This is a genomic window from Pseudomonas sp. C 49-2, assembly GCF_003970195.1.
GTDB classification, from domain to species: domain Bacteria; phylum Pseudomonadota; class Gammaproteobacteria; order Pseudomonadales; family Pseudomonadaceae; genus Aquipseudomonas; species Aquipseudomonas canadensis.
In genome coordinates, this window is sequence record NZ_RXYG01000003.1 from 286,188 (window position 1) to 342,938 (window position 56,751).

Genomic DNA, 56,751 nt, shown 5'->3' on the forward strand with positions numbered 1-56,751 from the left:
GAAAGCTTCCACCAGGCTGCCGTCCTGTAATCGACGCTCGATCAGGCGATGGCGGCCCATGGCGATGCCTTGTCCGGCGACGGCGGCTTCGACCACGATGTTGTAGTCGTGCAGCATTACGCGGGGATGGTGGGTGAGGTCGACCTGGTAGTGCGCAGACCAGTCGGTCCATTCAAAAGGGCGGTGCGAAGTGGCCATCAGCAACGGACTGTCCTGGCGTGCCTTGAATGACGGGCTGCACACCGGGGAGATAACCTCGGGCATGAGTCGCGTGGCCTGGACATCGGGCCAATCACCCTTGCCGTAGCGGATGGCCAGGTCGACCTCGGCGCCCGCGACATCTGCCAACTGAATCGCCGGCAACAACTCCACCTGGATATGCGGGTAACGGTTGAGAAAATCCGCCAAACGCGGCGCCAGCCACAGCGTGGCGAAAGATGCCAGTAAACCGACGCGCAATACGGTGGAGCTGGGGGCAACCCGCTGGGCACGCGTGGCGGCGGCGATGGCAACGAGGGCAGGGCGGATTTCGTCGTAGTACTGTTGGCCTTCGGTGGTCAGATCGATCGCGCGGGTGCGTCGGATGAACAGCGGTTTGCCTAGATGCTGCTCAAGTTTCTGCACCTGATGACTGAGAGCGCTCTGGGTTACCGACAACTCGCCGGCAGCCTTGATAAAACTCAAATGCCGCGCCACGGCTTCGAAGGCACGCAGTGCCAGCAATGGTGGAAGGTCCTTGTGCAGTGCCACCTGAGAGCGTCTCCGGGTTCGGGGAAAGGCCTCGATTTTGGGCGATGCCCTGCCTTTTGTCGCCCGCTGATTTGCCGTTGAGCGGGGGAGGCCGCATTATTGAGCCATTCCCTTCCACAACGTAAGCCAAGCCATGAGTGAAGACGACAAGCTGATCGACCTGAATGCCGAACGCGCCAAGCGTGTGCATGACCTCAATGACAAGCGCCTGAATGAAGTGCGCCAGGCATTTGAACAAGCGATGCCACTCGGCAAAGTGAAGAAAAAGCCGAAGAACAAACCGAAAAAGCGTTGAAACAACCTGCATCCCTTGATGCAGGTCAGTTATTGCCCTTCTTTACGCCCCGTCGCGGGCGACATTGATCCCCGTCAATTTTCCAATTCGCCTTCTCCATTAACTTAGCCCTATCGCAACAGGGCAAGCACAGGAGGCCGGTCATGTTTATCGATAATGTGGTGTTTGCCGGAGTGCTGACTGTAAGCCTCATGGTGCTGTTTTTTGTAGGGTTTGGAATTTTTATCTGGAAAGACGCGAACAAGCGTAAAAAACCCTAGGTTTTTCCAGGTTACATGAGCACGCAAGGCATTTTGGGCGACTTCGGTCGCCCTTTTTTTTGCCTGCTATTTGAGTCGGTTTCTACAGAAATACGAATATAAAAAAAGGTGCGACCCTCGCGGATCGCACCTTTTTTATTGCGGCAGGGTTATCAACTACCCAGCGCCTTCGACGCCAACCAGAACAACCCGGCCGACAAGCCTACCGTCGCCGGCAGGGTCAGCACCCAGGCCATCAGGATGGTTTTCACGGTGCCGCCTTGAAGGCCGCTTTTGTTCGCGACCATGGTGCCGGCCACGCCGGAAGACAGCACGTGGGTGGTCGACACCGGCAGCGCGAAGATGTTGGCAAAGCCAATCATGGTCGCGGTGGTGATCTGTGCCGACATGCCCTGGGCATAGGTCATGCCTTGCTTGCCGATCTTCTCGCCGATGGTCAGTACCACACGCTTCCAGCCCACCATGGTGCCCAGGCCCAAGGCCAGTGCAACGGCGAGGATCACCCAGAACGGGGCGTACTCCGTGGTGGCGGTCAGGTCTTTGCGCAGCTTGTCGAGGTCGGACTTCTCACGCGCATCCAGGCCTGGCAGCTTGCCGACTTTCTTTGCGGTGTCATCCAGGCAGAGCAAATAGCGACGCACTTCAATACGCTGGTCAGAAGTCAGCGAATGATAGTCGGACACGCCTTTCAAGGTGTCGACCAGCGCGTTGATGGTCGGCTCGGTCTGCTGTGGGTTGCACTGGAACTTGCCTGGCAGATCGTTCTTCACGCTTTTGCCCAGGGCCAGGAACTCGCCGAGCGTGGCGTTGTTGCGCTGGTAGAACTGGCTCAAATGCACGGTCGCATCGCGGGTACGTTCGATCTGGTAAGTGGTACTGCCCAGGTCAAGGACGAACTGCGCCGGCACGATACCGATCAGCACGAGCATGATCAGGCCGATGCCTTTCTGGCCGTCGTTGGAGCCGTGCACGAAACTCACGGCCATGGCGGAAATCACCAGCACCAGGCGGTTCCAGAACGGCGGGTGTTTCTTGTCGTCGAGCTTGCGGCGCTGGTCCGGGGTCTTGTGCATCTTCGACAGCGGGCGCCACCACTTCAGGCCGATCAGCACCAGGGCTGCGACCAGGAAGCCGGCCATTGGTGAGAACACCAGGGAGGCGCCGATATCGATCGCCTTCTGCCAGTTCACGCCGTCAGCCAGGGGGATGTCGTTGATCAAGGCATTGGCCAGGCCGACACCGAGGATCGAGCCGATCAGGGTGTGGGAGCTGGAAGCCGGGATACCGAAGTACCAGGTGCCCAGGTTCCAGGTGATCGCCGCCGCCAATAAAGAGAAGACCATTGCCAAGCCGTGGCCGGTGTTCACATTGATCAGCAACTCCACCGGCAGCAAGTGCACGATGGCGTAGGCGACACCGACACCACCGAGCAACACGCCGAGGAAATTGAACACCCCGGAGAAGAACACGGCCAGGTGCGGCGGCATGGCTTTGGTATAGATGACTGTGGCCACCGCGTTAGCGGTGTCATGAAAGCCATTGATGAACTCGAAGGCGAGGACAAAGGCCAGGGCGAGCAACAGGCTCACGAGAACCCAAGCATCCAGTCCGCTGAATAAATCGATCATGAAGGTTTTCTGACCCGGTCGTAAGGGGGCGCGATTATGCCAGAAAACCTCAGTAATCGATGCACTAGCTGCTCATCGGTAACAATCTTCACCGAAAAAAACACGGGGAAGGGCGTGCATCCCAGGGTTTTCGGGGCTTTGGCAAGTCTTTGATTTATAAAGCAGAGGGGCCACAGGGCGGGGTTTTGTCACAAAAACGTCACGCCTGAAACATTTGTATGAAATTTTACCGTGGTGGTGGGATTCAAGGTTGCCGGCTGCTAGCTATATGCCAGCAGCCGAGGCAAAACCTTGAGGCTCGAACCGGATCGCTTATGGCTCTTCGGTTTTCAGCTCTTGTTCAATCTTTTGGATTTCCTGGGCAAATGCCTGGTCGAGCAGGCTGGCTCGCTTGCGCCATGGTTTGCGTTCAGGTTCAGGTTGGGCGGCGTAAGTGGTGACTTCTCCGCCGTAAACGTCCTTGTAACGTTGCTCCTGGCGCTCAAGTTCCGCGCGCAGTTCATCTTTCGTCACATCGTTACCTAATTGAGTTGAGTGTAAATTCGTTGCAGCGTTTTGCCGGAATGCGTGCTCGGCGTGTTCCAAGTTGGAGCGTAGAGACGTTCAAGTTTGGAATGGGAGCGGGCGGTCACTTGTTAGTGGTGCATTCGAGGCAGGTAATCGCGATCGACCCTGCACAGTGGGTGCATCTTATCTGGCGGTCCTTTCCAGATAAACAAACCAGGCGAGCCTGCACATAGCCTGCATTATAGCGGCGCCTTTGAATAACACTATCAGCTTAAAGTTAAAAACCGTCAACTTTGTGTGAGGGTTTTGTTACACGGGCGTGCCGGTAATTGCGTGAATTCTGACGTCATAAAATCCGCCCAACTTTGCAGACTAATAAGGACCGCTTAATTTCAATCAATCCTACGGCCAGGCTTACGGGGCTCACCGGCAAATTGCGATAATCGAATGATCGTCCGATAATCGCACAATGTTCTCGGCGCTGCCTTGTGCATCCCGGCTGACGCGGCTTGTAATAGCAGCCGAACCTCCCCTGCGGTCGACAATAAGAGAAAGGATCCCCGACATGAACGATCAATTGCGCAACTCTTTCGCGTCAGTGGCGCCGCCGATCGTTGCCTCTCCGGCCAAGCGTATCCAGGCGTTTACCGGTGATCCGGACTTCATGACTTCCCTGGCTCGCGGCCTGGCCGTGGTGCAGGCGTTCCAGGAGCGCAAGCGTCACCTCACCATCGCCCAGATCAGTCACCGCACGGAAATCCCTCGCGCCGCCGTGCGCCGTTGTCTGCACACTTTGATCAAACTCGGCTACGCCACTACTGACGGGCGTACCTACTCGTTGCTGCCCAAGGTGCTGACCCTGGGTCATGCCTATTTGTCGTCCACACCGTTGGCCGTGTCGGCCCAGCCCTACCTGGACCGCATGAGCGAGCAGCTCCACGAAGCCTGCAACATGGCCACCCTTGAAGGCGACGACATCCTCTACATCGCCCGCTCGGCCACCACCCAACGCCTGATTTCCGTGGACCTGTCGGTGGGCGGCCGCCTGCCAGCCTATTGCACCTCCATGGGCCGCATCCTGCTTGCAGCGCTGGACGACGCCTCGCTGCAGGATTACCTCGACCACGCCGACCTGCAAACCAAGACCAGCCGCACCTTGACCACCCCCGCAGCGCTGTTCGAATGCCTGCAACAAGTGCGTCAGCAAGGCTGGTGCATCGTCGACCAAGAGTTGGAGCAAGGCCTGCGTTCCATCGCGGTGCCGGTGTATGACGCCTCGGGCCAGGTGCTGGCCGCGCTGAACGTCAGCACCCACGCCGGACGCGTCAGCCGCAGTGAGTTGGAACAGCGCTTCCTGCCGAGCATGCTCAGCGCCAGCCGTGAGTTGAGCGCGCAGCTGTTCGCTTAAGCTGTTCGGTCACCGCACAGATCCCGGTTTGCTCAATTGACGGTCTTTCCTGCGACTTATTACTGTGCGGCAGCGCTGTTGAAGCGCCCCAATAATAACGACGACCCCAGGTCGTCAGCCCGCCATCGGTGTGGAAATAAAAACAATGAATCAGCCTTCTGTCGGTTCCACGTTGGACGTCCAGTCCTTCATTAACGCCCAGCCACTGTCACGTTATCAGTGGCGCGTGGTGATCCTGTGCTTCCTGATCGTTTTCCTCGATGGCCTCGACACTGCCGCCATGGGTTTCATCGCACCGGCGCTGTCCCAGGACTGGGGCATCGACCGCGCCAGCCTCGGCCCGGTGATGAGCGCTGCGTTGATCGGCATGGTGTTTGGCGCCTTGGGTTCCGGCCCGTTGGCCGACCGCTTCGGCCGTAAAGTGGTGCTGGTGGGCGCAGTGCTGGTGTTTGGCGCGTTCAGCCTGGCGTCCGCCTACAGCAGCAACGTCGATCAATTGCTGGTGCTGCGTTTTCTCACGGGATTGGGCCTGGGCGCCGGCATGCCGAACGCCACGACGCTGCTGTCCGAATACACACCGGAACGCCACAAGTCATTGCTGGTGACCAGCATGTTTTGCGGCTTCAACCTGGGCATGGCGGGTGGCGGGTTTATCTCGGCCAAGTTGATCCCGGCGTTCGGCTGGCATGCCTTGTTGCTGATCGGCGGCATCCTGCCATTGATTCTGGTAGTGGTGCTGATGCTGTGGCTGCCGGAGTCGGCACGCTACCTGGTGGTGCGTAACCGGGGCACCGACAAGGTGCGCAAAACCCTCTCGCCCATCGAACCCAGCATCGTCGCCCAAGCCACCCATTTCAGCGTGCCCGAGCAAAAAACCGTCAAGGCGCGCAACGTGTTTGCGGTGATCTTCTCCGGCACCTACAGCGCCGGCACGTTGCTGCTCTGGCTCACCTACTTCATGGGCCTGGTGATCGTCTACCTGCTCACCAGTTGGTTGCCGACCCTGATGCGTGACAGCGGCGCCAGCCTGGAACAGGCCGCGTTTATCGGTGCGTTGTTCCAGTTTGGTGGTGTGTTGAGCGCGGTGGGCGTGGGCTGGGCGATGGACCGGTTCAATCCGCACAAGGTCATCGGCATCTTCTACCTGCTGGCCGGGGTGTTTGCCTACGCGGTAGGGCAGAGCCTGGGCAATATCACGCTGCTGGCAACCCTGGTGCTGGTTGCCGGGATGTGCGTCAACGGTGCGCAGTCGGCAATGCCGTCTCTGGCCGCACGTTTCTACCCGACCCAAGGTCGCGCCACTGGCGTGTCGTGGATGCTCGGTATTGGCCGCTTCGGTGCGATCCTCGGTGCCTGGATGGGCGCGACCTTGCTGGGCCTGGGCTGGAACTTCGAACAAGTGCTCACCGCCCTGGTGATTCCTGCCGCATTGGCCACGGCCGCTGTCGTTATCAAAGGAATGGTCAGCCACGCCGATGCTACCTGATCATGGCCGCTTTTCCGGTGGGAGCTGGCTTGCCTGCGATGCAGGCGACTCGGTATGCAAGTGACACTGCGGCGATGCCATCGCAGGCAAGCCAGCTCCCACATTGACCGCATTCCTCCAGATTATTAGCCAGGCAACAATTCGTTCGATAATCGAACGCTGAGTCGATTATCGGATTGTTTGGCCCATTTCCCCGGCTTAATCTTCAAGCACTTCGGCGCCACCTCAGCGCCTTTTTCGATCCATACCGGGAGCCCGAACCCCATGGCTGAAATCCTCGCGCTGCGTGACGCGGTGAAGCAATTTGTGAACGACGGCGACACCGTCGCGCTGGAAGGCTTCACCCATCTGATCCCTACGGCAGCGGGTCATGAAATCATTCGTCAGGGCAAGAAAGACCTGACGCTGGTGCGCATGACACCTGACCTGATCTACGACCAGTTGATCGGTGCCGGTTGCGCCCGCAAGCTGATTTTCTCCTGGGGCGGCAACCCGGGTGTGGGCTCCTTGCATCGCCTGCGCGACGCGGTCGAGAAGCAATGGCCGCAACCGCTGGAAATCGAAGAACACAGCCACGCCGACCTGGCCAATGCCTACGTCGCCGGTGCCTCGGGCCTGCCGTTCGCAGTATTGCGTGCCTACGCTGGTTCCGACTTGCCTAAGGTCAACCCGCTGATCAAGACCGTGACCTGCCCATTCACTGGCGAAGTGTTGGCGGCGGTGCCGTCGGTGCGTCCGGACGTCACCGTGATCCATGCGCAAAAGGCTGATCGCAAGGGCAACGTGTTGTTGTGGGGCATCCTCGGTGTGCAGAAAGAGGCGGCTCTGGCGGCCAAGCGTTGCATCGTCACCGTCGAAGAAATCGTCGATGACCTGAATGCGCCGATGAACAGTTGCGTACTGCCGACCTGGGCGCTGACGGCGGTGTGTCATGTGCCGGGTGGCGCGCACCCGTCCTACGCCCACGGCTACAACGAGCGTGATAACCGCTTCTACCAGGCGTGGGACCCGATCGCCCGCGACCGTGGGACCTTTACTGCCTGGATCGATGAATACATCCACGGCACCGCCGATTTCACCGAATTCCAGGCCAGACTGGCCACCGCGCAGGAGGCCAAGTAATGGCTTACTCGACCAATGAAATGATGACCGTCGCCGCCGCGCGCCGCCTCAAGAATGGCTCCGTGTGCTTCGTCGGCATCGGCCTGCCGTCGAAGGCGGCCAACCTGGCGCGCCTGACCTCGTCGCCGGATGTGGTGCTGATCTACGAGTCCGGTCCGATTGGCGCCAAACCGTCGGTACTGCCGCTGTCCATCGGTGATGGCGAACTGGCGGAAACCGCCGACACCGTCGTACCGACCGGTGAGATCTTTCGCTATTGGCTGCAAGGCGGACGCATCGATGTGGGCTTTCTCGGCGCAGCCCAGGTCGACCGTTTCGGCAACATCAACACCACCGTGGTCGGTGACTATCACCAGCCTAAAGTGCGCCTGCCGGGTGCCGGTGGCGCGCCGGAAATTGCTGGTTCGGCCAAGAGCGTGCTGATCATCCTTAAACAGTCGGCGCGTTCGTTTGTCGACAAGCTCGACTTCATCACCTCGGTCGGCCATGGCGAAGGAGGTGACTCGCGTAAACGCCTGGGCCTGCCGGGCGCCGGTCCTGTAGGGATTATTACTGACCTGTGCATCATGGAGCCGGAAGAGGGCACCCATGAATTTGTGGTCACTGCGCTGCACCCTGGGGTGACCCGTGAGCAAGTGGTGGCCGCCACCGGTTGGGCGATCCGTTTTGCCGACCAGGTCGACACCACCGCCGAACCGACTGATGTGGAGCTGACCGCCCTGCGTGACCTTGAAGCACGTACCGCGGCCGCCCATGGCCAAGCGCCTGGAGAAGCCTGATGCGCGATGTATTTATCTGTGATGCCATCCGTACCCCCATCGGCCGTTTCGGCGGTGGCTTGTCCACCGTGCGTGCCGATGACCTGGCAGCGCTGCCGATCAAGGCGTTGATCGAGCGCAACCCTTCGGTGGATTGGACTGCCGTCGATGAAGTGTTCCTCGGCTGCGCCAACCAGGCCGGTGAAGACAACCGCAACGTGGCGCGCATGGCGCTGTTGCTGGCGGGCCTGCCGGAGAGCATTCCGGGTGTGACCCTCAACCGTTTGTGCGCCTCGGGCATGGACGCGATCGGCACCGCCTTCCGCGCGATTGCCAGCGGTGAAATGGAGCTGGCGATTGCCGGTGGCGTCGAGTCGATGTCCCGCGCGCCGTTCGTGATGGGCAAGGCGGACGCGGCGTTCTCGCGCAACATGAAGCTGGAAGACACCACCATCGGCTGGCGCTTTATCAACCCGTTGATGAAGGCCCAGTACGGCGTGGATGCAATGCCGCAGACGGCCGACAATGTGGCCGACGACTACAAGGTGTCCCGCGCCGACCAAGACGCTTTTGCCCTGCGCAGCCAGCAACGTACCGCTGCGGCCAAGGCCGCCGGCTTTTTCGCCGAAGAGATCGTGCCGGTGCGGGTTGCGCATAAAAAAGGCGAAACTGTGGTGGAGCACGACGAGCATCCACGCGACACCACCCTGGAAGCCCTGGCCAAGCTCAAGCCGGTCAACGGCCCGGACAAAACCGTCACCGCTGGCAACGCCTCGGGCGTGAACGACGGTGCGGCGGCGCTGATCCTGGCCTCCGCCGAAGCGGTCAAGAAACATGGCCTGACCGCCCGCGCCCGCGTGTTGGGCATGGCCAGCGCTGGTGTCGCGCCGCGTGTGATGGGCATTGGCCCGGTGCCGGCCGTGCGCAAGCTGGTCGAGCGTCTTGGCCTGGCCGTGACCGATTTCGATGTGATCGAACTCAACGAGGCCTTCGCCAGCCAAGGCCTGGCCGTACTGCGTGAACTGGGCATTGCCGACGACGCGCCGCAGGTCAACCCGAACGGCGGCGCCATCGCCCTCGGCCACCCGCTGGGCATGAGCGGCGCGCGGCTGGTGCTGACGGCCCTGCACCAACTCGAAAAAACCGGCGGCAGCAAAGGCCTGGCGACCATGTGCGTGGGCGTCGGCCAAGGCTTGGCCCTGGCGATTGAACGCATCTAATAAGAGAGGACTGCACCATGAGTGACAAGCCTGGATACCGGCGCCCGCAAGCGGGCACTCAACCTGATTACCTGCACCCGGCCTACCAGTCGACGAACCTGCGTTCGCCGTCCCAGCCGTTGGTGTTCCTGCCCCACTCCTTGTCGGAAATCACCGGTCCGACCATCGGCGCCGAGCATGTCAACGAGAAGGACAATGACCTCACGGCCCAGCATGAAGGCGAGCCCCAGGGCGAACGCATCATCATTCATGGTCGCGTGCTCGACGAAAACGGCCTGCCGGTGCCGGGCATTCTGGTGGAAATCTGGCAGGCCAACGCCGCCGGTCGCTACAACCACAAGCGCGACCTGCACGATGCGCCACTGGACCCGAACTTCACCGGTACCGGCCGCACCGTCACCGACGCCGATGGCTGGTACCAGTTCCAGACCATCAAGCCCGGTGCCTATCCGTGGGGCAACCACCACAACGCGTGGCGCCCGGCGCATATCCACTTTTCGCTGTTCGGCCCGAGCGTGCTGACGCGGCTGGTCACGCAGATGTACTTCCCCGGCGACCCGCTGCTGGAATACGACCCGATCTACAACTGCGTGCCGGACACTTCGGCCAAGCGACGTTTGATCGCCAGCTTCGACCTGGAAAAAACCATTCCTTCCTATGCCCTCGGCTACCGCTGGGACATCGTCCTGCGCGGCCGCGACGCCACGCCGATGGAGAAATGAGATGACACTCAACGCGACCACGTCCCACACCGTCGGGCCGTATTACCACATCGGCCTGACCTGGCTGAACCGCGAAGACCTCACCGTGGCCGCCACCCTTGGCGAGCGTGTGGCGATCAGCGGGCAGGTGGTGGACGGCAATGGCGATGTCGTCAACGACGCCATGCTCGAAGTCTGGCAGGCCAATGCCGCCGGCAAATATGACCATCCGGAAGATGAGCAGGACAAAGCCGTCGACCCGAACTTCGAAGGTTTCGGCCGGGTGCCGGTGGATGCCGAAGGGCGGTTTCGCTTTACCACCATCAAGCCGGGTGCGGTTCCTGGCCTGAAAGGCACGACCCAAGCACCGCATTTGGTGGTGCTGGTGTTTGCCCGTGGGTTGGTGAAGCACTTGCTCACGCGGATCTATTTCGAGGGCGAGGCGTTGAATGGGGATGATCCGTTGCTGGCGTGTGTGCCCTCGGAGCGTCGTGGCACCTTGATCGCCCAACAGGATGCGGCGGGGGTGTATCAGTGGAATGTGATTTTGCAGGGGACAGATAAGGAAACGGTGTTCTTCGATTATTGAGTGGTTTTTTAGGGCCCCATCGGGGGCAAGCCCCCTCCCACATGTTGACCGCACCGCCTATCAAATGTGGGAGGGGACTTGCCCCCGATGAGGCCGGTTCAGGCACCACCTACCCAAAAGTTTTCTTGCGGAACATGGTTGTTGCAAAGTATGTCTAGGCTACACACGTTCCCACTGAGTGAAAAAACATGACAACAACAACGAGTCACTACACCGGAGAAGAACGCAGCAAACGGATTTTTGCGATCGTCGGGGCGTCCTCCGGCAACCTCGTCGAATGGTTCGACTTCTACGTCTATGCCTTCTGCGCCATTTACTTTGCCCCGGCGTTCTTCCCGTCGGACGACCCTACGGTCCAACTGCTCAACACCGCCGGTGTGTTCGCCGCGGGCTTCCTGATGCGCCCTATCGGCGGCTGGCTGTTTGGCCGGGTCGCCGACAAGCACGGGCGCAAGAATTCGATGATGATCTCGGTGCTGATGATGTGCGCCGGTTCCCTGGTCATCGCCTTCCTGCCCACCTACAAAGACATCGGCGCCTGGGCCCCGGCGTTGCTGTTGGTGGCGCGCCTGTTCCAGGGCTTGTCGGTGGGTGGCGAATACGGCACCACCGCGACCTACATGAGTGAAGTCGCGCTCAAGGGCCAGCGCGGTTTCTTCGCGTCGTTCCAGTACGTGACGCTGATCGGCGGGCAACTGCTGGCGGTGCTGGTGGTGGTGATCCTGCAACAGATCCTCACCGAAGAAGAATTGCGCGCCTGGGGCTGGCGGATTCCGTTCGTGATCGGCGCCATTGCGGCGGTGATCTCCCTGTTGCTGCGTCGCACCCTCAAGGAAACCACCAGCAAGGAAATGCGCCAGGACAAGGACGCCGGTAGCGTGGCCGCGTTGTTCCGCAACCATAAGGCGGCGTTTATCACCGTGCTCGGCTACACCGCCGGCGGCTCGCTGATTTTCTACACCTTTACCACTTACATGCAGAAATACCTGGTGAACACGGCCGGGATGCACGCCAAGACTGCCAGCTACATCATGACCGGCGCGCTGTTCGTGTACATGTGCATGCAGCCGCTGTTCGGCATGCTCTCGGACAAGATCGGCCGTCGTAACTCTATGCTTTGGTTCGGCGCCCTTGGCACGCTGTGCACCGTGCCGATCCTGCTGACCCTGAAAACCGTGACCAACCCGTTCCTGGCCTTTGTGCTGATTTCCCTGGCCTTGGCCATTGTCAGCTTCTACACCTCGATCAGTGGCCTGGTGAAGGCGGAAATGTTCCCGCCTCACGTGCGTGCCCTGGGTGTCGGCCTGGCCTATGCAGTGGCCAACGCGATCTTCGGTGGTTCGGCGGAATACGTGGCCCTGGGCCTCAAATCCATGGGCATGGAAAACACCTTCTACTGGTACGTCACCGGCATGATGGCGGTGGCCTTCCTGTTCAGCTTGCGCCTGCCGAAACAGGCAGAGTACTTGCACCACGATCTATAAGGGACGCGTTATGACGCTGCGCACGAGCAATCAACTGTTCGACGCTTACTTCACGGCGGGCAGCATGGCCGAGGTGTTCTGCGATCAGGGACGCTTGCAGGGCATGCTGGATTTTGAAGCGGGCTTGGCCCGGGCCCAGGCCCAGGTCGGCTTGATTCCCCAGGCCGCCGTCGCACCGATTGCCCAGGCCTGCCTGGCGTCGTTGTACGACGTGGATGCCCTCGGCGTGGCGATTGCCACGGCGGGGAATTCGGCGATTCCGCTGGTGAAGGCGCTGGGCAAGTTGATTGCCAGTGAAGATGCCGGGGCCGAGCGCTACGTGCATCTGGGCGCGACCAGCCAGGATGTGATGGACACCGGCCTGGTGCTGCAACTGCAGCGGGCGGTGGGGTTGATCGAGGCGGATTTGGTGCGTCTGGGCGACATTCTTGCCGCCCAGGCCCAGCGCTATGCCGGCGTGCCATTGGCCGGGCGTACCTGGTTGCAGCATGCGACGCCGGTCACCCTGGGAATGAAAATCGCCGGTTGGCTGGGCGCTGTCACCCGTAATCGCCAGCGTCTGGCGCAGTTGAAACCGCGTTTGCTGGTACTGCAATTCGGTGGTGCATCCGGAACCATGGCAGCGCTTGGCGAACAGGCCATGCCGGTGGCCGAAGCGCTGGCGGCTGAGTTGCAACTGACCTTGCCCGAACAACCCTGGCATACCCAACGGGATCGCTTGGTGGAGTTCGCCAGCATGCTCGGCCTGATCGCCGGCAGCCTGGGCAAGCTGGGCCGTGATATCAGCTTGTTGATGCAGACCGAGGCGGCCGAGGTGTTCGAGCCGTCCGCACCAGGCAAGGGTGGTTCGTCCACCATGCCGCACAAGCGCAACCCGGTGGGCGCGGCGGTGCTGATCAGCGCCGCTACCCGCGTGCCGGGCCTGGTCTCGACGATGTTCAGCGCCATGCCCCAGGAGCACGAACGCAGCCTGGGCCTGTGGCATGCCGAATGGGAAACCCTGCCGGAAATCTGCCGCTTGGTGTCCGGGGCGTTGCAACAGGCGTTGCTGGTGAGCGAAGGCTTGGAAGTCGACCCGCAGCGCATGGCACAAAACCTCGACCTGACCCAAGGCCTGGTATTGGCCGAAGCCGTCAGCATCGTGCTTGCCCAGCGCCTGGGCCGCGAAACCGCGCACCATCTGCTGGAGCAATGCTGCAAGCGTGCCGTTGCAGAGGGGCGTCACCTGCGGGCGGTACTGGCGGATGAGCCACAGGTCACCGCCGAGTTGTCTGCAACTGAATTGGACCGTTTGCTTGATCCCGCCCACTACCTGGGCCAGGCCCACACCTGGGTCACCCGCGCCGTAGCCGAACACTTTGCTTGAGGAGACCATCGTGGCATTTGTACAACTCGCCGAGGGCGAACTGCATTACCAATTGGACGGGCCTGAGGGTGCGCCCGTGCTGGTGCTCTCCAACTCGTTGGGCACCGACCTGCACATGTGGGACATCCAGATCCCGGTCTTCACCCAACATTTTCGCGTGCTGCGTTTCGATACCCGTGGCCATGGCAAGTCCCTGGTGACTCCAGGCCCCTACAGCATCGAGCAACTCGGTCAGGATGTGATCGCGCTGCTGGATGCTCTGGATATCCAACGCGCGCATTTCTGTGGGCTGTCCATGGGCGGCTTGATCGGCCAATGGCTGGGCATCCATGCTGGCCAGCGTCTGCAGCGCCTGGTGGTGTGCAACACCGCCGCCAAGATCGGCGCGCCCGAGGTGTGGAACCCGCGCATTGAAATGGTGCTGCGTGATGGGGCGGCGGCGATGGTGGCGCTGCGCGATGCATCGATTGCACGCTGGTTCACCGCAGACTTTGCGGCGGCCAACCCGCACCAGGCCAAGCAGATTACCGACATGCTGGCGGTCACTTCACCCGAAGGTTATGCCGCCAACTGTGCGGCGGTGCGTGATGCGGATTTCCGTGAGCAACTGGCTTCAATCAAAGTCCCGACCCTGGTCATTGCCGGCACTGAAGATGCCGTCACACCGCCGGCCGGCGGTCACTTTATCCAAAACCATGTGCAGGGTGCCGAGTACGCCGAGTTCTATGCGGCGCACCTGTCCAATGTGCAGGCCGGTGCGGCGTTCAGCGACCGCGTGCTGGAGTTTCTGCTGGTGCATTAAACCTGCGGCGAGGGAGCTTGTTGTGGTGAGCGGGCTTGCCCCGCGCTGGGGCGTGAAGCGTCCCCAATGAAGGCGACGCACTTTTTCAGATGAGCGTGGAGTTGTCAGGTTTTAGGGCTGCTCCGCAGCCCCGCGCGGGACAAGCCCGCTCACCACAAGTAATCGATTTGAATACGGAGAATTTGTCGTGGACGAGAAACAACGTTATGCCGAAGGCCTGCAAGTGCGCCGTGAAGTGCTGGGCGATGCCCATGTCGATCGCAGCCTCAATGCCCTGACCGAATTCAACAGTGAATTCCAGGAAATGATCACCCGGCACGCCTGGGGTGACATCTGGACCCGTCCCGGCTTGCCCCGACACACCCGCAGCCTGATCACCATTGCCATGCTGATCGGCATGAACCGCAGCGAAGAACTCAAGCTGCACCTGCGCGCCGCCGCCAGCAATGGCGTGACCCGTGCCGAGATCAAGGAAGTGCTGATGCAGAGCGCGATCTACTGTGGGATCCCGGCGGCGAATGCGACGTTCCACTTGGCGGAGTCGGTGTGGGATGAGTTGGGGGTTGAGTCGCGGGAATAGGGGTCAGTGGGAGTCGGCGTCCCACACCCAATTCCAAACGCCTGGCAGATGCACCTCTTCACTCACCTCCTTGACCGTACGCGCCAGCGCCGCGCGCTGTAGCTGGGCGGTGTCGGTGTAGAAGGGCTCGGCGGCAGTCTTCATGCCGTTGATCCGGGCGCTGTCCAGCAGGATCTGCAAGTACTCCTGCATATGCCGCGCGGTGTAGCGGTTGATGTCGTGGAAGGTCACCACCACCGGTATCACCCCGTCCACCGTCGGCAACTCACCCAACGCAATGCGCTCGCGCACCACCGACAGTTGCCGGTATAAATTGGCTCGGCGGCGCGGGCTGCCGTTGAAGCCCCAGATCTTGCCGTCATTGGCGCTCAGGTCCGTCAGCAATACGTGCATGCCATGGCGCTGGTAGGCGGCGAAGGTGCGTCGGTCGTAATTCCAGAACGGCGGGCGCACCAGCACCGGCGGCGCGCCTGTGATCGCTGCAATATCGGCGGCGCCTTGGCTGAGGGTGCTTTCCAGTTCGGCATCGCTCAGCCAGCGGTGGTTGGTGTGAAACCCCGTGGCCGTGTGGAAGGCCAGGATGTGACCGGCCGCATACTCGCGCTGCATGGTCTTGCGGCCCCTTGCGCTGCCGCCGGAACGGGCTGCTTCGGTCTGCAAGAAGAACACCGCCTTGATCCCCGGCAGCACCGGGTTCTGCGCCAGGTCGTCGATCACCGACCGGCTCGGGTTGTTGTAGCCCGACGCGCTCGGGCCGTCATCGAAGGTCAGCAGGAAGCGGATCGGTGCCTGGGCTTGCAGGCGTTGCTCGGTTTGCGGCGTGAGGGCAATGGGCGCGCCGATGCAGCCGCTGAGGCTCAGGGCCAGGGCTAGCAGGGCGGACGCATAAGCGAAGGATTTCATGGTGTGCGCGGGCTCGAATGAAAGCCGCTGCTGATTCAGCTCAGCAGCGGCAGGCGCGCACCATACAGCAAGGTCAATGATGGTTTACAGCAGGCTTATCGGGTAACTGACGATCAACCGGTTTTCGTCGAACTCATTGTTGCTGTAGTCGCGGCGCATGCTGGAGTTACGCAGGCGCACATTGAGGTTTTTGGCCACACCGCTTTGCACGGTATAGCCCACTTCGGTTTCGCGACCCCATTCCTTGCCGTCGGTGATGGTGCCGGTGTGCACGTTACTGCCACTGATATAGCGGTTCATCAGGGTCAGGCCGGGCACGCCGAGGGCGGCGAAGTTGTAGTCGTGACGTACTTGCCAGGATTTTTCCTGGGCGTTGTCGTAGCTGGCGTTGTAGCTGTCGTTGGCCAGGGTGCCGCCGCTGGTGCCGTTGACGCGCATCCACGCGCTGTTGCCGGTGAGTTTTTGCAGGCCCACATAGAAGGTGTTGCCGCCGTACTTGGCGGAGAACAGGCCGGACCAGGTCTTGTTGTCCAGGTCGCCGGCGCGGGCGCTGCCGTCGTCCTTGCCGTAGAAGAAACCCAGGTTGGCGCCCAGGGTCCAGTCACCGATAGGCTGGCTGTGGATCAGGTTGACGAACTGCTGGCTGTAGATGTCCTTGAGCTGCGCGTTCCACAGGCCGATCTGGGTGCGTTTGTCGTTGAACGCGTATTCGCCGCCCTGAAAGTTGAAACGGTCCGAGGTGAAAGCGGTTTTACCGAACATGGACATGTCAGTCATGCTGCTGTCGTCGCGCGGGCTGTTGGCGCGGAACTGGCCGCCGTAGAGGGTCAGGCCATCGATTTCTTTCGAGGTGATTTGCCCGCCACGCAGGGTTTGCGGGAGGGAGCGGCCGTCGTCCGAGCGCAGGATCGGCAGCACCGGCATCCACTCGCCGACCTTCACTTCCGTCTTGGAAATACGCGCCTTGAACGCCACCCCTAGACGCCCGAATTCATCCGCCGGGCGGCCATCACGGTCTAACGGCAACAGTTGGGTGCCCCCGGTGCCGCGTCCGCCATCCAGTTTCAACGAATACAACCCCAGCACATCCACGCCAAACCCCACCGTGCCCTGAGTAAAGCCAGACTTGGCGTCGAGGATGAAACTCTGCGTCCACTCCTGCGCGCCGCCCTGGGCCTTGGTGGGGTTGGTGTAGTTGCGGTTGAAGAAGAAGTTGCGCAGGTTGAGGTTGGCGCTGGCGTCTTCGAGAAAGCCGTGTTCTTCAGCGACGACGGGCAGGGCGAGACTGGCGACAGCGGTTGCCAGCAAGAGCCGGCGCGGGTGGAAAGTGCTCATGGTGTTTGACCTGTTGTTATTGGGTTTATGCAGGTGGCGGCCATGGTGCGGGGCGGTATGGGGGCGATGAAAGTGGGGGAGAGCGGGTTGTGGGCGATGATCGAACGCAAGTTGGCCAACCCCTGAAAACAAAAAGCCCACCAAGAGGTGGGCTTTGTTGACGTAGGTGCTATCAGAACAACTTCAGCGCCGGTGCTTCTTCTTTCAACGGCTCATTCTTCGCGGTCTGCTCATTCCAGCCGCCGCCGAGGGCCTTGTACAGGTTGACCTCGCTGGTCAGCTGCGCCAGGCGGTCGGTGATCAGCGATTGCTGGGCACTGAACAGTTGGCGCTGGGCATCGAGGAACGTCAGGTTGCTGTCGACACCAATGCGGTAGCGACGCTCGGCCAGGCGGTAGTAATCCTGGTTGGCCGCGACGAAGCCACGCTGGGCATCCAGTTGCTGCTTGTAGGTCTCACGTGCGGCGAGGCCGTCGGAGACTTCCTGGAAGCCGGTCTGAATCGCCTTCTCGTAGTTCGCCACGTTGATCTCTTTCTGGATCTTCGAGTAGTCCAGGCTGGCGCGCAGGCTGCCGGCGTTGAAGATCGGGATGTTGATCTGCGGGGCGAACGACCAGGTGCCCGAGCCGCCCTTGAACAAGCCGCCCAGGTTTGGGCTCGCGGTGCCGGCACTGGCAGTCAGGGTGATGCTCGGGAAGAACGCAGCACGGGCCGCGCCGATATTGGCGTTGGCGGCCTTGAGGTTGTACTCGGCCTGGACGATATCGGGGCGACGTTGCAACAGGTCGGACGGCAAGCCGGCCGGCACTTCGCTGAGCAGGTCATCCGACAGCGGCTTGCTGGCGATATTCGCCGGCAGGCCGGTACCCAGCAGCAGGGTCAGGCTGTTTTCGTCCTGGGCCACCTGGCGGGTATAACGCGCCAGGGCAACCCGGGCGTTTTCCACCGAGGTGCGCGACTGGCTCAGGTCGAGGGCCGAGGCCACGCCAACTTCGTTGCTGCGCGAGGTGAGCTTGAAGCTCTGCTCGTAGGCATCCAGGGTGTCCTGGGTGAGCTTGAGCAGTTCCTTGTCGGCCTGCCAGGTCAGGTAGGCATTGGCCACACTGGCCACCAGACTGATCTGGGTACTGCGCCGCGCTTCTTCAGTGGCGAAGTACTTTTGCAGGGCTTCTTCACTCAGGCTGCGTACGCGACCGAACAGGTCCAGCTCATAGGAGCTGATCCCGAGACCGGCCGAGTATTGGCTGCTGATGGTCGATTCGCCGGTCTGCGACAGGCGGGCCGGCGTACGCGAACGGCTGCCGCTGCCCGTGGCCGACACGGCCGGGAACAGGTCGGCGCGCTGGATCTGGTACTGCGCGGCATAGGCGTCGATGTTCAGGGCCGCGACACGCAGGTCGCGGTTGTTCACCAGCGCGGTCTGGATCAGCTGTTGCAGGGCAGGGTCATGGAAAAACTGCTTCCAGCCCTGCTCGGCAGCGGCCTGGCTCGGCGCCTGGGCCGACGAATACGCCGGCCCCTGCGGGAACTGTGCGGCCACCGGCGCTTCGGGGCGCTGATAGTCAGGTATCAGCGAGCAGCCACTGAGCACGAATGCCGTGACGGCTAGGGAAAGTAGCGACTTGCTCATTGGCCAGCCTCTTTAGGGGTTTCAGTTGTGTCAGTCTTTTTACGTTCGCCAGCGGCGGATACGGTTGCGAAGAACAAAGGCACCCAGAAGATCGCCAGCACAGTGGCCGTGATCATACCGCCGATTACACCGGTACCGATGGCGTGCTGGCTACCTGAGCCAGCGCCCGAGGAGATCGCCAGCGGCAGTACGCCGAGGATGAATGCCATGGAGGTCATGATGATCGGACGCAGACGCATGCGGGACGCCTCGATGGCCGCCTCGACAATGCCTTTGCCCTGTTCGTGGAGCTCTTTGGCGAACTCCACGATCAGGATGGCGTTCTTCGCCGCCAAGCCCACCGTCACCAACAGACCCACCTGGAAGAACACGTCGTTGGACAGCCCGCGCATGCTGGTAGCGATCAACGCACCCACCACGCCCAGCGGCACAACGAGTACCACCGCAATCGGGATCGACCAGCTTTCGTACAGGGCCGCGAGGCACAGGAACACCACCAGCAGCGACAGGGCGTACAGCGCAGGTGCCTGGGAGCCGGACAGACGTTCTTCGTACGACAGGCCCGTCCAGGCGTAACCCACGCCTGCCGGCAATTGCTTGGCGATACGCTCGACTTCGGCCATGGCGTCACCGGTACTGTAGCCCGGTGCCGGGGTACCGAGGATTTCCATCGCCGCTACACCGTTATACCGCGACAGCTTCGGCGAACCGTAGATCCACTTGCCCGAGGAAATGGCCGACATCGGCACCATCTTCCCGGAGTCGCTGCGCACGTACCATTTGTCCAGGTCTTCCGGTGACATCCGGCTAGCGGCCTCACCCTGCACGTACACCTTCTTCACCCGACCACGGTCGATGAAGTCGTTGACGTAGCTGCCACCCAAGGCGATCGCCAGGGTCTGGTTGATGCTCGACAGCGTAATGCCCTGGGCGCTGGCCTTCTCGTCGTCGACGGTGAGTTCGTACTGCGGCTCGTCGTTCACGCCGTTGGGACGTACACCTGCGAGGATCTTGCTTTGTGCAGCCATCCCCAGGAACTGGTTACGCGCTTCCATCAGTTTTTCATGGCCGACACCGCCCTGGTCTTGCAGGAACACGTCGAAACCAGTGGCGTTACCCAACTCCAGAACCGAAGGCGGCACGATGGCAAATACCATAGCGTCCTTGAAGGCCCCGAAGAAGTAACCCTGGGCACGCTTAGCCACTTCGAATACCGACTGGGAAGCGTCACGCTCATCCCATGGCTTGAGCATCACGAACGCCAAGCCCGAACTCTGGCCGCGGCCAGCGAAGTTGAAGCCGTTTACGGTAAACACCGATTTCACGGCCTTGCCTTCGCCTGGCTCGCCTTCCTTGTCGTTGAGCAAGAAAGCGCGCATGTCGTCGACGACTTTTTGCGTACGTTCAGCCGAAGAACCGACCGGGGTTTGGACCTGTGCAAAGATCACACCCTGGTCTTCTTCCGGCAGGAACGCGCTAGGAATGCGTGTGAACAGCCAGATCATGCCGAGGACGATGACCAGGTACACAAAAAACGCTGGGAATTTGTGCTTGATCATGTTGCCGACGCCGCGCTCGTAGCTCAGTACGCCACGGTCGAAGGTGCGGTTGAACCAGCCGAAGAAACCCCGCTTGGGTTGGCCGTGTTTCTCTGGGTCGATCGGCTTGAGCATGGTGGCGCACAAGGCCGGGGTGAAGATCAGGGCAACCAGTACCGACAACGCCATGGCCGAAACGATGGTGATGGAGAACTGTTTGTAGATCACACCGGTGGAGCCGCCGAAGAACGCCATCGGCAACAGTACCGCCGACAGTACCAAGGCAATACCCACCAGGGCGCCCTGGATCTGGCCCATGGACTTGACCGTCGCTTCTTTAGGCGACAAGTGTTCCTCGGCCATCACCCGCTCGACGTTTTCCACCACCACGATGGCATCGTCCACCAGCAAGCCGATGGCCAGGATCATGCCGAACATGGTCAGGGTGTTGATGGTGAAGCCGAACGCCGCCAGGATCCCGAAGGTACCCAGCAATACCACCGGCACCGTCATGGTGGTGATGATGGTGGCGCGGAAGTTCTGCAAGAACAGGAACATCACCAGGAACACCAGCACGATCGCTTCGACCAAGGTGTGCACCACACCGGAGATCGATTCGGTCACCACAGGCGTGGTGTCATACGGCACCACCGCCTTCATGCCCGGCGGGAAGAACGGTTCCAGGGACGCCACGGTGGCACGGATGGCCTTGGCGGTGTCCAGGGCGTTGGCGCCCGACGCGAGCTTGATCGCCATACCGGAAGCCGGCTTGCCGTTGAACTGTGCACTGATGCTGTAGTTCTGGCCGCCGAGTTCGATACGCGCGACGTCACGCAGGCGAACCTGCGAGCCGTCGGTGTTCACCTTCATCAGGATCTTGCCGAACTCTTCGGCGGTCTGCAGGCGGGTCTTGCCGATGATGGTCGCGTTCAGCTGGGTGCCGGGCAGGGCAGGCAGGCCGCCCAATTGACCGGTGGCCACCTGGACGTTCTGGGCCGAGATGGCGGTGCTGACGTCGACCGGGGTCAACTGGTAGTTGTTCAGCTTGGCCGGATCAAGCCAGATACGCATGGCGTACTGTGAACCGAACACCTGGAAGTCACCCACACCCGCAGTCCGCGAGATCGGATCCTGGATGTTGGACACGATGTAGTTGGACAAGTCGTCCTTGTTCATGCTGCCGTCTTCCGACACCAGCCCAATTACCATCAGGAAGTTCTTCACCGACTTGGTCACGCGGATACCCTGCTGCTGCACTTCTTGCGGCAGCAGTGGGGTCGCCAGGTTCAGCTTGTTCTGCACCTGAACCTGGGCGATGTCCGGGTTGGTACCCTGGTTGAACGTCGCGGTGATGGTCATGCTGCCGTCGGAGTTACTGTCCGAGGCCACATAACGCAGGTTGTCGATACCGTTGAGCTGTTGCTCGATGACCTGCACCACGGTGTCCTGCACGGTTTGTGCGGACGCGCCTGGGTAGGTCACCTGGATGTCGATGGCGGTTGGCGCGATGGCCGGGTATTGGTTGATGGGCAACTTCAGGATCGACAGTGCCCCGACCAGCATGATCACCAGGGCAATTACCCAGGCGAAAATGGGACGGTCGATAAAAAATTTCGACATGGGTTACTCCCCCTGGCCAGCAGCGGCAGCAGGAGCTGGAGCAGAACCGGCAGGCTTGGCGTTGTCGGCGTCCTTGACCTTGACTTCGATGCCCGGCTTGATGAATTGCAGGCCTTCGGTGATCACGCGGTCACCGGCGTTCAGGCCTTTTTCCACCAGCCAGTAGGCGCCGGCAGTGCGGTTGGCCACCAGTTGACGCTGCTCGACCTTGTTGTCCTTGTTCACCACCATCGCGGTCGGGATACCTTTGATATCGCGGGTCACGCCTTGTTGGGGGGCCAGGATGGCTTTGCTGTTCACGCCGGCTTGCAGTTGGGCGTGTACGAACATGCCCGGCAGCAGCGTGTGGTCAGGGTTGGGGAACACGGCGCGCAGGGTCACGGAACCGGTGGTCTGGTCAACCGACACTTCGGAGAATTCAAGCTTGCCGTCCTGGCCGTAGTCGCTGCCGTCTTCCAGGGTCAGCTTGACCTTGGCGGCGTTGGCGCCGGCTTTTTCCAGTTGGCCGCTTTCCAGGTCACGGCGCAGTTTCAGCATTTCGGCCGAAGACTGCGTGACGTCGACGTAGATCGGGTCCAGTTGCTGGATCACGGCCATGGCATCGGTCTGGCCATTGCTGACCAGCGCGCCTTCGGTCACCGAAGAACGGCCGATACGCCCGGAGATCGGCGCGAATACTTTGGTGTAACGCACGTTGATCTGGGCCGTTTGAACGTTTGCTTCCGCAGTCATGCGGTTGGCGACGGCGGTGTCGTATTCCTGGCGGCTGACGGCTTGTTCATCGACCAACTGCTTGTAGCGGTCGGAGATGGACTTGGTCTGGGTCAGGCTGGCTTGTGCGCTTTTGAGGGTGGCGTCGTACACCGACGGGTCGATCTGGTAGAGCTGTTGCCCTTCCTTCACGTCGCCGCCTTCCTTGAACAGGCGCTTGAGAATGATGCCGTTGACCTGTGGGCGAACTTCCGCGATGCGGTAGGCGGTGGTGCGGCCTGGCAGCTCGGACGTCAGGGTATAGGCTTGCGGTTGAATGGTGACCACGCCGACCTGAGGGGTTTGAGCGGGCGGAGCCGCTTCTTCCTTTTTACATCCGCTGAGCAGCGATGCCAGGGCGACGGCAGTGACCAGAGCGGTAACAGCTGGCTTAAGTTGCATGAAGATCCTCGGGTCAGGCGCGCAGAGTGCGCACAAGAAGTGTGGAAGGGTAAAAAACAAGCACTGACTGGATAAGTAGCTTGCTACGCAATATACTTACGTTCATGGTTGTTTGTAAACTCTTGACAGGCTGCGCGGAATGTTGACAAAGCAACGCCCAAAGCCTCGATTTCATTACGTTCGGCACCCATGACGGTGTCGTCCCACAAATATTCGGATGATCGTTACCGACGGTTAATTCTGCGTTAACGATAGTCTCAAGTGTCCTGATTGAGGTTGTACTGCCATGGTTCGTCGCACCAAAGAGGAAGCTCAGGAAACGCGCAGCCAGATTCTTCAAGCCGCCGAGCAAGCCTTCTATGAGCGCGGCGTCGCGCGGACCACGCTGGCGGACATCGCCGCGCTGGCCGGTGTGACGCGGGGTGCCATCTACTGGCATTTCAGCAATAAATCCGATTTGCTCCAGGCGTTGCTCGACACGCTGCATGAGCCGCTGGACGAGTTGGCCAGGGCGAGTGAAAGCGAGGATGAACTCGACCCGCTGGGCTGCATGCGCAAGCTGTTGATTCATTTGTTTCATCAAGTGGCCCTGGACCCGAAAACCCGGCGCATCAACGAGATCTTGTTCCATAAGTGCGAATTCACCGATGAAATGTGCGATATGCGTCGCCAACGTCAGACCCATAGCCTGGAGTGCAACCTGCGCATCGGCCTGACCTTGCGTAACGCGGTCCATCGCGGGCAACTGCCGGAAAACCTCGATACCACCCGTGGCGCGGTGTGCATCCACGCCTACATCAACGGGCTGATCGGCCAGTGGCTGCTGGTCCCCGACAGCTTCCAACTGCATCAGGAAGCCGAACGCTGGGTGGATGCCGGGCTGGACATGCTGCGCTGGAGCCCCAGCCTGCGCAATTGAGACAAAATGCGTAATTGCATCAGGTTGTGTCAACAGTAAAGCCCAAGGACAGTCAATCGTCCTTCCGCCTGATCGGTGGGGTGACTTTATATACGGGCTGGCGGCGGGTTGATAGGTAGCCGCCTAAGTATTTTGTAGCGATTTTGTTGCAGGGCTGTGAAGGAATGTTACCCAGCGTCCATGAAAAAGCCCCGGTTCCTTCGAACCGGGGCTTTTTCGTTTCAGCTTTTTACATCACAGCGCCAGGGTCGGATAGTCGATGTAACCCACTGGGCCTTTGCTATAGAAAGTATCTGGGCGGGCTTCATTCAACGGCGCGTCAGCTTTCAAGCGCGCTGGCAAATCCGGGTTGGCAATGAACGGCACGCCCCACGCCACGGCATCGGCTTTGCCTTCGGCCAGCCAGGCGTTGGCGCTGTCCTTGGTGAAGCGTTCGTTGGCGATGTACACGCCGCCGAAAGCCTTCTTGAGTTGTGGACCGAGACTGTCGCCGGCTTCTTTCTCACGGGAGCAGATAAACGCGATGCCACGCTTGCCCAGTTCGCTGGCAACGTAGGTAAAGGTTTCCGCCAAGTTGTCATCGCCCATGTCATGGGAGTCGGCGCGCGGTGCCAGGTGCACACCCACGCGGCCAGCGCCCCAGACTTCGATGGCCGCATCGGTCACTTCCAGCAGCAGGCGTGCACGATTTTCCAGGGAGCCGCCGTACTGATCGGTGCGCTTGTTGGTGCTGCTCTGCAGGAACTGGTCGAGCAGGTAACCGTTGGCGCCGTGGATTTCCACGCCCTCGAAACCGGCGGCCTTGGCATTCTCGGCACCGGTGCGGTAGGCGTCGACAATGTCGGCGATTTCAGCGGTTTCCAGGGCGCGTGGCGTCGGGTAGTTGGCCAATGGGCGCACCAGGCTGACGTGGCCTTTAGGCTGGATCGCGCTCGGGGCCACTGGGCTTTCGCCGCTCAGGTACGACTCATGGGAAATACGCCCCACGTGCCACAGTTGCAGGAAGATCTTGCCGCCCGCGCCATGAATCGCCTTGGTGACGTTGGCCCAGCCGCGCACCTGGTCATTGGACCAGATACCTGGGGTGTCCGGGTAACCCACGCCCAGCGGCGTCACGGAGGTGGCTTCGCTGAGGATCAGCCCGGCGGAGGCGCGTTGCACGTAGTACTCGGCCATCAGCGCGTTGGGCACGCGACCGGCGTCGGCACGGCAGCGGGTCAGCGGCGCCATGATGATGCGGTTCGACAGTTCCAGGTCGCCCAGTTTGATCGGATCGAAAATAGTCGTCATGGGGAAAGCACCTTTGTCTTTGAAGTGGATCAGTTAGTCGCGGGGGCCAGGTCGGCAGCGCCGCTCTGACGGAAAGTAATCAGGGTCACCAACAGCGCGAGGATCGCCAGGGCCGCTGCGGCCAAGGGCACGCTGGTCAGGCCGAAACCGTGGGCAATCACACTGCCACCGACCCAGGCGCCGAGGGCATTGCCGATGTTGAACGCGCCGATGTTCAGGGTGGACACCAGGTTCGGTGCGGCCTTGCCGAAGGTCACCACGTTGATCTGCAACGCAGGCACGGCGGCGAACGACGCGGTGGCCCACAGGAACAGGGTGATTTCGGTCGGGATCACGGCGACGCTGGTCCAGGTCAGTGCCGTGGAGACCACCGCCATACTGATGAATACGCCGATCAAAGTGGCCGCCAGGCGCTTGTCCGCCAGCTTGCCGCCGATGATGTTGCCCACAGTGAGGCCCAGGCCGATCAACAGCAGGGTCCAGGTCACGCCTTTGGGCGACACGCCGGTGACATCGCCCAGCAGCGGCGCGACGTAGGTGAAGAGGGTGAACATGGACGCGGCAAACAGCGCGGTCATGCTCAACGACAGCCAGATCCCGGCGCCTTTGAGGACGGCCAGTTCGGCGCGCATGTCGAGTTTCTCTTCGTCACGCTTGGCCGGCAGGAAGCGGATCAGGCCGATCAACGCCACCACACCAATCACCGTCACCGCCCAGAAGGTCGAGCGCCAGCCGGCTTCCTGGCCCAGTGCCGTACCCAGCGGCACGCCGAGCACATTGGCCAGGGTCAGACCGGTGAACATCAAGGCCACGGCCGAAGCCCGTTTGTTGGCCGGCACCAGGTTGGCCGCTACCACTGAACCAATCCCAAAGAATGCACCGTGGCACAGCGCGGTGACCACACGGGCAAACATCAGCACGTTGTAGTCACTGGCCAGGGCGCAGAGCAGGTTGCCGATAATGAAGATGCCCATCAACGCTACCAGCGCCGCCTTGCGTGGCAGTTTGGCGGTGGCCAGTGCCATGAAGGGTGCGCCGATGGCCACGCCCAGGGCATAGCCGGTCACCAGCCAGCCGGCGCCGGGAATCGACACACCCAAGTCCGCCGCCACATCGGGCAACAAGCCCATGATGACGAACTCGGTGGTGCCGATGGCGAAGGCGCTGAGGGCCAGTATGAGTAGCGAGAGGGGCATTAGCGTTTCCTTGTTACAACGCGGCGCTGTCGTGCGCGCTGAGTTCGGTGGTGAGCGCCGCGAGGAAGGCCTGGATGGTGTCCTCGTTGCGTTTGAAAAAGTGCCACTGGCCGGCCTTCTGGCTGCTGATCAACCCGGCGCGTTGCAGGGTGGCTAGGTGGGCCGACACGGTCGACTGGGACAAGCCGCAGCGCTGGTCGATCTGCCCGGCGCAGATGCCGTATTCGTGGTTGTGCAGTTGTTCGGGGAATTGCACTTTCGGGTCTTTCAGCCAGGTGAGGATGTCTCGTCGTACTGGGTGCGCCAGGGCTTTTATTATTTCGTCGAGGTCGATGGACATGGCAGGTGCTCGGTGTCTTGCAGCGTTATATCGCGATGAGGCGAACTTTATATCGGTCTATCCCGATAGACCAATATGATTTTGGTCTGAGCCTAGGCTCAATCGGTATATCGGGTTATAACGATACGTTGAGGGCAGTGGTAGACTGCGCACCATGAATTATCTCGCACATCTGCACCTGGGCGGCCAACTTCCTGCGCAACTGCTGGGCAGCCTCTATGGCGATTTCGTCAAAGGTCGCCTGCAGGGCCAGTTCAGCCCGCAAATCGAATCGGCGATCCAGCTGCATCGTTCCATCGACCGCTTCACCGACAGCCACCCGCTGGTGGGGGAGGCGTTGTCACGCTTCAGCCTGACCCGCAGGCGTTATGCCGGGATCGTCCTCGATGTGTTTTTCGACCACTGCCTGGCGCGGGACTGGGCCTTGTATGCCGACCAGCCCTTGGAGCGGTTTACGTCGCAGGTGTACCGCGTGCTGGCGGCCGAGCCGCAGTTGCCGGGGCGGCTGGCGCAGATTGCGCCGTATATGGCGGCAGATGATTGGTTGGGTTCGTACCGCGAGTTTGCGGTGATGGAGCAGGTGTTGCGGGGGATCTCCCGGCGGTTGACGCAGCCAGAAGAGCTGGGGTTTGCAATGCAGGAGTTGCGCGAGCTGTATGAGCCGTTGAGCGAAGACTTCCGGGTGTTCTACCCCGAACTGCAAAAATTTGCACAAGCTCAACTCACTACTCAGGTCTGAATGTGGGAGCTGGCTTGCCTGCGATTGCAGCCTGCCAGTTGATACATGTATTGCTGACCCACCGCTATCGCAGGCGAGCTAGCTCCCACATTTTGATCGGTGTTCACTTAATTCAAGCGGCGAATGCCGGCCGTGCATCAACCTCTTCTGCTTCCGGCAACGGCCCAAACAACGCCTTCTGCACTGCCTGCTGCGCCTGATACGCCAGTGCCGCACGTTCCTGCCCGGCGCAGGCAATCGGCTTGAGCACATGGATTTCCACATCGCCCTGGTCGTTGGCAAACAAGCGCATCAAGTGCGAGAGCAAATCATCGTCGCCAATAAAAGGCGCCAGCGGGTCGACTTGGCCGTCACGCAGATAACGGATCGCCACCGGTTGCAGCGACACATCCGCATCGATCGCACTGGCCAGCAAGCGCCCGTGGAAGGTGCGCAGGCTGCGCCCGTCGGTGGTGGTGCCTTCCGGGAACATCAGCAACGGATGCTCTTGCTCCAAGTGGCGCGTCATCTGCTTGCGGATCAACTGGCTGTCGCCCGAACCCCGGCGGATAAACAAGCTGCCAGCCTTGGCCGCCAACCAACCTGCCACCGGCCAGGTGCGCACTTCGGCCTTGGACAGGAATGACATCGGCGCCACGGCGCCCAGCAGCGGAATATCGGTCCAGGACACGTGATTGCTCACCCACAGCATCGGCTGCGTCGGCAACTCACCGTGCACCGTCACGCGAAAGGGCAGGGCGCTGGTCAGTCGTGCCATGAAAAACCGCGACCAACGCTGGCGCCGCACCATCGAGTTTGCGATGCCCATGCGCTCGAATACCCCAAACACGCTGGCCATGCTCAAGCCCAGCGCCACCACCACCAGCACGCGGGCAATGCGCCCGTAAACCCGCAGGCGGCTCATCACATTGCAGCCTTGAAGTGGCGCGCGTAACGCGGGCACAGCTCATCGCGCTTGAGCAGGATGAACACGTCGGCCACCTGGAAATCCTCATCCCAGCACGGCTCGCCGCAGATCTTCGCACCCAGGCGCATGTACGCCTTGAGCAATGGCGGCATCTCGGCGATCACGTTGGACGGCAGGTCCAGCGCCGGCAGTGGTTTTTTCGGTTCGGCGCGCAGATGTTCATTGCACAGGTAGCGTTCGCGCAGGCGCTGCATGATTGCGTGGGCCTGGATGCCGCCATCGTGCATCGGGATGCTCGCGCAACCCATCAGGTAGCTGTAGCCGCCCTGGTTGAGCACTTCGGCCAATTCGCCCCACAACACGGCGATGGTGCCGCCGTTGCGGTAGGCCGGGTCGACGCAGGTGCGGCCGATTTCCAGGATCGGGCCTTGCAGATGGAGCAAGCCATGCAGGCTGAATTCTTCTTCACTGTAGAACCGACCCAGGGTGCTGGCAGCCTGGTGGTCCAGCAAACGGGTGGTGGCCACCAGTCGACCGCTGTTCAAGTCTCGCACGCCGATGTGGCTGCAGTGAACATCATAGTCATCCATGTCCAGGCCCAGTTCCGCGCCTTTCAGCTTGGCGTTGAACTCGCCGCTGAACACGTTGAACCGCAGGGCCTGGGCTTCCTGCAACGCCTGCGCGCCAACCAGGCGTTCGGCTTGCAGACGGCGTTCATTGCCGGTGTCGCTGATGCGGGCGATCTGAGTCATGGCGAGTCTCCGAGTGCCGGCCACGATTTCGGCCGGTCGACTTTGTTGTCCAAACTCAGGCTATGTAGGCTCGGTGTCATCTCCATGAAGTTATGGTGACGCTTGGATGACAGCCCTCGCTGTCGCAAATCTGTCATCACCCTCGGCTAGGCTCGCGGGCTTGAATGCCCCCTTGAGTCTGCGTCCATGGTCAGAGGCCTGTTGTGTGTTGCCCTGCTGTTCGTCACCGTTGCCGCTCACGCCGAAACATGGCCCGATAAAGACTGGGCCAAGGGCACACCGCTCTCGGGTCCCGCTGTTGATGCCCTGGAGGCCTACGCCTTCCCGGCGCGCGACGACGCCACCCGCAAAGGCATTCGCACCGATGCGTTGCTGGTGATTCGCGATGGCGAGGTGATCTACGAACGCTACGCCGCACCCACCACCGCCAGCACCCCGCACCTCACCTGGTCGGTCAGCAAAAGCCTGATGGCGACCGTACTGGGCGTGGCCTACGGCGATAACCGCTTCAAACTCACTGACCCCGCCGCGCGCTTTTACCCGCCGATGAAACAGCACCCGGCCGTGACCATGGCCGACTTGCTGCACTGGGCCTCGGGCCTCGACTGGCAGGAAGATTACGAATACGCGCCGCTGAAATCCTCGGTGGTGGCGATGCTCTACACCCGAGGCCGCGGCGACATGGCCGACTTTGCCGCCGACACCGAGGCCGCTACTGCACCGGGCCAGGTGTTCCGTTATTCCAGCGGCGACACCAATATCCTGTCCGCCACTCTTAAAGGCATGCTTGGGCACAAGGCCTATATGAGTTACCCGTGGGATGCGCTGTTCAAGCCCTTGGGCATTCGCAATGCCACCTGGGAGACCGACGCCGATGAAACCTTCGTCGCCTCGTCCTATGCCTACCTCACCGCTCGCGACTTGGCGCGTGTCGGTTTGCTGATGGCGCGGGACGGTCGTTGGGGCGATCAACAGCTGTTGCCGAAAGACTGGGTCGTCTTTAATCGCCAGCCCTTCGATAAATACAAACCCGGCCAGGACGAAGCCGTCCCCGGTGGTCATTGGTGGCTCAATAAAGGCGCGTCACGACCCTGGCCCGATGCTCCCGCCGACACCTTCGCCGCCCTCGGTCATTGGGGGCAGGCGTTGTACGTGATGCCCGACGAACACTTGGTCATCGTGCGTTATGGCGATGATCGCGACGGCAGCTATCGCCATAACGAACTGCTCAAGCGCGTACTCGCGGCGGTGCAACCATGATCCGCCGTCGCCCGTTTACCAGCCTGTTTCTGCTGCTGTTGCTCGCCCTGCTGGGTTGGCTCTGGCACGAACGCGTCAACCTGCAAGCCTTCCCCGACATCATCGCGGCCTACACCGCCAAAGAGTACTGCTCGTGCCGCTATGTGGCGAACAACCCGGCGGAGTACTGCCGGGGGTATGTGAAGCAGTACGTGCCGACCAGCGCGTTCAGCGACAACCCGGAGCGCAGTGAGGTGACGGCGAGTGGGTTGGGGCGCACGCATATGGCGCGGTGGTTGGGGGAGCGGCAGGGGTGTCGCCTGCTGCCGTAGGATTTACCTTCGCACGTTTCAAGCGCAACGTGCAGCGTCCTGATTTTGATGCCGCGCGCATGTAGTAATCTTGCAGGTGGCCGATGACATGGGTTGCGGCCCTTCATATGCAGAGCGGATGTTTCTGGCTCTAGCGCGTGTGGCTCAACATTACTTCAGGATGATAAGAATGCGAATGGGCATGGAGAAAAGCCATTTTTTTGAGGGCTTGATGATTGGATTGTTTTTATTCTGTTTGAGCGTTTATGTTTTCCGCTCGAGCGATAACGCTGCTATTTATATTTCTATCTGCGGGGCTAATGCACTTTTGTTCCCGTTCTCAAGGCGCGCAGTAGAAAACATTGTCTTCAGTGTTACTGGGAAACGCTTTTGGGGGTCGGATCCATTGAAGACGGCTGCATCCCATGGTGGGCACACACTGTTATGGCTGTTCTATTTTGTCTTCGCCGTTCCCCTTGGTGGGTTCTATTTGATGTGGTTGTACAGAAAAAATAATGCCCTCTAGCACGCTTTCCTTACACAAGATTCGACCCGGTTATTCATGATTTTTGGCCGCCTGGTTTTTGGCGGCACTTCCCCCTCCGACGCAAGCAAGCTTGCTCACCACAGAGAGAGGCAAGCTTCAGGAAAACCATGTGATGCCGCAAGGTTCCACAGAGTGGAACCACCTTTGATTGTCCTCCTGCCCACATCGCGGTTAGCTGGCGATGTGCAGCAAACAAGAACGGGAACACCCGCCTGTGAGGAGAATCACCATGCGCCCACACCAGCACATCCTGGATTGGCTCAGCGACGTTGCCGGCGATTTGCACGCCGTGCGCCAGGACATTCACGCCCATCCTGAACTGGGCTTTGAAGAAAACCGCACCAGTGCCCTCGTCGCCAAATCCCTGAAAGACTGGGGCTATGAGGTGCACACCGGCATCGGCAAGACCGGCGTGGTGGGCGTGCTGCGCAATGGCAGCAGTTCGCGCACCCTGGGCATCCGTGCCGACATGGACGCCTTGCCCATCATCGAAAACACTGGCGCGTCCTACACCAGCCAACACGCCGGTTGCATGCACGCCTGTGGGCATGACGGCCACACCACCATGCTGCTCGGCGCAGCGCGCTACCTGGCAGCCACGCGGCAATTTGATGGCACTTTGAACCTGATCTTCCAACCCGCCGAAGAGGGCCAGGGCGGCGCCGAAGCCATGCTGGCTGACGGTTTGCTGGAGCGTTTCCCCTGCGATGGCTTGTTTGGTATGCACAACATGCCGGGGCTGCCGGCGGGGCATCTGGGGTTGCGCGTTGGGCCAATGATGGCTTCGCAAGACTTGCTCACCGTGACCCTTGAAGGCGTTGGTGGTCACGGTTCCATGCCGCATCTGACGGTGGACCCGTTGGTGGCGGCGGCGAGCATGGTCATGGCGTTGCAGACAGTGGTGGCGCGCAATATCGACACCCAGGAAGCTGCCGTGGTCACCGTCGGTGCCCTGCAAGCGGGCCAGGCCGCCAACGTGATTCCCCAGCAGGCGCTGTTGCGTCTGAGCCTGCGCGCGCTCAATCCCAAGGTGCGTGAGCAGATGCTGGAGCGGGTGTTCGCCATCATCCACACCCAGGCCGCCAGCTTTGGCTGCACGGTGCAGATCGAACACCGCCCGGCCTATCCGGTGCTGGTCAATCACGCCGAAGAAACCGAATTCGCCCGCCAGGTCGGCGTCGCCTTGCTCGGCGCCGACGCGGTGGACGGCAACACCCGTACGCTGATGGGCAGCGAAGACTTCGCCTGGATGTTGCAACGCTGCCCCGGCAGCTACCTGTTCATCGGCAACGGCGTGTCGCGGCCGATGGTGCATAACCCCGCCTATGACTTCAACGACGACATCCTGCTGACTGGCGCCGCCTATTGGGGCGCGCTGGCCGAGAGCTGGCTCAAGCCTGCTTGACGACCTTCTTTTTCTGCCGCTGGACCCTTTCCCTCGATCGGTTGAATGGAGTGTTCCTCATGCAGACTGCAAAACCAGGTGTGTCCCGCACCCGCCAAGTGGTGGCGGCCGTGATCGGCAATGCGCTGGAATGGTATGACTTCATTGTCTACGGCTTTCTGGCGAGCATCATTGCCCGACAGTTTTTTCCTTCGGATGACGAGTACGCCTCGCTGTTGATGGCCTTGGCCACTTTCGGCGTGGGCTTTTTCATGCGGCCGGTTGGGGGCATCCTGCTGGGGATGTATTCCGACCGCAAAGGCCGCAAGGCCGCGATGCAGTTGATTATCCGGCTGATGACCGTGTCCATCGCGTTGATCGCCTTTGCGCCCAACTACGCCGCCATCGGCATGGGCGCGCCGTTGTTGATCGTGGTGGCGCGCATGCTTCAAGGGTTTGCCACCGGCGGTGAATACGCGAGTGCTACGGCGTTCCTGGTGGAAAGCGCGCCAGCCCATCGCAAGGGCTTATATGGCTCTTGGCAGTTGGTGGGGCAGTGCCTGGCGGTGTTTGGTGGCGCGGCGATGGTGGCTGCGGTCACGCACTTCTTTTCGCCGGAAACCCTCGACCTGTGGGGCTGGCGTCTGCCGTTCGTGTTCGGTTTGCTGATTGGACCGGTGGGCCTGTGGATTCGTCGGCACATGGAAGACCCGGAAGAATTCATCGAGGCACGCAAACAGGCGACCGGCCCGGCGCCGAGCCTGATGCAGGTGGTGCGCGAGCATCGGCGCAGCATCCTCGTGTCCATGGGCCTGGCCTGTGGCGCGACGGTGTCGTTCTATGTGGTGCTGGTGAACATGCCGACCTTCGCCCACAAAAGCCTTGGTCTGCCGCTGGACCAGGTGTTGATGGTGCAGATGTTCGCGGTGGCGCTGATGACCGTGGTGATTCCGCTGTCTGGTTTGCTGTCGGACCGCCTGGGACGGCGGCCGGTGTTGATGGCGTTCACCCTGGCGTTTTTTGTGATGGTCTATCCGCTGTATGTTTGGGTCGCCGCCGCGCCGTCCATCGAGCGTCTGCTGGTGATGCAAGTGATGCTGTGCACCGCCATCGGTGGGTTCTTCGGCCCGGCGCCGACCGCACTGGCCGAGCAGTTTCCCATCGAAGTTCGCTCGACCGGTGTATCGGTCGCCTATAACGTGGCGGTTATGGTGTTCGGCGGTTTTGCGCCGCTGATCGTCACTTGGCTGACCAAAGTGCTGGGCACGCCCGTCGCGCCCTCCTTCTATGTATTGTTCGCTTGCGTGCTGACGCTGCTGGGCACCTACTGCATGCATGAGGCGCCGCGGGCACAGAAACCGCTGCCGTTTTCGAAAGAGGTGAAGCCTTGAGTATTGTTGATTGGGATGCCACCGAACTGTCGCGGGCGATCCACGCACGGCAGGTGTCGTGCGAAGAGGTGATGCAGGCGTATTTGGCGCAGATCCAGCGCTTCAATCCGAGCGTGAATGCGCTGGTGTCGCTGCGCGACGCTGATGACGTGTTGGCCGAGGCGCGGGTACGTGATCGCGAGTTGGACCAAGGCCAGTCGCGCGGCTGGATGCACGGCATGCCCCAGGCGATCAAGGACCTTGCTGCTACCCAAGGCTTGCGCACCACCTTGGGCTCTCCGCTGTTCGCCGAGCACGTGCCCAGCGAAGACGCCATCAGCGTGGCGCGCGTGCGGGGCAGTGGCGCGATCATCATCGGCAAGAGCAACGTGCCGGAGTTCGGCCTCGGTTCGCAGACCTACAACACGCTGTTCGGCACCACCGGCAATGCTTACGACCCCAGCCTCGTCGCGGGCGGCAGCAGCGGCGGGGCGGCGGTGGCCCTGGCACTGCGCATGCTGCCGGTGGCTGACGGCAGCGACATGATGGGTTCGCTGCGCAACCCGGCGGCGTTCAACAACGTGTTTGGCTTGCGCCCGTCCCAAGGCCGAGTGCCTTACGGACCGACCCCGGAACTGTTCGTGCAGCAACTGGGCACCGAAGGCCCGATGGGCCGCAGCGTGACGGATGTGGCGCGGCTGTTGAGCATCCAGGCGGGTTACGACCCGCGAGTGCCGTTGTCGTCCAAGGAGGACCCGGCGATGTTCGGCCAGCCCTTGCAGCGTGATTTCAAGGGGGCGCGCCTGGGCTGGCTGGGGGATTACAACGGCTATCTACCAATGGAAGACGGCGTGCTGAGCCTGTGCGAATCGGCCCTCGGCGATTTCACTGTATTGGGCTGCACGGTGGAAAGCTGCCAGCCGGACTTTTCCATGGCGCGGCTGTGGCGCAGTTGGTTGGTGCATCGCCACTGGCTGGTGCACGGCAACCTCGGCGCGGCCTACGCCAACCCGCAGAAACGCGCACTGCTCAAGCCCGAAGCGCAATGGGAAGTGGAGGGTGGCCTGGGGTTGACGGCCCAGCAGGTGTACCAGGCATCGCTGGATCGCAGCGAGTGGTATCGCGCCCTCGCCAAGCTGTTCGAACGTTACGATTTTCTGCTTCTGCCCACCGCCCAAGTGTTCCCTTTCGATGCACAGCAGCCCTGGCCGCGCCTCGTTGGCGGGCGTGAAATGGACACCTACCACCGCTGGATGGAAGGGGTCATCGGCCCGACCCTGGCCGGGCTGCCGAGCATGAGCGTGCCGGTGGGCTTTAACCCCCAGGGCCTGCCCATGGGCGTGCAGATCATCGGCCCGGCCCAGGCGGATCGGGCGGTGCTGCAATTGGCCTATGCTCATGAACAGCTGACGCAATGGGTGCAGCGTCGGCCGCCGACGTGCCTGGCATCGACGGGTTGAGCTGCGACCGGGCCTGTATCTTGCTGTGAACAATGATCATCCACCGGCAACAGGGAGATCGAACATGGAGACAGGCACCGTACGCTCGGTCGAGCGCGCACTGGCGATCGTCGAGTTGCTGGGCGCGCACCAGGCCCTGGGGCTGGAGGAGTTGCACTACCTCACACGCCTGCCCAAGGCCACGGTGTCGCGCATGTTGCTGACGTTGCAGGAGCAGGGCTGGGTCTATCGCGGCTTGAGCGATCGTCGTTACCGCCTGCGCGCTCAACGTCTGTTCGGCGACACCCAGCAACGCTTCAAACGCCAAGTCGTGGAAAGCGCGGCGCCGTGGTTGCTGGAGCTCAGCGAACGCACCGGGTTGGTGGTGGATTTGTCCTGCTTTGATGGCGAGCGCCTGGAAGTCATGGAGAGCGCGATCCCCAGCGTGTTGCGCAAGCTCTATCCGAACAATTGCCAGATCGTCGGCCAGCACGCCAGCCTGTTTCATTCCGCGATGGGCAAGGCCTGCCTCACCCAATTGCCGGCCGAAGAGGTGCAACGGTTGGCGGGTCGCGACCATGTGGCGGCGGACGAGCAATACCAGGCCTGCGAGCAAACCCAGCACCAGGGTTTCGGCCAGCGCACCGAGGGTTATTGGGAGTATCCGGTGCGTTTGCCGTTTCTGATTCGCGCCGTCGCCCTGCCGGTGCGCGTCAATGGTCGTCTGGTTGGGAGCATGGCGCTGCATTGGCCGATGCATCAGGCGCCAGTGGAGCGGGTGTTGAACCTGCACATGGCCAGCCTGGAAGAGACGGTGCGCGAAGTGCAGCGCGCATTGGCGTAACCCTCGCGATCCGGTTAAGGTTCGTTCAGGTTTTTCGCCCCACGAGTCTTCAATGTTCAACGCTTCTGTGATCAAACCCCTGGCCTTCGCCCTGTTGGCCGCCGCTGCTGTGCCTGCCCATGCCGACTGGTATCTGGATAACGAATCGTCGCGTCTGTCGTTCGTCACCACCAAGAACACCGAAATTGCCGAAGTGCAGCGCTTCCTGGTGTTGCACGGCAAGGTCGACAGCAAGGGCGCGGCGCAACTGGAGGTGGAGCTGGAGTCCGTCAACAGCGGCATCCCGCTGCGTGACGAGCGCATGCGCAATCAATTGTTCGAGATCAAGACCTTTCCCGATGCGCTGATCAACGCGCAGATCAACCTGCAGCCGATCAATGATTTGGCTCCCGGCGCACAATTGGAGTTGCGCCTGCCGTTGTCCGTGACCCTGCACGGCAAAACCCAAACCTACAGCGCCGAGTTGTTGGCCACGCGGTTGGACGACCGACGCTTCCAGGTAGTGACTCTGGAACCGCTGGTGATGCATGCCGAGGACTTTGACCTGGCGCCGGGTGTGGCGGCGTTGCGCAAAGCGGCGGGGCTCAAGTCGATCAGTCTGTCAGTGCCGGTGGGTGCGGTGCTGATCTTCACGGCGCGCTGATATGAGCGGCGCGGTGTTCCCCTGGCGCAGCGCCAACCGTTTCGAATTGCTGATCGACGGGCCGAATTTCTTCCCGCAGATGCTGGTGGGCATTGCCCGGGCGGAGCGCCAGGTTGACCTGGAGTTGTACCTGGTCGAAGCCGGCGCCTGCGCTGAAGAAATGGTTAAAGCCCTGGTGCAGGCTGCCGAACGCGGTGTGCGGGTGCGTTGCCTGTTCGATGATTACGGCAGCCTGGCGTTTACCCTCGGGCTGCGCAAACGCCTGACCGATGCCGGGGTGGAGTTGCGGTTCTACAATCGCCTGAGTTGGCGCCGCTGGATGCGCAACTTGTATCGTGACCATCGCAAGCTGTTGCTGATCGACCAGGTAATCGCAGTGGTCGGCGGCACGGGTGTAACAGATGAGTTCTGGACGCCGGGGCAGGACACCGCCGACTGGCATGAAGTGATGGTGCAGATCAGTGGCCCGTTGGTGCTGGATTGGCAGGCGCTGTTCGATCGCCAATGGCACGCCAATGCCGCGCGCCGTGAGTGGAAGCCCGCCACTCATTTCGGTTTGCCGCGTTTGCCCAAGGTGCCGGCCACCGGCCCAGGCCTGGGGCGCGTGGCCTATGCCGATGCCCGCCAGCACCGGGATATCCTGCAATCGCTGATCCGCGCCTTGAACAGCAGCCAGCAGCGTATCTGGCTGGCTACTCCGTACTTCCTGCCGACCTGGAGCGTGCGCCGTGCCTTGCGCCGTGCCGCCGGGCGCGGCGTCGATGTGCGCTTGCTGCTCACCGGCCCGCGTACCGATCACCCGTCCGTGCGTTACGCCGGGCACCGTTATTACCCGCGCTTGCTGCGCGCGGGTGTGCAGATCTTTGAATACCAGCCGTGCTTTCTGCACTTGAAAATGGTGCTGGTGGACGACTGGGTGAGCATCGGCTCCTGCAACTTTGACCACTGGAATTTGCGCTTCAACCTGGAAGCCAACCTGGAAGCGCTGGACCCTGAATTGACGCGGGCGGTGGTGGGCAGTTTCGAGCGGGATTTCGAGCAGAGCCTGGCAGTGAGCCTGGAGGCGTGGAAGTCGCGGCCGTTGTGGCGGCGGGTGAAGCAGCGGGTGTGGGGGTGGATTGATCGGTTGGTGGTGAATTTGCTCGACCGACGGGGCTAGTTAGAGCGCCGCTAATCCAATGTGGGAGCTGGCTTGCCAGCGATGGCGGTGGTGCGGTGTACATATCCGTTATTTGGGTAACGGCTGCTATGGGGTCCGCCCTTACGGCGGCTCACCTTTGAACAGCCGGAATGCCGGCCCAGTCAAAAGTAAGCAAAACGCTCTTGCCCCAACACTCGGCACCTCGCCTAGGCTCGGTGTGCCCGTAATCCGACAGGGATTTGGGCCAGCGTGTTCGACGGGGCGCCTGAGATCAAAAGCAGGATCAACATCAAGAGCAAGAGCGGCTCGCTTCGCATCGTGGTTGGTGCTGGGGTGGGACAACGTTGTATTGATACCTATGCTGCGATAGCAGTGGTGAATTTTCCACCGCTATCGCAGGCAAGCCAGCTCCCACATTGACTGTGTTTACAGCTTTAGATCAGAGCAGTTCGAAGGTTTGTTGCTGCACATCCTGGGAATCCAACCCGATCTGCACATTGAACTCACCCGGTTCCGCGGCGAACTTCAGTTGGGTGTTGTAGAACTTCAAGTCTTCCTCGGTGATGGTGAAGTGCAATGTGCGCTCTTCACCCGCCTTGAGCATGACCTTCTGGAAGTTCTTCAGCTCCTTGATCGGGCGGATCATCGAGCCGGCCACGTCCTGGATATACAACTGCACCACGGTTTCGCCGTCCACCTTGCCGGTGTTGGTCACGGTGACACTGGCGTCAAGCTTGCCGGTCTTGTTCAGGGTAGTGGACGACAGCGCCATGTCCGACAGACTGAACGTGGTGTAGCTCAAGCCGTAGCCAAACGGGAACAGGGGACCTGTGGTGTCATCGAAGTACTGCGAGGTGTAGTTGCCCGGCTTGCCCGGGGTGAACGGCCGGCCGATGGTCAGGTGGTTGTAGTAGGTCGGAATCTGCCCCACCGAACGTGGGAAGGTGATCGGCAGCTTGCCCGACGGGTTGTAGTCACCAAACAGCACGTCGGCAATCGCGTTGCCGCCTTCGGTGCCGGCGAACCAGGTTTCTAGGATCGCGTCGGCCTGTTGGTTCTCTTCGAGAATCGACAGGGGACGACCGTTCATCAGCACCAGGACCAGCGGCTTGCCGGTGGCCTTCAGGGCCTTGATCAGGTCGCGCTGGCTTTGCGGGATGTTCAGGTCGGTGCGGCTGGAGGATTCGTGGGACATGCCACGTGATTCGCCCACGGCAGCGACTACGACATCGGCATCCTTGGCGGCTTTGACGGCCTCGTCGATCATCACCTGGGCTGGGCGGGTGTCATCCACCACTTCCGGGGCATCGAAGTTGAGGAAGTTCAGGTAGTCGACCACGGCCTTGTCGTTGGTGATGTTGGCGCCACGGGCATAGATGATCTTGCCTTTTTCGCCGATCACCGCGTTCAAACCGTCGAGCAGGGTCACCGATTGTTCCGGTTTACCGGCGGCGGCCCAACTGCCCATCATGTCGATCGGTGCTTTAGCCAGCGGGCCGACCAGAGCGATGGTCGCGGATTTTTTCAGCGGCAGGGTGTTGTTCTGGTTTTTCAGCAAGACCAGGCTGCGGCGTGCAATATCACGGGCTTCGGCGCGATGCAGGCGGCTTTCGGCGTAGGTGTCGGCCGGGTCATCCTCGGCCTTGCCGATGCGCAGGTACGGGTCCTTGAACAGGCCCATGTCGTACTTGGCGCCGAGCACTTCGCGCACGGCGTTGTCGATGTCGCTCTGTTCGATCTCGCCGGACTTGAGCAGCCCCGGCAATTCCTTGCCATACAGCGAGTCGTTCATGCTCATGTCGATGCCGGCCTTGATCGCCAGCTTGGCGGCTTCACGTCCGTCCTTGGCCACGCCGTGCTTGATCAGCTCGAAGATCGCGCCGTGGTCGCTGACGGCCAGGCCCTTGAAGCCCCAGTCCTTGCGCAGCAGATCGTTCATCAGCCAGGTGTTGGCGGTGGCGGGCACGCCGTTGATCGAGTTCAACGCCACCATCACGCCGCCGGAACCGGCCTTGATGGCCGCGTGGTAAGGCGGCAGGTAGTCCTGGTACATCTTGACCGGGCTCATGTCGACCACGTTGTAGTCGCGGCCGCCTTCCACCGCGCCATACAGGGCGAAGTGCTTGACGCTGGCCATGATGCTGTCGGCATTCGCGGCGCTTACGCCCTGGAACGCCTTGACCATCACTTCGGCAATGCGCGAGACCAGGTAGGTGTCTTCACCGAAGCCTTCGGAGGTGCGGCCCCAGCGCGGGTCGCGGGAGATGTCGACCATTGGCGCAAAGGTGATATCGAGGCTGTCGGCGGCAGCTTCCTGGGCGGCGATGCGCCCGGAGCGGCCGATGGCGTCCATGTCCCAGCTGGACGCCAGGGCCAGGCTGATCGGGAAAATCGTGCGGTGGCCGTGGATCACGTCGTAGGCGAAGAACATCGGGATCTTCAGGCGGCTGCGCATGGCCGCGTCCTGCATCGGACGGTTTTCCGGGCGGGTGATAGAGTTGAACGTGCCACCGATGCGGCCGGCGGCGATTTCCTTGCGGATCAGCTCGCGAGGCATCTCGGGGCCGATGCTGATCAGACGCAATTGGCCGATCTTTTCATCCAGGGTCATCTGCTTGAGCAGGTCGCTGACGAAGGCGTCCTTGTCTTTAAGCGCAGCAGGCTTTGTTTCTGCCCATACGGGGTGACTGGCCAGAGTGGCAACAAGGCCGAGCAAACACAGCTTTTTCATGAATATCCTTTTTCGGCTCACTGCACAGCGAAAATGCGCTGATCTGCCAAAATGTGGGGAACATATGTTGTTGTTCGAGTGTTATTGCAGAAAATGCACCACACTTCTGAACTCTTATTTGTGCTGGGCATCTTTTTAGCTGATTGATCTGATGCAATCCAGTCGCCGCAGCGGATTATGCCTTACCGTTGCCACATTCCACCAAGGTTCGCCAGGAGAAACACCATGCAAGCAGCACAAGGCTACCGCTGGGGCGTGAAAGCCGCAGTTTTGTTACTGATTAGTACCGTATTGAGCGGTTGCGGCATCAACAACATTCCCACACTGGATGAACAGGCCAAAGCCGCCTGGGGCCAGGTGCAAAACCAGTACCAACGCCGCGCCGACCTGATCCCGAACCTGGTGGAGGTGGTCAAGGGCTACGCCGCCCATGAGCAAGACACCCTCACCGCGGTGATTGAAGCGCGGGCCAAGGCCACCTCGATCCAGGTGGATGCGAGCACTCTCGACAACCCGGAAAAACTCAAGCAGTTCCAGCAGGCCCAGGACGGCTTGAGCGGCGCACTCAGCCGTTTGATGGTGGTGTCCGAACGCTACCCGGACCTGAAGGCCAACCAGAACTTCCTGGCCCTGCAATCGCAGCTTGAAGGCACCGAAAACCGTATCGCCGTGGCCCGTCGCGACTTTATCCAGGCGGTGCAGGCCTACAACACCGAGATCCGCACGTTCCCTGGCCGCCTGTGGCACAGCGTGATGTACAGCGACTTGCCGATCCGCGCCACGTTTGAAGCCACCAGTGCCGATGCCGATAAAGCGCCGCAAGTGAAGTTCAAATAAGGCTGCACTGAGGTGTCGATGCGTTTATTACGGATAGGCCTGGCGCTGTGGCTGTTGGCCTGCGTCGGTGCGGCCCAGGCGGCGCTGACCTTCCCGGCGCTGACCGGGCGGGTGGTGGACAACGCCCAAATGATCGACCCGGCCACGCGCCAGCAACTGACCCAGCAGTTGCAGGCACTGGAGCAGACGTCCGGCGACCAGATCGTGGTGGTCACCGTGCCCGACCTGCAAGGCGTGCCCATTGAAGACTTCGGTTACCAATTGGGCCGCGAGTGGGGCATCGGCCAGAAGGGCAAGGACAACGGCGCGCTGTTGATCGTTGCCCGCGATGAGCGCAAATTGCGCATCGAAGTCGGCTATGGGCTGGAAGGTGTACTCACGGATGCGCAGTCGTGGGTGATCATTAACCAAGTGATTGCGCCGGCGTTCAAGGCCGGCAACTACAGCAAAGGCATCAGCGACGGCGTGGCCGCGATGGTGCAGGTGGTGGGCGGCGAGCCACTGGCCGTGCCGGCCCATGTGGCGGATGCCAACTTTGCCAAGGATAATCCCGGGTTTTCCATCGGCCTGTTTATCCTGCTGATCGGCGTGTTGTGGCTATGCAATCGTATGGGTCTGCCGGTGGGCGCGATCTTGCTGGCGATTCTCAGCAGCAGTGGCCGTGGCGGTGGCGGTGGGGGAGGCGGCGGTGGCTTCCGGGGCGGCGGTGGCGGCTTCGGCGGCGGTGGGGCTTCAGGCGGCTGGTGATGATAATAATGAGAGAGCAAGCACAACCATGGCATTACTGACTGAACACGAGCAGCGCCAAGTCGCGGAAGCGATCGCCCGCGTGGAAAAAACCACCGACGCTGAGCTGGTGACCGTTCTGGCTGCCCGCGCCGATGACTACGCCTACATCCCGCTGTTGTGGGCCAGCCTGATCGCGTTGGTGGTACCCGGCGTGGTGCATTACCTGTCGGGCTACCTGACCATGTACACCTTGTTGCTGGCGCAATGGGCGACATTCATCGTGTTGTGCCTGGTGTTCCGCCTGCCCAAGGTCACCACGCGGCTAATCCCCCGTTCGGTGCGCCACTGGCGTGCGTCCAACCTGGCGCGGCGGCAGTTCCTGGAGCAGAACCTGCACCACACCCTGGGCAGCACTGGCGTGCTGATTTTTGTCAGCGAGGCGGAGCGGTACGTGGAGATCCTGGTGGATGACGGCATTTCCAAACGCCTGGATGACGGCAGTTGGGATGTGATCGTCAAGGCGTTTACCCAGCAAGTGAAACAGGGGCAGACGTTGGCGGGGTTTATTGCGTGCATCGAGGCCTGCGGTGAGTTGTTGAAGGTGCATGTGCCGGTCACCCAAACCCGTAACGAACTGCCCAATCGCCTGGTCGTACTCGAATAATCCAGACGATGCCTACCCTGTGGGAGCCGGGCTTGCCCGCGATGGCATCCACTCGGTTTGCCTGGATGACCGAGGTGTCCACGTCGCAGGCAAGCCAGCTCCCACAGGGTTTTGGAGTAATCGGATAACCGTTGATCAAATAACCCCGTGCCCTAATTCCCCATCCCCCCTAAAATGCCCGGCATTCCCTGCCCGAGGCGTTTTTGTTCATGTCTGTCACTGTTCAACCGGATCATCACGCCCAGTTCATCGAACTGCTCAGCGCAAGCCTCGCGCAGAACGCCTTTATCAAGCTGGTGCTGGCCAAGTACGTCGGTGAGGACGCCGAGTTGCAGCGGCTGATCATCAAGCCGGTAACGGTCAAGGAGCAGGCTTGCCTGTCGTTCGTCTACCGCTACAAGACCCGCGACATCACCAAGAATTTCCCGCTGGCAGACGGTGTGGCGGCGATTGCCGAGTTGCTGCCGACCTCTTTCAAGAACGCGCACCTGCTGTCGCTGACTGACGAAGCCCAGCTGGAATACAGCAAGAAGAACAAAAGCTCGCTGTTCAAAAGCAAGCCACAGCAACTGCGTGAAGCGCCCTCGGCTGAACATAACCGTGAGAAAAATCGCTTCCTCGACCTGAGCCGGCCGTTCCTCGCCGACCTGGGTGTGACCGACGCCAAGCAGGTGCTGATCCCGTCGATGTCGCGCAAGTGGAAGCAGATCAACAAGTTCATCGAAGTGTTCAGCCACGCGCTCACCTCGTCACCCTTGAAACTGGACCAGCCGGTGCGTGTTGCCGACTTCGGCTCGGGCAAGGGCTACCTGACCTTTGCCATCCACGACTACCTGCGCAACACCCTCAAGGCCGAAGGCGAAGTGACCGGCGTCGAGCTGCGCGAAGACATGGTGACCTTGTGCAACACCGCCGCCGCACGCCTGGAGCATCCGGGGCTGGTGTTCAAATGCGGCGACGTGCGCAGTGTGGCGCCCAGCGAACTGGACGTGATGATCGCCCTGCATGCCTGCGACATTGCCACCGACTACGCGATCCACACCGGCATCCGGTCCGGTGCGTCGATCATCATGTGCTCGCCGTGCTGCCACAAGCAGATCCGCCTGCAGATCCAGAGCCCGGTGTTGCTCAAGCCCATGCTGCAATACGGCCTGCACCTGGGCCAACAGGCGGAAATGGTCACCGACAGCTTGCGTGCGTTGTTCCTGGAAGCCTGCGGTTATGAGACCAAGGTGTTCGAGTTCATCTCGTTGGAGCACACCAACAAGAACAAGATGATCCTGGCCGTGAAGCGTGCCGAGCCGTTGGACAACGCGCAGTTGCTGGAGAAGATCCAGGAACTCAAGGCGTTCTACCACATCACCGAACACTGCCTGGAAACCCTGCTGCGCGCGGATGGCTACCTGAATTGAAGTGAACACGGTCCTCTGTGGGAGCTGGCTTGCCTGCGATAGCGGAGTGTCAGCCACCACCGCCATCGCAGGCAAGCCAGCTCCCACATTAGACTGAGCCAGCCTTGATTATTGGTGCTGGCTGCACCGTCGTCTTGCGCCCCAGCATCACCGTCACGATCACCCCACACGCAAACAGCCAGGTAATCGGCTCGATGTGTTCGCCAAAGAACAGCGCCGAAAACGCAATGGTGAAGAAGATCTGCAACAGTTGGATCTGGCTGACCCGCGCAATTCCGCCCATGGCCAACCCGGCGTACCAGGCAAAGAACCCCAGGAACTGCGAGAACAGCGACACATAACCAAACGCCCACCACGCGCGCATCGAAATCGCCCCTTGATGCTGCGCTGCCAGGTACCACACCGGGCCGATCAGCACGGGCGTCGACAGCACCAGCGCCCAGCAGATCACCTGCCAGCCACCCATCTCCTTGGCCAATCGGCCGCCTTCGGCATAACCCAGGCCGCCCACCGCGATCGCACCGAGCATCAGCAAATCACCGGCCTGGATACTGCCGGCCCCGGTGATCAACGCGTAGCTCAACACCAAGCCACTACCCAGCGCCGCACAAGCCCAGAAGGCTTTCGACGGCCGTTCATGGGACAGCCACGCCGCGTACAGCGCCACGCACAGCGGTTGCAGGCCGTTGACCAGCGCACCGTGGGACGCCGGCAAGGTCTGCATGGCCCAGGCTGACAACACCGGGAAACCCAGGATCACGCCCGCGATCACCAGGCACAGCCCGCGCACCTGGCGCCAGGTCGGCCAGCGTTCGCGGCGCCACAGCAGCAGCGCCGCCGCCGGGATCGCCGCGAACAACGCGCGGCCCAGGCCGTTGAGCAACGGGTGGATTTCCTGCACCACGATGCGGGTGAAGGGCAGGGTCAGGCTGAAGATGATGACGCCCAGCAGGCCGAGGGCCATGCCGGTGTTTTCGCGCGAGCTCATGGGGACGAACCGAAATCTAGAGGGCTTCAAGGGAAGCCCATCTAGCCACATCCCCCGTCGATTGCGGGCCTACAGCTGGGCGCGGATTTATCCGTACAGTTTTTCAGAAGAAGCGGGTGATGCTGATCTTGGCGTTGCGGCCTTGGCTGTAGACACCTTCGCCGCTGAGTGCAGGTTGGTAGAAGCGGTTGAAGAGGTTGTCGACGGTGAAGTTGATCTCGGTGCCCTTGAGACCGGCCTGCTGCGGTTTCCAATTGGCGAACAGGCCTTGCGTGTCGTAGCTGGCGTTCTCCGTTTGGTCGTAGATAAAGTCGCCGATGGTGGAGTTCAAACCGCCCGCGTAAACATCGGTGGGCACGCGATCGGTTTTGCGTACGAACTGGCCCTGCCAGCCCACCTGCGCGTCCCAGCTTGGGATCTTGGTACCCAGCACCACCACCCATTTTGCCGGTGGGATATCCCGCGCCCATACGTGCAAGTTGGTCGCCCAGGGATTGGTGTAGGGGTTGTCGCGCTTGCCTGTGGCCCAGGAGTAAGTCAGGGAACCGAACAGGTAGGTCGAGTCGTAGTAGCTTTCCAGCTCGAAGCCCTTGATGGTCATGCCACCCACATTGCGATAGTTGGTCCTGGATGCCGCGTCACTGCATACCGAATCGATACTGCCCGGCACGGTCAACTGCCGTTCGCAGCCAATGCCGGTGGCCTTCATGATTTCGTCTTCGATGCGGTTGTGAAACAACGTGGTGCGCAACTGCAAGTTGTCTTCACGGGTGAAGAGGCCCGAGAAGTTGGTGACGTTGCCCGCGGTAATCGCCGTAATGCGCTCCGGATCGAGGTTCAGGCTGGTGGCGCTACGGGTGCTGATAGCGCCCTGGACTTCGTACTGTTCATCGATCACCGGCGCACGCCACGTGCGGTTCCAACTGGCGAAGAACGCCACATCCGGGGTCACGTTCCAGAACGCCGCCAGGCGCGGCGACCAACCGGTGTAAGTGCGGTCGCTGTAGTCGTGGCCCACTTTCGGGTCAGGACTGCTGTAGTACGGTGCATCATTGGCTTGACCGCGGTTGCGCACATGGTCGTAACGCAGGGACGGCGTAATGGTCACGTCGCCCAGGGTAATTGCGTCCTGAATATAGAATGCGTTGGTGTCGACCTTGCCGTGAGGCATGAAATACGGCTGGAAATGCCCATAGTTGTATTTAGGCGTGTTGTAGGCTGCTCCCGGCATCCAGCTTTCGGTTTCGCGCTTGTGCTTGCGGATCTGCACGCCCGTGGTCACCGCGTGTTCCAACGGGCCGGTGGTCAGCAGGCTGGTATTGCGCAGTTCGAGGATGCGGTCGGTGTAGGACGTGTCCATCTTGCGCCCGCCGGTGGCCAGGCCAATGACGGCATTCTCGGCGCGCTCATCGGTCTGGTCGGTATTGGACTCCGAGTAGCTCAGCTTCAGGTCGATCAGCGGATTGTTCAGGGGGTGGTATTCGTACTTGCTCGACCAAGTGGTGTCCACCGTGTCGCGGTCGGCCAGGAAGCGAGACACCGCCGTGGCGTAGCCGTAGCGGTCGATGGCCGATTGTGTCGGTGGTGATGGGTAGGACTTTGCCGAGAACGGCGTCATACGTTGGCTTTGGGCGCGTGAGTAAGACAGGCCCATGCTGTGTTCGTCGGTGAAGTACGCGTTGAACTTGAACAGCTGGCCTTCGACATCCTGCGCGCTGTTGGGCAAGCGTTTGGGGTTGATCGGGTACTGATTGCGTGGGTCAGGCGGTGTGTCGGCAAGCTTGAGGTCATCGCCGTCGCGTTTGGTCAGGTAGGCCAGGCCGTCCATGCGGCCGTCGTCGGTACGGCCATACACGGCGCCGGTGTAGACCTGCTCGTGGGTGTTGCTGGCGTAGCCGTATTTGACCATCGCCCCGGCATTTTGCCCGTCCTTGAGCAGGTCCGGTGCGTCCTTGGTGATCATGTTGACCGTGCCGCCAAAACCGCCGTTACCGGTAAATGGCGAGTAAGGGCCTTTCTCCACCTCAATGCTTTTGATCAACTCGGGTTCAATGAAGATAGTGCCTTGTTGATAACGCTCGAAACCGCTTTTGGCCGCGCCATCCACGGTCATTGGTACATCCTCGGCATCGCCCATGCCGCGGATGTTCATGGTCTGGCCGCCCGGCTTGGGTGAGCCGCCCATGGATACCCCGGGCAGGGTCTGCAACAGCGAAGGAATGTTATCGGGCTGGTAGCGGTCGATATCCGCCTGGCTCAGCGTGGAGCGGCCCACGGTGCTGGAGTCGACCTGGCTACCGGTACCGATCACGCTCAGTGCATCCAGTTGAACAACGCCGCTGTTGGTGGTCTTGCCCTCATCGGGGCGCACGACGTAGGTGCTGCCGACCTTGATCAGGGTGAACTCGCCGTTTTTCAACAGGGTGCGTATCGCCACTTCCGGCGTGAAGTCGCCGTTGAGCGCGGGGGCTTGCACGTTCTTGAGCAGCTCTTCATCGAACAGCAACTGGATCTGTGCCTGTTGCGCCACCTGGCTGAGGGACGTGGCCAGTGACTGCGCTGGCAGCTGCAGCGTGAGCGAATCGGCCTGTGCACTGAGGCTGAATACCAGGCAACTAGCGATGAGCGTCGGTCGAAGAAACAGGTGCGAAGCGTGGCAAGGCGCGCGAAACATGAAATCCCCCGGTGTGGCCAAGTGGCCGAAAAGGTGTGCGTATCAAACGCAGACCGGGGGAAGACGCGGCTGCTCGAAAAAACCACACCTGCGAATGCAAAATATTCTCAAATAAGAATTTTGAAAGGTTATTTGCTCGGTTCGATGCGTACGATGCCATCGGCCGACGCCACGGTTTTCACTGGTAACAGGGCGGGCAGGGCGTTGAGCAGGGCGTCGGGATCATTCACATCCAGGTTGCCCGAGACCTTCAAGTGCGCCACGGCGTTACTGACCTGCAACGGTGCCTGTGGGCGGTACAGACTCAATTCATCGATCAGGCTGACCAGCTCGCGGTTGCGAAACGACAGGTGACCGCTGCGCCAGTCGGCCACCTCTTCGGCGGTGAGGGTCTGCTGCTGCAACGTGCCCTTGGCGTAGCTGAAGATCGCGCGCTGCTGCGCACCCAATAGGGTGACGGGGCTTTTGACATCCGGCTCGAACGCGACCTGGCCATGGGCGACGCTGACTACCAGTTGCTGCTGGCTGCGCCGCACATCGAAGCCAGTGCCGACCACGCGCACATTGGCCTCGCCCGCTTGCACGAACAGCGGGCGTTCCTTGTCGGCGGCCACTTCGAGGTACAGCTGGCCTTTGTCCAGGTGCACGATGCGCTGGTACGCGGTGAACTCCACCCGCACGCGGGTGTTGGCATTCACATACAAGGTGCTGCCATCGGGCAGATTGAGGGTGCGCATGCCTTTGGCGTGGGCTGCGACCTGGGTGTGATACAGCTCGCGGGGCGCGCCGATATGCGTGGCCATGATTGCGCACAGCAAGGCGGCCGCCACGGCCAGGGCTGGGCGCCATACGGAAGGCTTGCGCTGGGGCAGCGCCACGGGTTTGTTCAGTTGCTGCAACTGGGCGAGGTCTGCCCACAGTTGCTCGAATTCGGCATAGGCGCGGGCATGGGCGGGCTCGGCTTGCCAGGCGGCAAAGGCCTTGCGGTCGGCACGCCCCGCGTCATTATTGCGGTTGTGGGCAAACCAGCTGGCGGCTTGGGCATCGATGGAGTCACTGTCCTCGATGTCCATCATGTCGGTGTCGCTCAGGCGGTTCATTCTGGCTGCTCCGTGCCGGGTTCGTGTTGAAGGCGTCGCTTGCAATGCAGCAGGGCAAAAGCGATGTGCTTTTCTACCATGCTGGTCGAAATGCCCATGCGCTCGGCGATCTGCGCCTGGCTCAAGCCTTCGAAGCGGTGCAGCATAAGGGCTTCTCGCCTGCGGGGCGAGAGTTCGGCGAGGACTTCTTTCAACTGTTCCAGGCGTTGCAAGCGTTGCACGGCGGCCATGGGATCGTTTTGCTCGTCGGTGACAGGCTCGGCGTCCATTTCGGCCTGATCAGAGTGGACGGTATGCCGTACCTTCTGTTTGCGCCAGTGATCACGCAGCAGGTTGCGCGCCATCTGGAACAGAAATGCCCGTGGCTGCTCGACCTTGGCCCGGTCGCGGTAGTCCAGCCACTGAGTGAAGACATCCTGGGTCATGTCCGCGGCATCGCTGGCGTTGTCTGTGCGCTTGCGCAGGAAATACAGAATGTCTGTATAGAACCCGCGAAAGGCATCGGCCGACAGCGGGTCGGGCTTGGGACGAGACATGGAGATCCTTCTTGACGAAGCACGACTTGGAGAAAGTCGCGAATGGTATCGAGAACCATTGTCATTTGTCTCTATTTTACGGATGTACACAGTAAAAAATGTGGGAGCGTGGGTTAGTGCAGTAATGCTTTCAGTTGTTCGATCCCCACGTCACCCAGCGGGAACACTGGCAACCGAGGATCACCCGCTTCCAGCCCCGTCAAACGTAATCCCGCCTTGATCGTCGCCGGCAATCCACCCTTGAGGATGAAGTCCAGTAACGGCAACTGGCGGTAAAACAGCTCCCGCGCCTGGGTCAGGTCATTCGCCAACACTGCCTCATACAACGCCAGGTTGAGCTGTGGGATCAGGTTCGGCGCCGCCGTGCACCAACCCTTGGCACCCGCCGCAAAGGCTTCCAGCGCCAGCGGATTGCAACCGTTGTAGAACGGCACGTCGCTGTGGCGATGCAACTGGTGCATGCGCTGGATATCTCCGGTGCTCTCCTTGACCATGGTCACGTTGGCCACCTGCTTGATGATGCGCAGGATCAGGTCCACCGACATGTCCGTGCCGCTGGTGGCCGGGTTGTTGTAGAGCATGATCGGCACGCCGATGCTGTCGCCGATCGCGGCGTAGTGGGCGATGATTTCTGCTTCGCTGAGTTTCCAGTAGGAGGTCGGCAGCACCATCACTACATCGGCGCCATTGGCCTCGGCGTAGCGGGCACGGCGTACGGCTTTGGCGGTGGTGAGGTCGGACACGCTGACGATGGTCGGTACTCGACGGGCGATTTTGGCCAGGCTGTAGGCGCTGACTTCGTCCCACTCGGCGTCGCTCAAGTACGCACCTTCACCGGTGCTGCCCAGTGGCGCGATGGCGTGTACGCCGCCGTCAATCAGGCGGTCGATGGAGCGGCCGAGGGCGTCGAGGTCAACGCGTTGGCCGTCGGCGCTGAACGGTGTGATGGTGTAGCCGATGATGCCGTGAATGGTTGGGCTGGACATGGGAAGTCTCCGGTCAGAAAAGGGCTAGTCAGTTCAGGCAATCGGCGTGTTGACGCAGGTTCTGCCGGGCGTAGTAGTTGAACGCGGCACCGTGACGCTTGGGCCGGGAGATCCAGTCATGAGCCTCGCGCCCCAGCTCGGGCAGGATCGGCTTGATGGTGCCGGCCGCCATCGCCAGCAACTGCAATTTGGCCGCGCGCTCGATCAACTGCGCGATCACACAGGCTTCCTCGATGCTCGCCCCGGTGGACAACTGACCGTGGTGCGAGAGCAGGATCGCGCGTTTGTCACCCAGTGCCGTGGTGATGATTTCCCCTTCTTCATTGCCCACCGGCACACCCGGCCAGGCCTCCAGGAAGGCGCAGTCTTCGTACAGCGGGCAGAGGTCCATATGGGACACCTGCAGCGGCACTTCCAGCATCGACAGCGCGGCGATGTGGGTGGGGTGGGTGTGAATGATGCAGTTCACATCCGGCCGCCCACGGTATACCCAACTGTGAAAACGGTTGGCCGGGTTGGGAATGCCGTGGCCTTCCAGTACTTCAAGGTCCTCGTTCACCAGCAACAGGTTGCTGGCGGTGATCTCATCAAAACCCAGGCCCAATTGCTGAGTGTAATAGGTGCCCTGTTCCGGCCCGCGCGCGGTGATCTGCCCGGCCAGGCCGGAGTCGTGGCCGTTCTCGAACAGGATGCGACATGTAAGCGCCAGCTTTTGCCGGACGGTCCACGTATTATCCGCCAGGGTGTTTTGCATCTGGACCAGTGCTTGCTTGACCAGTTGGTCTTTTGGGAGTGCTAATGTCTTGGCCATATCGGGTGCCCTCGGTGGCTGCAAATGACACTAACGATGCTATATGACACTTTGTGTCATTGGCAAGCACAGCTCATCGCTTACTGCATGGATTAATCGCAGCGCATGTCTATCCGTTTGAAATTATTGAGAAAAAAACTTGGTGTAACGTTGGATGTCCTGGCCGAAAAGTCTGGGATGACCAAGAGTTACCTGTCCAAGGTCGAGCGCGGGCTGAACACGCCGTCGATTGCCGCCGCGTTGAAGCTCGCCAAGGCGCTGAACGTGAAGGTCGAAGAGCTGTTCAGCGAAGACAGCGTCAGCCTCGACAGCTACAGCCTGGTGCGCAGCCATGAGCGGCCGGACACGTCACCGGGTTATGCGGTGCTGGCCCATCAGGTCAGCGAACGCAGCCTGCTGCCGTTCATCATCTACCCGCCCGCGGAGTTCACCGACAAGACCTTCAAGGAGCATGTGGGGGAAGAGTTTCTGTTTGTGCACGAAGGCCAGGTGGAAGTGGATTTCATGAATGAGCGGGTGATTCTGGAGAGGGGCGATGCGCTGCACTTCAATGCGCAGAAGCCCCATCGGTTGCGCTCGGTGGGGCCGGTGCAGGCACAATTGCTGGTTGTGGTGCACAGTTCGGAAGAATGATGTCGCGCGTGTGTTGCGAACACACTCAATGTGGGAGCTGGCTTGCCTGCGATAGCATCACCTCGGTTCAGCTGACAGACCGAGGTGCCTGTATCGCAGGCAAGCCAGCTCCCACATTGGATCGACGTCGCCCATAAAATCAGCGTTCGACAGGCACTGACAGCGCGGGATTACCCAATGGGTGCGTACGCGCCGCGAAGAACTTCAGCGCCACCCCAGCCCCCTCAAACAACTCCGAATACCGCCGCTTCTGTTGACGGATAAACCCATCACTGCGCCCCGACACCGAGATCGCCAGCGTGGACAGCCTGGCCTGGCGAATCGCATCCACCAGGTGTTTGTCCTGCGGTCCCAGGTCATGGCCAAAGATGCACAGTGCACCTTCGTGGCTGAGCAACTGCTCATAGCAGAACGACAGGTAATCCGAACTGCGGATCGTCTTGAGCTTCTCCTCAACCTTGCCCTCGCTGACAAACAGCGGCACATCGTCCAGGGTCTTGATCGTGTTGTTGATCGCAAAGCTGCTGAGCAAGGTGCTGTCGGTGGTCGGCAGTTTGCGCGCCGTACCATCCAGGTTGCGCACCAGGTGCAGGCCGCCGTGCAGGTAGAGGATGCGCGTAGCATCGGTGCGGGTGTCACGCAGGTCGAAGCTGGCGTCGGCGCTGCGAAACAGGTCGTCGATGCCCGGCGTGTGCAGGATGGCCCAATAGTTGAGCAGGTCGTAGTTGCTGGTGAATACCGTCGAGTAATGCTTCAGCTCAGCGTTGATCGTCGCCAGCGTCGACGGTTGCACCAGGCGCCATGGGATATGCACCGCGTGGATGGTATTGATCAAGGCTTCCTTGATCGCGTAATAGCGATTGCGCGGCGCCGCCGAGCTGACGGCCAGGGCCTTGTTGACCCGGCTGGTGGTCTTCAACGCGCCCAGGGCTTGCTCGAAACTGCGGGTTTGCAGGGCGTCGAATACGCTGAGCTCGGACTGGCTCAGGGGCTTTTCCTCAACGGTACGGGCGTTTTCGAACAGCGAGTCGTAGGCAAAGTCTTCCCAAATGGCACGGCTCGCACCATTGCCGATCAGAATCCCGCTGAAGTCCGTGCTGCTGCGCAGGGCGCTCCAGTCTTCAAGGTGGGCGTCAATATCCTGGAAATCCTTCATTGCGGCGGGTCTACTCGAAATCGGCTGGACGGAGACTTTATCACGGGTCGGCGTTGATCCTGATCAAGATGCGCTGGGTAGCGCAGGTTGATGCTGTAGGCATAAAGCCTCTGAGGATTGACCATGAGCAGCACCTTCTTTATCCCCGCCGTGAACATCATGGGCACCGACTGCCTCGACGAAGCCATGACCGCCATTCGCAACTATGGTTTTCGCAAGGCGCTGATCGTCACCGACGCCGGCCTGGCCAAGGCCGGCGTGGCGAGCATGATCGCCGAGAAACTGGCGATGCAGGACATCGACTCGGTGATCTATGACGGCGCCAAACCCAACCCGAATGTGGAAAACGTCGAGAAAGGCCTGGCGCTGTTGCAGGAAAGCGCTTGTGATTTCGTGGTGTCCCTGGGCGGCGGTTCACCCCATGACTGCGCCAAAGGCATCGCCCTGTGTGCAACCAACGGTGGGCATATCGGCGACTACGAAGGCGTTGACCAGTCCGGCAAACCGCAACTGCCCCTGGTGGCCATCAACACCACCGCCGGCACCGCCAGCGAGATGACACGTTTCTGCATCATCACCGACGAAACCCGCCATGTGAAAATGGCCATCGTCGACCGCAACGTCACGCCGCTGCTGTCGGTCAACGATCCGGCGCTGATGGTCGGCATGCCCAAGGGGCTGACCGCCGCCACCGGCATGGACGCGTTGACCCACGCGATCGAAGCCTACGTGTCCACCGCCGCCAACCCGATCACCGACGCCTGTGCCATCAAAGCCATCGAACTGATCAGCGCCAATCTGCGCCTGGCGGTGCGCGACGGCAGCGACAAGGCCGCCCGGGAAAACATGGCCTATGCGCAATTCCTCGCCGGCATGGCCTTCAACAATGCGTCCCTGGGTTTTGTGCACGCCATGGCGCACCAACTGGGAGGTTTATACGATCTGCCCCACGGCGTATGCAACGCGGTGTTGCTGCCCCATGTGCAAAGCTTCAACGCCAGCGTCTGCGCCAAACGCCTGAGCGATGTGGGCCGTGCGTTGGGTGCCGACGTCAAGGGCATCACCGATGAAGAGGGCGCCCAGGCCGCCATCGCCGCCATTCGCAGCCTGGCCCATGATGTCGAGATCCCGGCAGGATTGCGCGAGCTGGGCGCCAAGTTGCAGGACATTCCCTTGCTGGCGACTAACGCGCTGAAGGATGCGTGTGGGCTGACCAATCCACGGCGGGCGGATCAGCGGCAGATCGAGGAGATCTTTCGCAACGCGTTTTAATCCGCTCGACAACGGGCGACGCACACAGATGCGGCGCCCGCCAACACCACACATAACAACGCCAACGGCCACGCCTGCTGACTCACCAGCAGGCTTGCCACGCCACCGATCAATGCGGCCATCAACTGATGCATAAAACCGCTCAACGCCATGGCGTAGGAGCCGCTCACCGGTGAGGCATCGTTGGCCAGGGACAAACTGATCGGGTAACTCATCGATTGCCCCAGCACCGCCACGCAGTAAGGCAGCCACAGCAAGACAGCGATTCCGCCAGCAAGCACACTGCCCAGCAGCATCACGGCCGTTCCCGTCAGAACCAGTGCCACGCCCCAGCCCATCATCTTTACCCGACCCGTGCGAGCCACGAAGCGGTTGACCATCAATGCCCCCGCCAGATACGCCGCGCTGATTGGCCAACCCAGCCAGCCATATTGCGCCGCGCTCCACTCGAAACGGCCTTGCAGAATCAACGGTGCACAGGTGTTGAAGGCGATGATCACCCCATAACCCAGGCCACCGGCCAAGGCTGCATGCAGAAACGGTGGATGTCGCACGATGGTGGCGTAGATGCGCCAGGCGGATAGAGACGCGTCGGCCTTCACCAGCGCCGGGAACGTCACCCGTTGCAACACCAGCATCAACCCGAGCGCGCCAATCGCCAACCCGTAGAAGATCGCCTCCCAGCCAAAGATCACCTGCAACAGCGAACCTGTGAATTGACCGATGCCCAAAGCGATCACGAAAGTCATGCCCAGCCACGACAACCCTTTTGCCAGCAATGCACCGCTGAAGCTGTCACGCACCAACACCCGCGCCATCACCGAAACACCGCCTGCCCCCAGACCTTGAATCAGCCGCAATGACAGGAAGACTTCAACGCTGGGGGCCGAGGGGATCGCGGCACTCGCCACGGCGTACACTGCGAGCGCCGTCAACAGCACAGGCTTACGCCCAAAACGTTCGCCCAGGCTGCCCCATAGCAGCATCGGCAAAGCCATACCGACGAGGTAGATCGCCAAGGCCAGCGCGACGTGGTCTTCGGCGGCTGGGAGGGCGCGGGCGATGGCGGGGACGGCAGGCAGGTAGCTGCTGATGCCGACTTGGGCGAGGAAGGCGGCGCTGCAGGCCAGGGCGAGGGTGGTGGTATTGTTCAAAGGCAAGCTTTTCCTTTTTCAGCGGTAAGCTACAAGCTGCTAGTGTGTTTGTCTCTAACGTGCGGCTAATCGTTTGTAACCAAGGAACCAACCCATGAGAGTTCTGTTATTCGGCGCCACCGGCATGGTCGGCCAGGGTGTCCTGCGTGAGTGTCTGTTGGCCGCTGACGTTCAGGAAGTCGTCGCTGTCGGCCGCACGCCCTTGACCCAGGAGCACGGCAAGCTGCACCAGGTGTTGCATGGCGATATGCTGGATTTCCAGCCTCTGGAAAACCTGTTGCAAGGCTTTGACGCGTGTTTCTTTTGCCTCGGTGTTTCATCGGCGGGGATGAATGAAACCCAGTACACCCATCTCACCTATGACCTGACGCTGGTCGCCGCCAGCACCCTGGCGCGGCTTAATCCGCAGATGACCTTTATCTACGTCTCAGGCGCCGGGACGGACAGTTCCGAGGCGGGTAAGTCGATGTGGGCGCGGGTTAAGGGCAAGACCGAGAATGCTTTGCTGCGCCTGCCGTTCAAGGCGGTGTATCTGTTTCGGCCGGGGGTGATCCAGCCGTTGCATGGCGTGCGGTCGAAGACGCCGTTGTACCAGTCGTTTTATTCGGTACTCGGGCCGTTGCTGTCGTTTGTGCGGCGGCTGAACCCGGGCTGGGTGGTGAGTACCGAGACAGTAGGCCGGGCGATGTTACAGGCTGCCAGCCAGGGTGCGCCGCAGCCGGTAGTGGAGCAGGCCGAGATCAATCGGCTGGCCAGCGAGCGTCGCTGATGCTGCACAAGAGTCTGGTGCGTCGCTTGGACCTGATCACGCTGCAGTTGTTTGTGGCGGTGTTCGAGGAAGGCACGCTGACCCGCGCCGCCAACCGTGAAGCC

The 56,751-nt window shown here is 61.1% G+C and carries 53 protein-coding genes (2 of these 53 running past the window's edge); 31 read left to right on the forward strand and 22 right to left on the reverse strand.

All coding sequences use genetic code 11. The features are described from left to right. On the reverse strand, positions 1-750 hold the 5' portion of the coding sequence (locus EJ576_RS07620; RefSeq protein ID WP_126569976.1) for a LysR substrate-binding domain-containing protein. 117 nt of this gene lie to the left of the window's left edge; the window shows 750 of its 867 coding nt (coding positions 1-750); its start codon is at positions 748-750; its stop codon lies off the left edge, out of view. Between the two features lie 133 nt (positions 751-883). Here EJ576_RS07620 and EJ576_RS29740 point away from each other — a divergent pair, with 133 nt between their 5' ends. Both EJ576_RS29740 and ccoM read left to right on the forward strand, forming a co-directional pair. Beyond that, positions 884-1,045, forward strand: a complete 162-nt coding sequence (locus tag EJ576_RS29740; protein ID WP_017137225.1) for a hypothetical protein — start codon at positions 884-886, stop codon at positions 1,043-1,045. 143 nt (positions 1,046-1,188) lie between these two features. Beyond that, positions 1,189-1,305 (forward strand): cytochrome c oxidase subunit CcoM, encoded by a 117-nt coding sequence (gene ccoM / locus EJ576_RS30115; protein ID WP_003172387.1) that lies wholly within the window; start codon positions 1,189-1,191, stop codon positions 1,303-1,305. A 152-nt stretch (positions 1,306-1,457) separates the two neighbouring features. Here the strand turns inward: ccoM and EJ576_RS07625 are convergent, their stop codons facing one another. Next, complete coding sequence (locus tag EJ576_RS07625) at positions 1,458-2,933, reverse strand: inorganic phosphate transporter (protein WP_028619266.1); 1,476 nt, start codon at positions 2,931-2,933, stop codon at positions 1,458-1,460. A 312-nt stretch (positions 2,934-3,245) separates the two neighbouring features. Continuing rightward, complete coding sequence (locus EJ576_RS07630) at positions 3,246-3,446, reverse strand: hypothetical protein (protein WP_003189295.1); 201 nt, start codon at positions 3,444-3,446, stop codon at positions 3,246-3,248. Positions 3,447-4,005: 559 nt separating this feature from the next. Here EJ576_RS07630 and pcaR point away from each other — a divergent pair. The 11 genes from pcaR (at position 4,006) to pcaC (ending at position 14,956) form a co-directional block, all read left to right on the forward strand. After that, the gene (gene pcaR, locus EJ576_RS07635) at positions 4,006-4,848 is read left to right on the forward strand and encodes a pca regulon transcriptional regulator PcaR (RefSeq protein ID WP_028619267.1); all 843 of its coding nucleotides are present in this window, start codon (positions 4,006-4,008) and stop codon (positions 4,846-4,848) included. 145 nt (positions 4,849-4,993) lie between these two features. Then, entirely contained in the window at positions 4,994-6,334 is a 1,341-nt protein-coding gene (locus EJ576_RS07640; protein WP_095015016.1) for an MFS transporter, read from the forward strand. A 264-nt stretch (positions 6,335-6,598) separates the two neighbouring features. Next, on the forward strand, positions 6,599-7,456 hold the full coding sequence (locus EJ576_RS07645) for a CoA transferase subunit A (protein WP_122724753.1): 858 nt from the start codon (positions 6,599-6,601) through the stop codon (positions 7,454-7,456). Continuing rightward, positions 7,456-8,235 carry a CoA-transferase subunit beta gene (locus EJ576_RS07650; RefSeq protein WP_028619270.1) on the forward strand — a complete coding sequence of 260 codons (780 nt, stop codon included), beginning with the start codon at positions 7,456-7,458 and terminating at the stop codon, positions 8,233-8,235. The genes EJ576_RS07645 and EJ576_RS07650 overlap by 1 nt, the downstream gene beginning before the upstream one ends. Beyond that, positions 8,232-9,434, forward strand: coding sequence for a 3-oxoadipyl-CoA thiolase (gene pcaF / locus EJ576_RS07655; RefSeq protein WP_178083529.1), 1,203 nt, complete (start codon positions 8,232-8,234; stop codon positions 9,432-9,434). Before EJ576_RS07650 ends, pcaF begins: the two co-directional genes overlap by 4 nt. 17 nt (positions 9,435-9,451) lie before the next feature. Continuing rightward, positions 9,452-10,156 carry a protocatechuate 3,4-dioxygenase subunit beta gene (gene pcaH / locus EJ576_RS07660; RefSeq protein WP_126569978.1) on the forward strand — a complete coding sequence of 235 codons (705 nt, stop codon included), beginning with the start codon at positions 9,452-9,454 and terminating at the stop codon, positions 10,154-10,156. A 1-nt stretch (position 10,157) separates the two neighbouring features. Further along, complete coding sequence (pcaG, locus tag EJ576_RS07665) at positions 10,158-10,724, forward strand: protocatechuate 3,4-dioxygenase subunit alpha (RefSeq protein ID WP_122724759.1); 567 nt, start codon at positions 10,158-10,160, stop codon at positions 10,722-10,724. Between the two features lie 188 nt (positions 10,725-10,912). Further along, positions 10,913-12,208 carry an MFS family transporter gene (locus EJ576_RS07670; RefSeq protein ID WP_016975088.1) on the forward strand — a complete coding sequence of 432 codons (1,296 nt, stop codon included), beginning with the start codon at positions 10,913-10,915 and terminating at the stop codon, positions 12,206-12,208. Between the two features lie 10 nt (positions 12,209-12,218). Beyond that, complete coding sequence (locus tag EJ576_RS07675; protein WP_126569979.1) at positions 12,219-13,574, forward strand: 3-carboxy-cis,cis-muconate cycloisomerase; 1,356 nt, start codon at positions 12,219-12,221, stop codon at positions 13,572-13,574. A 10-nt stretch (positions 13,575-13,584) separates the two neighbouring features. Next, on the forward strand, positions 13,585-14,376 hold the full coding sequence (pcaD, locus tag EJ576_RS07680) for a 3-oxoadipate enol-lactonase (RefSeq protein WP_126569980.1): 792 nt from the start codon (positions 13,585-13,587) through the stop codon (positions 14,374-14,376). Positions 14,377-14,563: 187 nt separating this feature from the next. Continuing rightward, positions 14,564-14,956, forward strand: a complete 393-nt coding sequence (gene pcaC, locus EJ576_RS07685) for a 4-carboxymuconolactone decarboxylase (protein ID WP_028619276.1) — start codon at positions 14,564-14,566, stop codon at positions 14,954-14,956. A 3-nt stretch (positions 14,957-14,959) separates the two neighbouring features. On the opposite strand, the gene EJ576_RS07690 is transcribed toward pcaC, so the two are convergent. The 5 genes from EJ576_RS07690 to EJ576_RS07710 form a co-directional block, all read right to left on the reverse strand. Next, positions 14,960-15,859 carry a polysaccharide deacetylase family protein gene (locus EJ576_RS07690; protein ID WP_122724765.1) on the reverse strand — a complete coding sequence of 300 codons (900 nt, stop codon included), beginning with the start codon at positions 15,857-15,859 and terminating at the stop codon, positions 14,960-14,962. 84 nt (positions 15,860-15,943) lie between these two features. Next, positions 15,944-17,194 (reverse strand): OprD family porin, encoded by a 1,251-nt coding sequence (locus tag EJ576_RS07695; protein ID WP_123476461.1) that lies wholly within the window; start codon positions 17,192-17,194, stop codon positions 15,944-15,946. Between the two features lie 172 nt (positions 17,195-17,366). Then, a complete protein-coding gene (gene adeC / locus EJ576_RS07700) occupies positions 17,367-18,824 on the reverse strand; it encodes an AdeC/AdeK/OprM family multidrug efflux complex outer membrane factor (protein WP_016975095.1) in 1,458 nt (485 codons plus the stop codon). Next, positions 18,821-21,982, reverse strand: a complete 3,162-nt coding sequence (locus tag EJ576_RS07705; RefSeq protein WP_122724771.1) for an efflux RND transporter permease subunit — start codon at positions 21,980-21,982, stop codon at positions 18,821-18,823. Before EJ576_RS07705 ends, adeC begins: the two co-directional genes overlap by 4 nt. A gap of 3 nt (positions 21,983-21,985) precedes the next feature. Next, a complete protein-coding gene (locus tag EJ576_RS07710) occupies positions 21,986-23,134 on the reverse strand; it encodes an efflux RND transporter periplasmic adaptor subunit (RefSeq protein ID WP_028619280.1) in 1,149 nt (382 codons plus the stop codon). A gap of 286 nt (positions 23,135-23,420) precedes the next feature. Between EJ576_RS07710 and EJ576_RS07715 the strand changes: the two genes are divergently transcribed. Next, positions 23,421-24,053, forward strand: coding sequence for a TetR family transcriptional regulator (locus EJ576_RS07715; RefSeq protein WP_010212311.1), 633 nt, complete (start codon positions 23,421-23,423; stop codon positions 24,051-24,053). A 234-nt stretch (positions 24,054-24,287) separates the two neighbouring features. Here the strand turns inward: EJ576_RS07715 and EJ576_RS07720 are convergent, their stop codons facing one another. The 3 genes from EJ576_RS07720 to EJ576_RS07730 are packed head-to-tail and all read right to left on the reverse strand — an operon-like array spanning position 24,288 to position 26,879. Beyond that, positions 24,288-25,343, reverse strand: a complete 1,056-nt coding sequence (locus EJ576_RS07720) for an alkene reductase (RefSeq protein WP_126569981.1) — start codon at positions 25,341-25,343, stop codon at positions 24,288-24,290. 29 nt (positions 25,344-25,372) lie between these two features. Beyond that, the gene (locus EJ576_RS07725) at positions 25,373-26,539 is read right to left on the reverse strand and encodes an MFS transporter (RefSeq protein WP_126569982.1); all 1,167 of its coding nucleotides are present in this window, start codon (positions 26,537-26,539) and stop codon (positions 25,373-25,375) included. A gap of 13 nt (positions 26,540-26,552) precedes the next feature. Continuing rightward, positions 26,553-26,879: a helix-turn-helix transcriptional regulator gene (locus EJ576_RS07730; protein ID WP_016975101.1), complete on the reverse strand. Its 327-nt coding sequence runs from the start codon at positions 26,877-26,879 to the stop codon at positions 26,553-26,555. Positions 26,880-27,033: 154 nt separating this feature from the next. On the opposite strand from EJ576_RS07730, the gene EJ576_RS07735 reads away from it, so the two are divergent. Further along, on the forward strand, positions 27,034-27,618 hold the full coding sequence (locus EJ576_RS07735; protein WP_122724777.1) for an ACP phosphodiesterase: 585 nt from the start codon (positions 27,034-27,036) through the stop codon (positions 27,616-27,618). Between the two features lie 112 nt (positions 27,619-27,730). Here the strand turns inward: EJ576_RS07735 and EJ576_RS07740 are convergent, their stop codons facing one another. Both EJ576_RS07740 and olsB read right to left on the reverse strand, forming a co-directional pair. Beyond that, complete coding sequence (locus EJ576_RS07740; protein ID WP_122724779.1) at positions 27,731-28,522, reverse strand: lysophospholipid acyltransferase family protein; 792 nt, start codon at positions 28,520-28,522, stop codon at positions 27,731-27,733. Continuing rightward, positions 28,522-29,277 (reverse strand): L-ornithine N(alpha)-acyltransferase, encoded by a 756-nt coding sequence (olsB, locus tag EJ576_RS07745; RefSeq protein WP_003172415.1) that lies wholly within the window; start codon positions 29,275-29,277, stop codon positions 28,522-28,524. Before olsB ends, EJ576_RS07740 begins: the two co-directional genes overlap by 1 nt. A gap of 186 nt (positions 29,278-29,463) precedes the next feature. On the opposite strand from olsB, the gene EJ576_RS07750 reads away from it, so the two are divergent. From EJ576_RS07750 to EJ576_RS07790, 8 genes are all read left to right on the forward strand, one after another. Next, entirely contained in the window at positions 29,464-30,537 is a 1,074-nt protein-coding gene (locus EJ576_RS07750) for a serine hydrolase (RefSeq protein ID WP_122724781.1), read from the forward strand. After that, entirely contained in the window at positions 30,534-30,848 is a 315-nt protein-coding gene (locus EJ576_RS07755) for an amidase (RefSeq protein ID WP_126569983.1), read from the forward strand. The genes EJ576_RS07750 and EJ576_RS07755 overlap by 4 nt, the downstream gene beginning before the upstream one ends. 755 nt (positions 30,849-31,603) lie before the next feature. Then, positions 31,604-32,779: a M20 aminoacylase family protein gene (locus EJ576_RS07765; RefSeq protein ID WP_068936498.1), complete on the forward strand. Its 1,176-nt coding sequence runs from the start codon at positions 31,604-31,606 to the stop codon at positions 32,777-32,779. Positions 32,780-32,838: 59 nt separating this feature from the next. Beyond that, the gene (locus EJ576_RS07770) at positions 32,839-34,149 is read left to right on the forward strand and encodes a citrate-proton symporter (RefSeq protein WP_126569984.1); all 1,311 of its coding nucleotides are present in this window, start codon (positions 32,839-32,841) and stop codon (positions 34,147-34,149) included. Further along, positions 34,146-35,588 (forward strand): amidase, encoded by a 1,443-nt coding sequence (locus tag EJ576_RS07775; RefSeq protein ID WP_126569985.1) that lies wholly within the window; start codon positions 34,146-34,148, stop codon positions 35,586-35,588. The genes EJ576_RS07770 and EJ576_RS07775 overlap by 4 nt, the downstream gene beginning before the upstream one ends. 64 nt (positions 35,589-35,652) lie before the next feature. Beyond that, the gene (locus EJ576_RS07780) at positions 35,653-36,411 is read left to right on the forward strand and encodes an IclR family transcriptional regulator (protein ID WP_028619291.1); all 759 of its coding nucleotides are present in this window, start codon (positions 35,653-35,655) and stop codon (positions 36,409-36,411) included. Between the two features lie 52 nt (positions 36,412-36,463). Further along, positions 36,464-37,054, forward strand: a complete 591-nt coding sequence (locus EJ576_RS07785; RefSeq protein WP_016975110.1) for a YceI family protein — start codon at positions 36,464-36,466, stop codon at positions 37,052-37,054. Position 37,055: 1 nt separating this feature from the next. After that, positions 37,056-38,213 (forward strand): phosphatidylserine/phosphatidylglycerophosphate/cardiolipin synthase family protein, encoded by a 1,158-nt coding sequence (locus tag EJ576_RS07790; protein WP_122724791.1) that lies wholly within the window; start codon positions 37,056-37,058, stop codon positions 38,211-38,213. Positions 38,214-38,634: 421 nt separating this feature from the next. Here EJ576_RS07790 and bglX read toward each other — a convergent pair whose 3' ends face one another. Further along, positions 38,635-40,926, reverse strand: a complete 2,292-nt coding sequence (gene bglX / locus EJ576_RS07795) for a beta-glucosidase BglX (protein ID WP_126569986.1) — start codon at positions 40,924-40,926, stop codon at positions 38,635-38,637. A 225-nt stretch (positions 40,927-41,151) separates the two neighbouring features. Here bglX and EJ576_RS07800 point away from each other — a divergent pair, with 225 nt between their 5' ends. The 4 genes from EJ576_RS07800 to EJ576_RS07820 all read left to right on the forward strand — a co-directional run bounded on the left by EJ576_RS07800 (position 41,152) and on the right by EJ576_RS07820 (position 44,568). Beyond that, positions 41,152-41,763 carry a LemA family protein gene (locus tag EJ576_RS07800; protein ID WP_028619295.1) on the forward strand — a complete coding sequence of 204 codons (612 nt, stop codon included), beginning with the start codon at positions 41,152-41,154 and terminating at the stop codon, positions 41,761-41,763. An 18-nt stretch (positions 41,764-41,781) separates the two neighbouring features. Continuing rightward, complete coding sequence (locus EJ576_RS30120; protein ID WP_028619296.1) at positions 41,782-42,510, forward strand: YgcG family protein; 729 nt, start codon at positions 41,782-41,784, stop codon at positions 42,508-42,510. A gap of 28 nt (positions 42,511-42,538) precedes the next feature. Beyond that, positions 42,539-43,156, forward strand: coding sequence for a TPM domain-containing protein (locus EJ576_RS07810; protein WP_122724794.1), 618 nt, complete (start codon positions 42,539-42,541; stop codon positions 43,154-43,156). A gap of 209 nt (positions 43,157-43,365) precedes the next feature. Then, positions 43,366-44,568 (forward strand): SAM-dependent methyltransferase, encoded by a 1,203-nt coding sequence (locus EJ576_RS07820; RefSeq protein ID WP_126569988.1) that lies wholly within the window; start codon positions 43,366-43,368, stop codon positions 44,566-44,568. Between the two features lie 88 nt (positions 44,569-44,656). On the opposite strand, the gene EJ576_RS07825 is transcribed toward EJ576_RS07820, so the two are convergent. From EJ576_RS07825 to EJ576_RS07850, 6 genes are all read right to left on the reverse strand, one after another. Beyond that, positions 44,657-45,556, reverse strand: a complete 900-nt coding sequence (locus tag EJ576_RS07825; protein WP_122724800.1) for a DMT family transporter — start codon at positions 45,554-45,556, stop codon at positions 44,657-44,659. Positions 45,557-45,659: 103 nt separating this feature from the next. After that, the gene (locus tag EJ576_RS07830) at positions 45,660-48,230 is read right to left on the reverse strand and encodes a TonB-dependent receptor (protein WP_122724802.1); all 2,571 of its coding nucleotides are present in this window, start codon (positions 48,228-48,230) and stop codon (positions 45,660-45,662) included. 128 nt (positions 48,231-48,358) lie between these two features. Continuing rightward, entirely contained in the window at positions 48,359-49,330 is a 972-nt protein-coding gene (locus tag EJ576_RS07835; protein WP_126569989.1) for a FecR domain-containing protein, read from the reverse strand. Continuing rightward, positions 49,327-49,866: an RNA polymerase sigma factor gene (locus tag EJ576_RS07840; RefSeq protein ID WP_016975119.1), complete on the reverse strand. Its 540-nt coding sequence runs from the start codon at positions 49,864-49,866 to the stop codon at positions 49,327-49,329. Before EJ576_RS07840 ends, EJ576_RS07835 begins: the two co-directional genes overlap by 4 nt. Before the next feature lie 113 nt (positions 49,867-49,979). After that, a complete protein-coding gene (locus EJ576_RS07845) occupies positions 49,980-50,852 on the reverse strand; it encodes a dihydrodipicolinate synthase family protein (protein WP_126569990.1) in 873 nt (290 codons plus the stop codon). A gap of 28 nt (positions 50,853-50,880) precedes the next feature. Continuing rightward, the gene (locus EJ576_RS07850; protein ID WP_028619303.1) at positions 50,881-51,663 is read right to left on the reverse strand and encodes an aldolase; all 783 of its coding nucleotides are present in this window, start codon (positions 51,661-51,663) and stop codon (positions 50,881-50,883) included. A gap of 105 nt (positions 51,664-51,768) precedes the next feature. Between EJ576_RS07850 and EJ576_RS07855 the strand changes: the two genes are divergently transcribed. After that, a complete protein-coding gene (locus EJ576_RS07855) occupies positions 51,769-52,296 on the forward strand; it encodes a helix-turn-helix domain-containing protein (RefSeq protein WP_028619304.1) in 528 nt (175 codons plus the stop codon). Positions 52,297-52,435: 139 nt separating this feature from the next. On the opposite strand, the gene EJ576_RS07860 is transcribed toward EJ576_RS07855, so the two are convergent. Next, entirely contained in the window at positions 52,436-53,452 is a 1,017-nt protein-coding gene (locus EJ576_RS07860) for a DUF4917 family protein (protein ID WP_126569991.1), read from the reverse strand. 123 nt (positions 53,453-53,575) lie between these two features. Between EJ576_RS07860 and yiaY the strand changes: the two genes are divergently transcribed. Next, a complete protein-coding gene (gene yiaY, locus EJ576_RS07865) occupies positions 53,576-54,724 on the forward strand; it encodes an L-threonine dehydrogenase (protein ID WP_122724811.1) in 1,149 nt (382 codons plus the stop codon). Here the strand turns inward: yiaY and EJ576_RS07870 are convergent. Further along, positions 54,721-55,878 carry an MFS transporter gene (locus EJ576_RS07870; protein WP_122724813.1) on the reverse strand — a complete coding sequence of 386 codons (1,158 nt, stop codon included), beginning with the start codon at positions 55,876-55,878 and terminating at the stop codon, positions 54,721-54,723. The genes yiaY and EJ576_RS07870 overlap by 4 nt on opposite strands. Before the next feature lie 94 nt (positions 55,879-55,972). Between EJ576_RS07870 and EJ576_RS07875 the strand changes: the two genes are divergently transcribed. Then, complete coding sequence (locus EJ576_RS07875) at positions 55,973-56,647, forward strand: NAD(P)H-binding protein (RefSeq protein ID WP_122724815.1); 675 nt, start codon at positions 55,973-55,975, stop codon at positions 56,645-56,647. Beyond that, positions 56,647-56,751: the 5' portion of a LysR family transcriptional regulator gene (locus tag EJ576_RS07880; RefSeq protein ID WP_126569992.1), read on the forward strand. It continues 807 nt past the right edge of the window; only the first 105 of its 912 coding nucleotides appear in the window; its start codon is at positions 56,647-56,649; the stop codon falls past the right edge of the window. The genes EJ576_RS07875 and EJ576_RS07880 overlap by 1 nt, the downstream gene beginning before the upstream one ends.

What these genes read in the sequence shown, in the direction of transcription:
- EJ576_RS07625 (WP_028619266.1), bottom strand. Translation starts at nt 2,933, where the DNA reads ATGATCGATTTATTCAGCGGACTGGATGCTTGGGTTCTCGTGAGCCTG.
- EJ576_RS07855 (WP_028619304.1), top strand. Translation starts at nt 51,769, where the DNA reads ATGTCTATCCGTTTGAAATTATTGAGAAAAAAACTTGGTGTAACGTTG.
- EJ576_RS07765 (WP_068936498.1), top strand. Translation starts at nt 31,604, where the DNA reads ATGCGCCCACACCAGCACATCCTGGATTGGCTCAGCGACGTTGCCGGC.
- pcaG (WP_122724759.1), top strand. Translation starts at nt 10,158, where the DNA reads ATGACACTCAACGCGACCACGTCCCACACCGTCGGGCCGTATTACCAC.
- EJ576_RS07710 (WP_028619280.1), bottom strand. Translation starts at nt 23,134, where the DNA reads ATGCAACTTAAGCCAGCTGTTACCGCTCTGGTCACTGCCGTCGCCCTG.
- EJ576_RS07645 (WP_122724753.1), top strand. Translation starts at nt 6,599, where the DNA reads ATGGCTGAAATCCTCGCGCTGCGTGACGCGGTGAAGCAATTTGTGAAC.
- EJ576_RS07825 (WP_122724800.1), bottom strand. Translation starts at nt 45,556, where the DNA reads ATGAGCTCGCGCGAAAACACCGGCATGGCCCTCGGCCTGCTGGGCGTC.
- EJ576_RS07670 (WP_016975088.1), top strand. Translation starts at nt 10,913, where the DNA reads ATGACAACAACAACGAGTCACTACACCGGAGAAGAACGCAGCAAACGG.
- EJ576_RS07875 (WP_122724815.1), top strand. Translation starts at nt 55,973, where the DNA reads ATGAGAGTTCTGTTATTCGGCGCCACCGGCATGGTCGGCCAGGGTGTC.
- EJ576_RS07755 (WP_126569983.1), top strand. Translation starts at nt 30,534, where the DNA reads ATGATCCGCCGTCGCCCGTTTACCAGCCTGTTTCTGCTGCTGTTGCTC.
- EJ576_RS07830 (WP_122724802.1), bottom strand. Translation starts at nt 48,230, where the DNA reads ATGTTTCGCGCGCCTTGCCACGCTTCGCACCTGTTTCTTCGACCGACG.
- EJ576_RS07785 (WP_016975110.1), top strand. Translation starts at nt 36,464, where the DNA reads ATGTTCAACGCTTCTGTGATCAAACCCCTGGCCTTCGCCCTGTTGGCC.
- EJ576_RS30120 (WP_028619296.1), top strand. Translation starts at nt 41,782, where the DNA reads ATGCGTTTATTACGGATAGGCCTGGCGCTGTGGCTGTTGGCCTGCGTC.
- EJ576_RS07730 (WP_016975101.1), bottom strand. Translation starts at nt 26,879, where the DNA reads ATGTCCATCGACCTCGACGAAATAATAAAAGCCCTGGCGCACCCAGTA.
- EJ576_RS07640 (WP_095015016.1), top strand. Translation starts at nt 4,994, where the DNA reads ATGAATCAGCCTTCTGTCGGTTCCACGTTGGACGTCCAGTCCTTCATT.
- yiaY (WP_122724811.1), top strand. Translation starts at nt 53,576, where the DNA reads ATGAGCAGCACCTTCTTTATCCCCGCCGTGAACATCATGGGCACCGAC.
- EJ576_RS07735 (WP_122724777.1), top strand. Translation starts at nt 27,034, where the DNA reads ATGAATTATCTCGCACATCTGCACCTGGGCGGCCAACTTCCTGCGCAA.
- ccoM (WP_003172387.1), top strand. Translation starts at nt 1,189, where the DNA reads ATGTTTATCGATAATGTGGTGTTTGCCGGAGTGCTGACTGTAAGCCTC.
- olsB (WP_003172415.1), bottom strand. Translation starts at nt 29,277, where the DNA reads ATGACTCAGATCGCCCGCATCAGCGACACCGGCAATGAACGCCGTCTG.
- EJ576_RS07820 (WP_126569988.1), top strand. Translation starts at nt 43,366, where the DNA reads ATGTCTGTCACTGTTCAACCGGATCATCACGCCCAGTTCATCGAACTG.
- EJ576_RS07800 (WP_028619295.1), top strand. Translation starts at nt 41,152, where the DNA reads ATGCAAGCAGCACAAGGCTACCGCTGGGGCGTGAAAGCCGCAGTTTTG.
- EJ576_RS07705 (WP_122724771.1), bottom strand. Translation starts at nt 21,982, where the DNA reads ATGTCGAAATTTTTTATCGACCGTCCCATTTTCGCCTGGGTAATTGCC.
- EJ576_RS07750 (WP_122724781.1), top strand. Translation starts at nt 29,464, where the DNA reads ATGGTCAGAGGCCTGTTGTGTGTTGCCCTGCTGTTCGTCACCGTTGCC.
- EJ576_RS07790 (WP_122724791.1), top strand. Translation starts at nt 37,056, where the DNA reads ATGAGCGGCGCGGTGTTCCCCTGGCGCAGCGCCAACCGTTTCGAATTG.
- adeC (WP_016975095.1), bottom strand. Translation starts at nt 18,824, where the DNA reads ATGAGCAAGTCGCTACTTTCCCTAGCCGTCACGGCATTCGTGCTCAGT.
- EJ576_RS07780 (WP_028619291.1), top strand. Translation starts at nt 35,653, where the DNA reads ATGGAGACAGGCACCGTACGCTCGGTCGAGCGCGCACTGGCGATCGTC.
- bglX (WP_126569986.1), bottom strand. Translation starts at nt 40,926, where the DNA reads ATGAAAAAGCTGTGTTTGCTCGGCCTTGTTGCCACTCTGGCCAGTCAC.
- EJ576_RS29740 (WP_017137225.1), top strand. Translation starts at nt 884, where the DNA reads ATGAGTGAAGACGACAAGCTGATCGACCTGAATGCCGAACGCGCCAAG.
- EJ576_RS07860 (WP_126569991.1), bottom strand. Translation starts at nt 53,452, where the DNA reads ATGAAGGATTTCCAGGATATTGACGCCCACCTTGAAGACTGGAGCGCC.
- EJ576_RS07650 (WP_028619270.1), top strand. Translation starts at nt 7,456, where the DNA reads ATGGCTTACTCGACCAATGAAATGATGACCGTCGCCGCCGCGCGCCGC.
- EJ576_RS07690 (WP_122724765.1), bottom strand. Translation starts at nt 15,859, where the DNA reads ATGAAATCCTTCGCTTATGCGTCCGCCCTGCTAGCCCTGGCCCTGAGC.
- EJ576_RS07675 (WP_126569979.1), top strand. Translation starts at nt 12,219, where the DNA reads ATGACGCTGCGCACGAGCAATCAACTGTTCGACGCTTACTTCACGGCG.
- pcaR (WP_028619267.1), top strand. Translation starts at nt 4,006, where the DNA reads ATGAACGATCAATTGCGCAACTCTTTCGCGTCAGTGGCGCCGCCGATC.
- EJ576_RS07695 (WP_123476461.1), bottom strand. Translation starts at nt 17,194, where the DNA reads ATGAGCACTTTCCACCCGCGCCGGCTCTTGCTGGCAACCGCTGTCGCC.
- EJ576_RS07770 (WP_126569984.1), top strand. Translation starts at nt 32,839, where the DNA reads ATGCAGACTGCAAAACCAGGTGTGTCCCGCACCCGCCAAGTGGTGGCG.
- EJ576_RS07835 (WP_126569989.1), bottom strand. Translation starts at nt 49,330, where the DNA reads ATGAACCGCCTGAGCGACACCGACATGATGGACATCGAGGACAGTGAC.
- EJ576_RS07810 (WP_122724794.1), top strand. Translation starts at nt 42,539, where the DNA reads ATGGCATTACTGACTGAACACGAGCAGCGCCAAGTCGCGGAAGCGATC.
- EJ576_RS07715 (WP_010212311.1), top strand. Translation starts at nt 23,421, where the DNA reads ATGGTTCGTCGCACCAAAGAGGAAGCTCAGGAAACGCGCAGCCAGATT.
- EJ576_RS07840 (WP_016975119.1), bottom strand. Translation starts at nt 49,866, where the DNA reads ATGTCTCGTCCCAAGCCCGACCCGCTGTCGGCCGATGCCTTTCGCGGG.
- EJ576_RS07850 (WP_028619303.1), bottom strand. Translation starts at nt 51,663, where the DNA reads ATGGCCAAGACATTAGCACTCCCAAAAGACCAACTGGTCAAGCAAGCA.
- pcaH (WP_126569978.1), top strand. Translation starts at nt 9,452, where the DNA reads ATGAGTGACAAGCCTGGATACCGGCGCCCGCAAGCGGGCACTCAACCT.
- EJ576_RS07725 (WP_126569982.1), bottom strand. Translation starts at nt 26,539, where the DNA reads ATGCCCCTCTCGCTACTCATACTGGCCCTCAGCGCCTTCGCCATCGGC.
- EJ576_RS07845 (WP_126569990.1), bottom strand. Translation starts at nt 50,852, where the DNA reads ATGTCCAGCCCAACCATTCACGGCATCATCGGCTACACCATCACACCG.
- EJ576_RS07740 (WP_122724779.1), bottom strand. Translation starts at nt 28,522, where the DNA reads ATGAGCCGCCTGCGGGTTTACGGGCGCATTGCCCGCGTGCTGGTGGTG.
- EJ576_RS07720 (WP_126569981.1), bottom strand. Translation starts at nt 25,343, where the DNA reads ATGACGACTATTTTCGATCCGATCAAACTGGGCGACCTGGAACTGTCG.